The organism is Alteromonas macleodii (genome assembly GCF_903772925.1).
In the GTDB taxonomy this organism is placed as follows: domain Bacteria; phylum Pseudomonadota; class Gammaproteobacteria; order Enterobacterales; family Alteromonadaceae; genus Alteromonas; species Alteromonas macleodii_A.
In genome coordinates this window covers 173,015-220,587 of record NZ_LR812090.1, presented here as the reverse complement: position 1 = coordinate 220,587, position 47,573 = coordinate 173,015, and the positions used below count along the sequence as shown (strand labels likewise).

Here is a 47,573-nt window from a genome sequence, read left to right as displayed (position 1 = left end):
ACAAATCCCCGCCTATGGCGGGTATTTTATTTAAACAGTAAAAAGCCAATTTGATGAGTGATTAATCGCAATTCGATGTATTACCGTGCAATAGTATTCTAAAAATTTTATTTCACGAAACTGTTGACAAAAATACACGCTTGATCGTTTCACCCTAGACTTTTATCCCCAATTTGAAAAAGTGCCTGATCCTGCACATATTTACGATCAAAAAACATTAAGATCAGCATGGATTGCTCTACACCGCTTGATTTCACTGATATTTCGTGATCCGACCAGAAGGTTACACCAAGATCGTGATCTGCCGGTATATATGGCTATTAACAGACTTACCAACAAGGTTTTCCACTATTTATCCACAGAGGACAAAACTCACTTATTGAGTAAACCTCGCTAAAAATTGTTTGTACTGTTCAATGGCATAGTCACTTGTAAGCGTTGCATTATGTGTGGCTCCGGGAATTACGGAAATGTATTTTTTGCTACTTGAAGCATCTTCTAGCAATTGTTGACTGATTGGATAAGGCGTTATCTTGTCTTGTTCACCAACTACAAGCCACAAAGGGCCTTCATAATGGCGAAGAATTGGTGCTATTTGCATACTGTGAACTTCGTCGTGAAGTTTCATGTTAGTGAAAGAATTAGAGAAACCCGGCACCATATTGGCAATTAAATCAGAAATGTTGTTGAAAGCCCCGTCCAGTACCAAAGCATCTATTTTTCGATTGGCCGCAACATAACTTGCGAAATAACTGCCTATACCACGGCCGTGAACAATAGTGGGAAGTGAGGCATCAAACGCATTTTCGACATAATCAAACTGGGTTAACGCGTCTTGCTTGATAGCGTTAATACTCAAATCTTTTGCCTTATCACTGGCCCCTACCCCCTGATAATCGAGCCATAAAATATTAGCGGGCAGCTTACCCAGCCTGTGAATAATGCTGTTATTTTCACTTAGCGGCATACGATTGTCTGCGAAGAAAACAATGTTAACGATTGGGTCAGGGTATGAAACGGCAACACCTCTTAGGGTTAATCCAGCTTCGTTTTTTACTTCAACACGGGTGATGCCCGCTGAGGTTTTATCTTTTTGAATGGCGGCGTGCAGCTTTGTGGTATCAAGAGGTTGTTGCTGCGCATCTTGATAGAAGAATGCAGAAGGAGATACGTTAATTGCACACCCTAATAGTGAAACACTGGCAACTACACTGATTACTGCGTTTTTAAAGGTCATCATTTAAGAACTGTCCGTGTTGATTTGTAATAGGGAAGTTTATATTTAACCTACGAGTGCTTGAAAGTCGCGTCACTGCACACACTTTGTGCTTTGATATGCTAAACCAGCTGTAACAGTTTGCAACAGTTGTTCAGTTTCTTCGCACTACAAACTTTCTTATACTTGAGTCTATATTACTGACATAAGCTATCCATAAGAAAAAATTAAAATAATGAAAAGTACATCATTTTTCTCACCCCGCATTGCGCCATCAGCACGAATGATTTTCGCCTGCTGCACGCTACTTTTGCTCGCCGCTTGCGAGTCTACGCCGCCCGAGCTTGATTCATCGTTAATTCCTGAGTCGCAGAGAAAAGATTATCAGCTAACCATGTCTAAAGCGAAAGCTTGCCCAATTAACTTGGCAGAATTAATCGATATGCGGTCGAGTAAAGACTTGCTCGTTGGAAGCAGTAATGTAACAGAAGACACGCTCTATTCACTGTTACAGCAAAGCTTAGAAGCGATGAATGTCAGCCCAGATATTGAAGCAGCCACAAGCGTTAAAGTAGTACTAAACCGCGCGTTTGTAAAAAGCTTAGGAAGTAATATGGTTGCCACCGTGGTGCTTAATGTTTTATACAAACCTGATAATGCCGATGAGTATTCACCCGCCGCCACTTTCAGAGGGCAAAGCGTAAATGTAAACGCCAGTGTCAGTGAAAAAGAGAGCAGTCAGATTGCTATCGATGCCATGAAAACCGCCATTCATGATGCCACCAAACGTATAAAGTCTTCACTATTACCCAACTGCGGAAATACGCTCAGCGAACTAGAGGCGGTATAAGCCTAAGAAACTATGATAGTGGACACGATTGAGTGAGCGTAAGCCCTAAGCTCGAACTTTCAATCAGGAGAAGATTCAGTAGATTAGACGCGTGTTTTTAACCATAAAGCACGCCATGCCGCCGTCAACCGCCGCTTTTCTACCCATGTCGGTATCTTCAAACACCACACAATGCTGTGGTGCTACACCCATTAATTCTGCCGCACGCACAAAGGTTTCAGGGTGAGGTTTACCTTTAGTGACGTCATCGGCTGTAACCAGCGCAGATAATTGGGCTAGCAGGCCGTGTTCATTTAACACCATTTGCGCGTGCTGCCTATCTGAGCCCGTCCCCACTGCAATTGGCATGCTTCCTTTATAGTGATTAAACACGTTAAGGGTATCTTGAATAAGCCTTGGCACATGGTTTAGCCCTTCAAAGGCCTGTTTTTTATATGAAGCAACCTCTGCTGGATCGTGGCTTTTTCCATACTTTGCATTCATAAGATGTACGGTTTCAAAGGTAGGAACACCACCTAAACTGTATTGATAGTCTAGGTCAAAAGGATAACCAAACGCATCGCACGTAAGCTGCCACGCATCAATATGCGCCCCCATTGAATCGACCAAGGTGCCATCCATATCAAAAATAATGGCTTTGTAGCTGCTTAGGTCAATCATGGTTTTCGCTTCCTTTTCAAAAATGGTGTGGTGCTAACCTTTCATGGTTGCAATGAGATAAGCAACTATGCAGACAACACGTCTCGCGCTTTTACGGCGTCGAAATCACGATCAACTTTTAAGTATACCGCGCTATTTTGACTGTTTAATGTCACTTCCAGTACACCCGGCACCAGCAATAGGTCGGCCTCAATGCTAGAAGCATTTGAACTATCAAACTCTGCGTTCATCATCACGCGCTTTACCCGACTCACTTCTTTAACCCCAAGAATAATAAAAAGCCAAAGCAGAGTACTAGCAGCGCCGATGCCATACGCCAATTCTTGCGACCAAATATCGGTAACGAAACCTGAAATTACACCACCTAAAAACGCGCCAAAAAACTGAAAACTAGCGTAAAGCCCCATCGCCGTTCCTTTTTGTCCTGCAGGAGCAATGCTTGACACCAAAGCAGGGAAGTTCGCTTCTAAATAATTAAAGCCGGTAAAGAAAAGAACCACGGCTGCGGTAACCCACCACCAGCTTTGGTCTTCTAAGCTAAGTGCTAAAAACGCGCCGCCCATTAACACTACACCGGTTAAAAGAAGTGATTTTGGGGTACGGCCTCTTGCCGCTCCCATCATAATGATGAGGCCAACTATAGACGCGCCAAGTACTGGTAAGTAAATCGTCCAGTGGCTATCTAACGTCATATCAAAGTTCAGCAGCGTAACAGGCAATTGAACAAACAGCAGCGTAATAAGCATGTGCAGAATCATTACGCTGACGTTTAAACGCCATAACTGAGAAGAAAAAACTAAGCGCTTTAGCTGGTCTTTTTGCGGGAGTGTATCACCGCTACTAAGCTGCACACCGTTTGGCACTACCCATTTAACCAGTGGCATGCAAAGAATGGCCAGAATACCAGTAATACCAAACACGCCTGCAAGCCCGTAGCTGTTGGCAATAAGAGGCCCTAAAATAACCGCTAAATAGAATGAAAAGCCAATAGCAATACCTATAACAGCTAACACTTTGGCTCGCTGACTTTCCCGGCTGACATCGGTAGCAAGGGCCATAATCGCACCTGCAATAGCTCCAGCGCCTTGAAGAATACGCCCAACAATCATCATAACCATGCTGTCGGCGTTTGCTGCTACAAAGCTTCCTAAAGCAAATACAGCAAGCCCCAGCAAAATAACGGGTTTACGACCCCATTTGTCAGACATCATGCCCATAGGAATTTGCAGCGCAGCCTGGGTTAGGCCATATCCACCCACGGCAAGTCCCACCAATAAAGGCGAGTAATCCGGGTAGTCCATCGCGGCCACAGCCAATACAGGCATAACCATGAACAACCCCATCATGCGTAATACGTAAACGGAGGCGAGTGCAAGCGCGGCGCGTAATTCCAAAGCGTTCAAAGCGTCTGTTTCCCTCAATAAATAAAATCAAAAAAACATAAAAGCGCGCAGAGAACACCTGTTTCTGCTGCATTAAGAACAAGGCCGCGAAGTGTAGCACAATACCAGTCCGCATAGATAATTGCCCACGTACCTAAAATTCGATTAATACAATTGGCATTTTCTTCCACTCGCGAGGTTGATTTAGCCTTTTCGCCTTAATAAGGGTTTAAAAGTGGAGATAAAATCACCACTTTGCAAGGTAGTTTCGTTAGTACTAATCGTAAGCTTGTGCCTGTAAGGTGATCTGCTTACTCCACTCACAGTATAACTTGAATGTCATATCACTTTACTTGACACCTATGGCATACTGATTCTTTTTCTCTCATTTAGGCTTCAATGGATAAAATCGAAATTCGCGGTGCTCGCACCCACAACTTGAAAAACATCGATTTAACACTGCCACGAGACAAACTGGTGGTGATAACCGGCCTTTCTGGCTCGGGTAAATCGTCTCTTGCATTCGACACACTTTATGCGGAAGGTCAACGTCGTTACGTTGAGTCTTTATCTGCCTACGCGCGTCAGTTTCTTTCCATGATGGAAAAACCCGATGTTGATCATATTGAAGGGTTGTCACCTGCAATATCCATTGAGCAGAAATCAACATCTCACAACCCGCGCTCCACCGTGGGTACCATCACTGAGATTTACGACTACTTACGTTTGATGTTTGCCCGCGTAGGCACCCCACGTTGCCCAGAGCACGATGTGCCTTTGGACGCACAAACGGTTAGTCAAATGGTAGACAGAGTGCTAGCGATGCCAGAAGGCAGTAAGCTGATGTTGCTAGCGCCCATCGTTAAAGAGCGCAAAGGTGAGCACGTTAAGACGCTGCAGAACCTGTCAGCACAAGGTTTCATTCGCGCGCGTATTGACGGAGAAGTTTGCGACTTGTCCGATCCACCGCCACTGGATTTGCATAAGAAGCACACCATTGAAGTTGTGGTGGACCGCTTTAAAGTGCGTGACGATATGGCGCTGCGTTTATCAGAATCATTTGAGACAGCGCTAAGCCTTGCTGGTGGTAACGCTGTCGTAGCTGATATGGACGACAAAGACGCGGAAGAAATAGTGTTCTCTGCCAACTTTGCTTGTCCTCACTGTGGCTACAGCATTAGTGAACTTGAACCACGTCTGTTTTCATTTAATAACCCAGCGGGTGCCTGCCCAACTTGTGACGGGCTAGGTACCAGACAGTTTTTTGACCCAGCACGCGTTGTCGGCAATACCGAATTGAGTCTGTCTGGCGGCGCTATTCGCGGATGGGACAAGCGCAGCTATTACTATTTCCAAATGCTGCAGGCGGTAGCAGACCATTATAAATTTAGTCTTACTGTACCGTTTGAGGAACTCGATAAGAAGCACCAAGACATAGTGCTTTACGGGTCCAAAGGGAAATCGCTATCCTTTAAATATATTAACGAGCGCGGCGACGTGATGGAACGCAAACATCCATTTGAGGGCATAATCCCAAATATGGAGCGCCGCTATCGCGAAACCGAATCGAATTCAGTTCGTGAAGAGCTAGCAAAATATTTAAGCCAACAACACTGTAGCAGTTGTAACGGCACCCGCTTGCGGGTAGAAGCGCGTAACGTATTTATTCAAGATACTAACTTACCTGCTATTGCAGAAATGTCGATTGCAGATGCGTTTGGCTTCTTTGAGTCACTTAACCTAGAAGGTCAGCGAGCGCAGATAGCTGAAAAGATTCTAAAAGAAATTATGGACCGCCTAAGCTTTTTGGTGAATGTGGGCCTAAATTATCTTTCTATGTCGCGCAGTGCCGACACCTTATCCGGTGGTGAAGCCCAACGTATTCGACTAGCAAGCCAAATTGGCGCAGGCCTTGTTGGCGTAATGTACGTACTCGATGAACCATCCATTGGTCTTCATCAACGCGACAATGAACGATTGCTTGGCACACTTACACGCTTGCGCGACTTAGGTAATACGGTATTGGTTGTTGAGCACGACGAAGATGCCATACGCGAAGCCGATTACATTGTGGATATTGGCCCGGGTGCCGGTGTACACGGTGGTGAAATAATTGCCGAAGGTTCGCTGGAAGACATTAAAAACAGTGAAGACTCACTTACCGGAAAATACCTATCTGGTAAGGAAAAAATAGATATACCTGCTAGCCGTACGCCAGTTAAAGACGATAAGTGGTTAGAGCTTTTAGGCGCTACGGGTAACAATCTGCAATCCGTTGATTTACGTATTCCTACGGGTGTAATGACCTGCGTAACGGGGGTGTCTGGCTCGGGTAAATCAACGCTGATTAACGATACTTTCTACAAAATTGCACAACGGGAATTAAACAAAGCTACCACTTCTGAACCGGCGCCGCATAAGTCGATGACGGGGTTAGATCAGCTCGACAAAGTGGTAGATATTGACCAAAGCCCAATTGGTAGAACCCCGCGTTCTAACCCCGCTACCTACGCTGGCATATTCACTCCCATTCGTGAAATGTTTGCGGGCACTCAAGAGTCACGTTCACGAGGCTATAAGCCTGGCCGCTTTAGCTTTAACGTGAAAGGCGGGCGCTGTGAAGCATGTCAGGGCGATGGTGTGATTAAAGTAGAAATGCACTTTCTGCCAGACGTGTACGTGCCCTGTGATGTATGTCAGGGAAAACGCTATAACCGTGAAACCCTAGAGATAAAATACAAAGATAAGAACATTCATGAAGTGTTAGAAATGACCGTGGAAGATGCTCGTCAGTTCTTTGATGCTATTCCATCTATTTCACGTAAATTGCAGACACTGATGGATGTGGGTTTGTCTTATATCCGACTTGGTCAAGCGGCCACTACCTTATCTGGTGGTGAAGCGCAACGAGTAAAATTGGCGAAAGAGTTGTCAAAAAGAGACACTGGGCAAACACTTTATATTTTGGATGAGCCTACTACAGGTTTGCATTTCCACGATATTAAGCAGTTGTTAGCCGTCCTTCATCGACTACGCGATCACGGTAATACCGTTGTGGTTATTGAGCATAACCTAGATGTAATCAAAACCGCAGACTGGATTGTGGACCTTGGACCTGAAGGGGGATCTGGAGGTGGCCAGATTATTGCAGAAGGAACACCAGAGCATGTGGCACAACAAGAAGTTTCACATACAGGACGATTCCTGAAACCCATGCTCACACAAGCTTGAGCCGGTTTAGATGTAAATTCGTAGGCGTTGAGCGCATGACTTCTTCTTTGTAAGCTGTTGTGTAATTTACACGGCAGCTTGTAAAAAGTGCGCGTTGACGTTTATTTGCACGTTTTTTCATGCTGGTCAGAGCTTGTTTTGGCAAATCATACGTTACGATGATTTATGTGAATTTTGCAGTAAGAATTGCTGGAGCGAAACCCAATGACTCAAACGCCACCACTAGCCTTAGTTAAGACTTGGTACCACTTACTTTCATCATCTGAAGATAACGATGTGAAAGCGCGCGCACAAGAAATGCTGTTAAATGCTTTCGAGTCGCCAGAGGCTATTGCAGTTTATTTGAAAGAACACAATATTCTTAAGCACTGATCAAAAAAGCCTTAGCGTAGTTTATGTAACCGCGCTAGGGCTTAATGTTTTTCATGTCTGACAAAGATTATAGAATATTAAGCGTGCTTAGCTGCTTGAATTGCTAATCCTTCGCACACCGAATTGAACGCATCGTTTTCTAATCGAGGCAGCCCCGTAAGCAGTTTTTCATAGAGAGCATCGACTACAATAGGTGATAAACTCATACCACCCGTTATCATTACCACCTCTGGTTTTTCACTGCTGTTTTCCAAACATTCCACGACTAACGCTTTCACTTTATCTAGCCAAGGTTTTAACGCCTTTTTAAGTGAATCCTGTGAAATCTCTACATCAAAGTCGTCTTCAATGTAGTGCAGCGGTAGCGTAATGTTTTGCTTGCTCGAAAGTAGTTCTTTGGCCAAACGCGCTGAGTTGACCACTCGAGCAGACAACTTATTCTCTTGCACGATAAGCAAACGCTCTAACTGGGCCGGCTCTTTAATCACTGACATGGTTTGAGAAATATCTAACCCGTAATCATCAGAGAAAAAGCGCGTAAGCGCTGGAATGTTATCAACAGCGCACATATCAGAAAAATAGGTAGGCGGAACAGGTAACCCGTTAATCATTTTAAGGCCCATACCCATTTCAGGGGCTATGCCTTTAAGAACCAAGCTTTTATCACAGTCCATACCGCCTAAACGTCTGCCTGTTACCGCTAGCACATCGTCTTTACGGTCAAGCTGATTAGAACGCTCCGGCGAAAGCTTAATACAGCAAATATCCGTCGTTCCCCCACCAATATCGACAATTAGCGTGGTAGTGTCTTTTGGTAAGGTTTGCTCAATCTTATACGCTGCAGCAATAGGTTCATCCAAGAAGTTTACACCTGAAAACCCAGCGTTAGTCGCCGCTTCAGTCATAATCTGAATGGCTTGGGCATTGCCCTCTTCACCGCGGGTGCCGTGAAATTTAACAGGGCGGCCAATAACCGCATTATTAACAACCTTGCCCAACTGCTGCTCGGCACACTGTTTAAAGTAAGCAAGCTGCTTGGCGATAATGCCGATGAACGCCTGTTTTTGGTCGCCATCTAGCGATGCGCCTAAAAAGTTCTTGGGGGAATAGATAAGTCGGCCTTTGTCCGGCATTTTAAGAAAGCGCCTAAAGCCCTCTTCACCAAATGCAAACTTGCCGTGCTCTACCAAACGCAGCAAAGGAATTTCGTCTAGCGACATGGCGTGCATTAACTGCTGAATCGCTTTTCGTTGAAGGGCTGGCTTGTTATGGAGGTCACCACGAAGCGAGTCGATTCGGCTGCTATACATTGCCTGCTCTTTCGGGTCTTTTGCCGAGTAATAGCCGTCTTTAGCTTTGTCTATTTGTTCGCTGATCACTCGCTGCAACTGAGCAACTTTCGCCTCTACCATAGCATCAGGAGGCGGCGGCAGTTCATCTTCAAAGTAAATGAACACCGAAGAACGAATTTTATTGCCCTTTTTATCTAGCGGGTCAAGTTTGATGTGCTGATGGGCCGTTCCATCAAAATACACAACCTCAGAATTTGATGTACCGTAGTCAATCCCAATCGCAGTCATAGTATGTTCGCTCAAAAAGTTAGATGCGGATTGTAATGCAAAAGAAGCTAACGGCACACCCCCTGTAAGCTAATCGAAACACAACGATTTGCCTTAAACACAATCGCTTACACAAGGGCTTACTGAAAACCCCTGCCCATAATGCTAGAGTAGGAATTAAACTTATAACAATGCCCACAAATAATTATGAGTAATACAGCACCACTTATCACTTCTTTTGACGTACGTTTTTGCGAAACCGATGCCTTACAGCATGTTAGTAATACGGCACTAGTTGCGTGGTTTGAAGCAGCCAGAGAGCCCATTTTCAGAATGTTTACGCCTGAGCTAGATTTACAAAACTGGCCGCTAATTTTAGCCAGCTACAAGGTCGACTTTTTAGCTCAAATTTTTTATGGAAAACCAGTAACGGTTAAAACTTTCATTAGTCGGTTGGGAAACAGTGCATTCGACGTGTTTCAGGAGCTTTGGCAAGACGACAAGCTATGCTCGACTGGCGTGACCACCATGGTGCATTTTGACTACAAAACACAGCGCTCTGCGCCTATCCCAGATAATGTGAAGTCGGAACTGCAGTCACATTTTAAAGAACTACCCACTAAGTAATAAAGCGCAGCACGAGGTATCCATGAGCGATTTAATTGAAGTTATTGACGATGTATTACCACCTGAGCTGTGCTCGCAGCTTATGGCGCGCTTTGAAAGCAGCCCTAATTTGAGCCAAGGTCGCACTGGCGGTGGTGTAGATTTAGATAAAAAGCGCAGCATGGATGTGTCGATAAGCCGAAGCCCGGAATTTAAAGATTTGTTCCAGCAAGTGATGCAGCATACCGGAAAGCAACTGGTTGCCTATATTGAAAAATACTATTTTGCACTTGTTGGGCCTATTGGCTTAACCGTACGCCACCCCAAAACCGGCGAACCGGTAAAAGTCACCGGGGAAAACTTTGAAGAAGTGGGTAAGCCAAATTTAGCCAACCTGGTTAACTACCTGTTTCGTGTAGGCGATATTAATGCGCAGCGATACACCGCGGGTAACGGTGGCTACCCCTACTGGCACTCAGAAGTGTACCCGCAGCTTCAACATAACGATGCGCTGCACCGCGTGCTGCTGTTTATGTACTACTTAAATGATGTGGACGAAGGCGGCGAAACAGAATTTTACTATCAAAACCGTGCGGTTAAGCCCAAAGCAGGCAGAATGGTGATTGCGCCTGCCTATTTTACTCACACCCATCGCGGCCAAATTCCAAAAAGTAACGACAAGTACATTTTAACGTCGTGGCTTTTGTTTAACCGCGCTGAGCAGATTTATACGCAGGGCTAGCCTACAAAGGCTAGCTTTTTAGAACCCTTCAACTGCTTCGCCCGTTAAGCGATAACCTACAGACGCAATATCGCCTTTCCAACCGTCAGTCGACAGTTCACCGGTAACCCAAATCGCATCGTAAATATTATCTATTCGCACACCTTCTTCAAATTTCACGTACACAATTTGATTAGACGGTGGTGGTGGTACGTGAATACAGGCTCCAAAATACGGAACAAGTAAAAACTCGGTGGTTAGTTCAGCGGTACCTTCTAGCGGCACAACAAACCCCGGAATTTTCACACGTTTTCCGTCAAAGGTATCGACCACTGGTGCATCAGGCTGAAGCTGACTCATTTCACCATTGTGTTGAACCGACGGAGGCGCAAGCTCATTAAAGCCTTCGGGCACCAAGTCTTCCCAGTATACTTCTACAGGAGTTTGAACCGAGGCTTCATCTGCCAGAGCGTTAAAGGTTATCACCATCATCAGCATTGCAAATAATGAGGTTACGGATAATTTTAGGTAGGTCATACAGCTCTCTATCGTTGAGTATTCGTTCCACATTTTTGTTTTAGCTTTTGATTTTCGTTTTTTACTTAAACTTTTTCACTACGAACAAAAAAGGGCTGGTATTACACCAGCCCTTTGTATCATTAATTTAAAGCAGCGTGAATTATTCTGCTTCGAAACGCTCGATGCTTGAGGTAATTTCAGCTTTTGCAGCAGCTGCATCTGACCAACCGTCAATTTTAACCCACTTACCTGGCTCTAGATCTTTATAGTGCTCAAAGAAGTGCTCAATTTGCTTAAGAAGCAGCGGAGGTACGTCAGCAATTTCGTGTACGTCGCGATAGATTGTAGAAAGCTTGTCTACTGGTACTGCTAGTACTTTTGCGTCTTTACCTGACTCGTCAGTCATGTTTAGTACACCTACAGGGCGACATTTGATAACTGAGCCAGAAAGTAGTGGGAACGGCGTCATAACAAGAACGTCAACTGGGTCACCGTCTTCAGACAAAGTGTTGTTCACATAACCGTAGTTAGTTGGGTAATGCATGCAAGTCGCCATGAAGCGGTCTACAAACATTGCGCCTGTGTCTTTATCTACTTCGTATTTCACCGGGTCAGCGTGTGCTGGAATCTCAATGATTACGTTCACTTCATCTGGTACATTTTTACCAGCAGAAATAGCACTCAAGCTCATTCTTAGGTCCTTTCAGTAATGTATTAAAAATTTTGGCCGTAAGTATACGGTGACAGAAGCAAAATAAAAACGCTTTACGACCCATGTCGTACTAATCTCTTTATTTTTCGCAAAATTTTGCTGCTTTTTAACAAAAAAATGGCCCCGACGGGCCATTTTTCGCTACTACGCTTTGTCGTTGTAGCTTAAGCACATTTCAACTTCATCTTTCGAGCCGATAATGCAAGGTACGCGCTGGTGAATTTCTTCAGGCATAACTTCTAGAATACGGCCATTACCCGTTTCCGCTTTACCACCGGCTTGCTCCATCAAAAACGCCATTGGGTTTGCTTCGTAAAGCAAACGCAACTTACCTGGTTTTGATGGGTCCCTGTTATCAAATGGATACATAAAGATTCCACCACGACATAGTAAACGGTGAATATCACCCACCATAGCCGCTACCCAGCGCATGTTAAAGTCTTTGCCACGAGGACCTTCTTTACCCGCTAGTAGATCAGCAATATATGCTTGCATTGCCGGTTCCCAATGACGCTGGTTAGACGCGTTAATCGAGAACTCAGACGTTTCTTCTGGTACTTGAATATTCGGGTGAGTAAGTAGGAAGCCGCCGTGAGTTTTATCAAGGGTATAGATATGCGTACCGCGACCTGTAGTTAGCGCTAACATTGTAGACGGGCCATACAGAACATAACCTGCTGCAACCATTTGTGTACCTGGCTGCAAGAACGCAGACGGGTCATCTGGCTTCATCCACTGCGGTGCATGGGTAATAGAGAAAATAGTACCAATAAGGCTATTAATTTCAGTGTTTGAAGACCCATCTAATGGGTCGAAGCTTACTAAGTAGTTACCTTCCGGATTACACGGTACTACATCGTCTTCTTCTTCAGACGAGATGGCTTTTACGTAGCCAGATTCCCTTAGCGTGTCCTTTAAAATGTGGTTAGAGATAACATCGAGCTTTTTCTGTGTTTCGCCCTGTACGTTTTCTGAAAGGGTTGAACCGAGCACGCCAGCAAGTGCGCCTTGACTCACGCGGAAAGAAATTTCTTTACAGCCCGCTAGCAGTGTACGAATGAGTAAAATTAACTCAAGCGGTGCACCGTCTTGTTGCAATTGGGAATTTAAACGTTTCATTGAATGTAAGCCTTTTTTTCGTGTGTAGGGTGTTGTGCTACCAGTCGCTCAGCTTTCCTTACCGGCGTTTGTCTGAAGCACACACAGGTTTTGAACCTGTGGCTAGATTGTAACCGTGTTCTTGGGTAAGTGGAACACACTTACCAAAAGTCATACACACACCATACCAGTTTGCATACTTTGATTTCCTGAATGTTTACAGTGCACAAAGGCTAACGGCAGCACTGCTTTGATAAAAATTGAATTATCTATCGGCCTTATGGTTCTGATACAGTACCCCAATAACATGATAATTCATTGAGAATGCGCTATGCATGTACATATTTTAGGCATTTGTGGAAGTTTTATGGGTGGTATCGCCGCCATTGCTAAATCACTAGGCCACAAAGTAACAGGGTCTGATAAAAACGTTTATCCCCCAATGAGCACTCAGCTCGAAGCACTTGGCATCGAACTGACCGAAGGCTATTGCAAGAGCCAGTTTGATCCCGCTCCAGATATGGTAGTTATTGGTAACGCCATGTCTCGTGGCAATCCCGCCGTAGAATACGTGCTAAACCGCAACTTGCCCTACACCAGCGGCCCGCAATGGCTTCTTGATAACTTACTCAAAGATCGTTGGGTAATTGGGTTATCAGGTACCCACGGTAAAACCACCACCAGCAGTATGGTAGCGTGGATTTTAGAACACGCAGGGCTTAACCCTGGTTATTTGATTGGCGGTGTTCCAGAGAACTTTGGCGTGTCGGCCCGCGTGGGTGAAAGCCCCTTTTTTGTCATAGAAGCCGACGAATACGACAGCGCATTCTTCGATAAACGTTCTAAGTTTGTACACTATCGCCCGAAAACATTGGTTATCAACAACCTTGAGTTTGATCACGCCGATATTTTTGCAGACCTTGCAGCTATACAAACCCAGTTTCACCATTTGGTTCGCATGGTGCCAGAAAATGGGCTTATTCTTACGCCAAACAGCACGCCTGCCATTGAAGATATGTTGAAGAAAGGCTGCTGGTCTTCTCGCCAATCACTAGGCAAAGATTGGCAGGCTGAACTGTTGAAGAAAGACGGCAGTGAATTCAATGTGTTACATAACGGCGTTATAGCCGGAACCGTAACCTGGTCACTTGTAGGTCAGCACAACGTAGACAATGCCCTTATGGCAATAGCTGCCGCCCACCATGCAGGTGTTACCTTACCTGATGCCATAGAAGCCTTATCATTTTTTAAGAATGTTAAGCGTCGCATGGAAGTAAAGGGTGAAGTAAACAACATCACCCTTTATGACGACTTTGCACACCACCCTACCGCAATAGCAACTACACTGGATGGGCTGCGTAAAAAAGTAGGTAATGCCCGTATATTAGCTGTGCTAGAGCCGCGTTCCAACACAATGAAAATGGGTGTACACAAAGATACGCTGGCAAATTCGTGGCAAAAAGCCGATGAAGTTTATTTGTATGAACCTGAAGGCATGGACTGGTCGTTAGTCGATTCGGTAGCACACAGCAACGCGCCTACGCACTGCTTCAGAGATGTAGAGAAGATCGTTCAAGGCGTTTGCAACGTAGCACAACCGGGCGATCATATTCTTGTAATGAGTAACGGCGGTTTTGAAGGCATTCATGGCCGAATACTCGACGCTTTAAAAATGAAGTCCAAACTGTAAAAAATTAGAATAACGTTATATTCGATAGACAAGCCGCAAGGCTGGTTATCAACAGAGGCTAAACCATGAAACACGATAAGCAAGTTACGCTTGCTATTACAGGTGCATCTGGCGCACCTTACGCCCTAACACTGCTGAAATCGCTGGTTAATGCAGACTATCAAGTTTATGTACTTATCTCTTCAGCTGCCAAAGTGGTATTTGCCACTGAAGAGAACGTTAAGATACCAGGGCGCCCTGAAGACGCAGCGGCGTTTTTTACCGAGCACTGCAATGCTAAACCTGACCAAATCAAAGTATTTGGGAAAGAAGAATGGTTTTCACCAGTGGCTTCAGGTTCGGCTGCCCCGGCTAAAATGGTGGTATGTCCGTGCTCTACAGGCACCTTATCTGCCATTAGTATCGGCGCTAGCGATAACCTAATTGAGCGCGCAGCAGATGTAGTACTAAAAGAACGAGGCCAACTTATTTTAGTGCCAAGGGAAATGCCACTTTCTTCTATTCATTTAGAAAATATGCTTAAACTTTCACAAATGGGCGCTACAATAATGCCCGCTGCGCCAGGCTTTTATCACAACCCTAAAACTATCGATGATTTGGTGGATTTTGTTGTGGCGCGCATACTAGACCACCTGGGTATTGAGCAGTCTCTTGTCGCAAGATGGGGCTATCAATCTTCAAAACATTCTGAGGGTTAACCATGTTCGCGTTTGCAAACAGGATTTGCGCAGTAGCGCTGAGCACACTATTTACGTTGTGCGTTGCATCACCCGCTTTCGGCTGGGGACAAACAGGCCATAGAGTAACTGGCGCTATTGCCCAGCAATACTTAAGCCCCCTATCGCAGGCTGCACTTATGGACCTGTTGCCACATGGTTCATTGGCTGAAGCGGCGACTCATGCAGATGAAATGCGTTCTGACCCCAGCGAATTTTGGCAAAAAACCGCTAGCCCTTGGCACTATGTATCCGTGCCTGAAGGAAAGACCTACGAAGAAGTGGGTGCACCAAAGCAAGGTGATGCAGTTACCGCGTTAAAGCAATTTACCGAAACCTTGAAAAGTGACACATCCAGAATTGAAGAGAAGCGCTTAGCACTTCAATTTATCGTGCATATTATTGGCGACTTGCATCAGCCACTGCACGCTGGAAACGGCACCGATCGTGGTGGTAACGATGTAAAAGTACGCTTTTTCTGGCAAGACTCTAACTTGCACCGCGTATGGGATTCGCAAATGCTAGATCAGCGGGACTTGTCCTATTCTGAATGGACTGAATGGCTTACAAATACTATTACCTCAAAAGACATTCGCAGCTGGGCTACTACCGACCCTATGGTGTGGATTGAGGAAAGTACCGCTATTCGCGATACCATTTATCCAGATGACGCAAATAACATGAGCTATGACTACTTATACAATCATCTGCCTACTGCTAAAAAGCGTTTGCAGATGGCTGGTATTCGCATCGCTATGTATTTAAACCAGGTGTTTGAAGAAGCGAACAAGTAGCGTCACACTCGGTGTTTAAGCGCTGGACGCACTTAAATAGTTATAAACGCAAATAGAAATACAAACGGAGGCTCAAAGCCTCCGTTTTTTATTTCTTTGTTTTCAAAGCAGTTAGCGTCTGCTTGCTAATGCTTCAATCTAAATCTAGCGGTTCAGGAGAAAGAATAACGCCCGTGCTATCTGCATATAGGTGGTCTTCAGGTAAAAAAGTAACGCCGCCAAAGTTAACCGGTACGTCAACTTCTCCAATGCTTTCACACTCGGCATTTACAGGAATTGCAGCGACAGCCAAAACGCCAATATCTAATTCAGCAAGACTATCAACTTCACGTACGCTACCGTAAATCACAACCCCTTCCCAGTCGTTATCAATAGCGACTTGAGCAGATGATGCATCAAACAACGCGCGACGGCTTGAGCCCCCGCCATCTATCAGTAGTACTTTACCCGCACCAGGCTGAGCAAGCACACGGTCGATAAGACCTCGGTCTTCAAAGCATTTTACGGTGGTAATCTCACCACCAAAAGAATAACGGCCACCAAAGCTTGCGAAAATCGGATCTACTACGTCTACGCTGTCAGCAAACAAGTCGCATAATTCAGATGTGTTGTATTCCATTATTTTGCCTTACTAAAATTGAGAAGCGTTGAAGCTCTATGCTCGTTAGACCTAGCATAGCATTTATTCTGATGATGCAAATGGTTGATTTAGCGCGTTTCATCAAATTTTTATGTTTTGTTAAAAAAGCAGTGATTCAGCGCAGATGAGTCTTAATTGAGCACGTATTTTGCTTCATGAATCTAGTTAGAATTGTTCTGCTAAAAATTTTGTTTAATAACCACTTTCCCCGTATGTGCAAAGGGTGCATGGCAAAAAATAGAAATTGCGTTAGATGTCAAAAAAGTTTCTTTTTTCCGTCACCCACTGGTCACAGACACACTTTAGCCTGTGCAGTAATTAACCGATAGGGGACAAGGCGATGTTGATGAAATCCTTGACCAAGTACGACACTGACTTATTTTATCGCCTCTACAAACTGACGCAAAAAAGAGACTGCAGAAGTATTGTCTGGCTGTCAAAAACAGGTGACGGCTACTTATACTTTGTTATCGGTATGCTGCTTTGGGCATTTGAGCCAGAGCACGGTGAGCTTTTCCTTTACACAGCGCTGATGGCTTATGCGCTGGAATTACCCATCTATGTGCTGCTTAAGAAAATGTTCAAGCGCCCTCGCCCTTGCGATTTTCTAATGAATTTAACAGCACATGTCACGCCTTCTGATAAGTTTTCCCTACCCTCAGGCCACACCGCTGCTGCAACACTAATGGCGTGTATAGTTGCGCACTATTACCCGCCCTTCGCTTTACTGGCCTACTGCTGGGCCGCGCTTATTGGGCTATCACGCGTGCTACTAGGTGTACATTATCCCTCTGACGTGGTCGCAGGCTCTCTACTAGGCGTAACTATTGCAACACTAAGTATTTCAATTCTGGGGTAGCATGAAATTATTGTATGGTGTGCAAGGCACCGGTAACGGACATATTGCCCGAGCTAGAATTATGGCGACGGCATTGGCTGAGCGTGACGACGTTAGCGTTGACTTTGTTTTTACTGGTCGCGCCCCTGAAAAATATTTTGATATGGAAGTGTTTGGCGAATACCGAACATACAAGGGGCTGAGCTTTATTACGAAAAGCGGGCGCGTAGACAAATGGTCTACCGTTAAAGATGCCAACATTCGACAGCTTAATAAAGATATAAAAGCATTCGATACCAGCGGTTACGATTTGTTAGTTAATGACTTTGAACCCGTAACGGCCTGGGCTGCAAAGAAACAGGGGCTACCTTCTATTTCTATCAGCCACCAAGCGGCGTTCGCGTACGACGTGCCTAAAAGTGGTAATACTATTTTCGATAGTTTGATCATGAAGCTATTCGCACCTACCGAACTTCAACTAGGTGTACACTGGTATCATTTTAATCAGCCTATTATCCCGCCGTTCGTTTCAGAAAAACCCGTTGTGTCTTCTGGTAATGGCCACGTATTGGTTTACCTTCCTTTCGAAGATATCGAAGATATTCAACAAATGCTTGAGCCGCTAAGCGACCAAGTATTCGAATGCTTTCACCCAAACATCGACGAAGCGAAAGAAGTGGGTCACATCCACTGGCACCCAACCTCTAAAAAACACTTTCAAAAAGCGCTGCAGCATGCCAGTGGCGTGATTGCCAATGGCGGCTTTGAGCTATCGAGCGAAGCACTCCAGCTGGGCAAAAAGCTGTTGATTAAACCGTTACACGGGCAGTTTGAGCAGCTATCCAATGTGTTAACCCTTAACAAGTTGGATTTATGCCAGACTCTGTTTCAGCTTGATACCGATATTGTGGAAGAATGGCTCGAGGCGCCTGAAAACGAAGCCATTGCCTTTCCAGACAACCCGAACATCCTTATTGACTGGCTTAAAAATAAAGACTTTTCTGATACCAAAAGCCTCTGCGATACGCTTTGGAAAAACGTTCAATACGGCGATAAAACACAAGAACGTTTATTGGCTCTTGCAATTTAACACCGCAATGCGATGATAGCGGCATTTGTCGTATTCTTTGCGGGATTTTTCGTGCTTAAAAAGTCAGTTGTTTTCTTGCTAACACTCACAGCATTATGTGGCTGTGGTTATAAAGGGGCGCTTTATATTCCTGACGCGCCTGCACAAAACACCTCTACTGAACCAACGTCTTCTGAAAATGCAGAAGTCGATGCTTCGTCTAGCGCCAATACCCCATCCCCCGCAACTACTTCTGGAGAGCTGAACTAGTGGATTTTTTCGCCTACAGCCAAGGTCAGCTGCACGCTGAACAAGTGGCTGTTTCTGATATTGCAGCCCAGCACGGAACGCCGGTTTATATTTATTCACGCGCTACGTTAGAGCGCCATTGGCACGCTTTTAATGACGCTATCGGTGAACACCCTCACCTTGTGTGTTATGCAGTAAAAGCTAACTCAAACATTGGTGTGTTGAGTGTTTTAGCGAAGTTAGGATCAGGCTTTGATATCGTTTCTGCGGGTGAATTGGCCCGTGTAATTGAAGCCGGTGGTGACGCAAGCAAAGTGGTATTTTCAGGCGTAGGCAAAAAACACGACGAGATCCGCTATGCACTAGAACAAGGCATTATGTGCTTTAACGTCGAGTCAGAGCCAGAGCTTCATCGCATCAACCAAGTGGCTGGTGAAATGGGTGTACAAGCCCCTATTTCTCTTCGCATAAACCCTGATGTGGATGCTAAAACTCACCCTTACATCTCTACGGGGTTGAAGGCCAACAAATTTGGTATTGCTCGCGAACGCGCACTTGCTACTTATGAATTAGCTGCATCGCTACCTCATTTAAATGTGGTTGGCATGGACTGTCACATAGGCTCACAGCTTACCGAAATTGGACCTTTTGTTGATGCATTAGAGCGCTTACTTCTGCTCATCGATGAATTGGCCGAGCGCAACATTATTATCGAGCACTTAGATGTAGGTGGTGGTCTTGGCGTAACTTATAACGACGAGCAACCGCCTCATCCAAAAGCCTACGCACAAGCCATGGCTGAAAAAATGGTAGGTCGTGAAAACCTTAAGCTTATCCTTGAACCTGGTCGAGCTATTGCGGCTAACGCCGGTATTCTGGTCACCGAAGTTGAATTTATCAAAGAAGGTGAAGAGAAGAGCTTCGCCATTGTCGATGCCGCTATGAACGATTTATTGCGCCCAGCGCTCTACTCTGCATGGCAAAATATTATTCCTGTGAAAGAAGGAAGCACGGCAACGCCTCGCACTTATGATGTTGTAGGACCTGTCTGCGAAACTGGTGACTTTATAGGTAAAGATCGAGAGTTAGCTATCGAACCAACCGACTTACTTGCGGTTCGAAGTGCTGGCGCCTATGGTTTTGTAATGGCCTCAAACTACAATAGCCGCTGTCGCCCAGCGGAAATTATGGTAGACGGCGACAAAGCAATTGTGGTTCGCGAACGAGAAAAACAAAAAGATCTCTGGCAAGGTGAGTATAAACTTCCGTAAACTAGAGACAAACTAACAAGATAGATGCGCGTTTAATGCAGGTTCAATTTTCTAAAATGCACGGCTTGGGTAACGATTTCATGGTTATTGATAACGTTACTCAGAACGTCTTTTTCTCTAAAGAAAAAATTCAGCAATTAGCTAACCGAAACTTCGGTATTGGCTTCGACCAGCTGTTGATGGTAGAACCGCCATATGACCCTGAACAAGATTTCCACTATCGCATCTTCAATGCAGACGGCTCCGAAGTAGAACAATGCGGCAATGGCGCTCGTTGTTTTGCTCGCTTTGTTAAGCAAAAAGGCCTTATCAACCGCAACAAGATAGTGGTAAGCACCAAAGCAGGAAAAATGGTGCTTTACCTAGAAAAAGATGGTCAGGTTACCGTGAATATGGGCAAACCTGAGTTTGAACCTGCGAACATTCCGCTTACGGCCAACAAGCAAGAGAACACGTATATTTTGCGTGTGGGCGAACGCACCTTGTTTATTGGCTCGGCGTCAATGGGCAACCCTCATTGCGTTATGGAAGTTGACGATGTAAATACGGCCAATGTTGCCGAAATTGGCCCGCTTGTTGAAAAACACGAACGCTTTCCAGAAGGCGTAAACGTGGGCTTTATGCAGATAATTAACGAGTCGCATATCAAACTTCGCGTATTTGAACGTGGTTCGGGCGAAACTTTGGCCTGCGGCAGCGGTGCATGTGCAGCAGTTGCAATTGGTCAAATACAGGGTAAATTAAGTAAAGACGTACGGGTAGATTTACCCGGAGGCAGCTTACGTATACGCTGGCCTGGCCCAGATAACGTGTTAAAAATGACAGGGCCTGCCGAACACGTATATGACGGACACATAAATTTATGAGCGAAGTATCAGGGCAATCTAACGCCACGCAATTAATTGAGCCATTTAACGACACAACGGAATTGTCGAGTGCTGATGTGCGCGCGTTCTTATTACAAAACCCTGAGTTCTTTGCCGAACATGCCGACCTTCTCGAAAAAATTAAGCTTCCTCACGAGCACAAAGGCAGTGTTTCACTTGTTGAAATTCAAAGTGACCAGCTAAGACAAAAAGTCAGACAACTTAATTACAAGTTAAATCAGCTTGTCACTATCGCGAAGCAAAACGAGAAAATTTATCGCGTTTATACCGATTTAAACGTACAGCTACTACGCTGTGAAAGCGTAGCAGAAGTACAGTTTACCTTAGAAGATGTACTACAAGAGCGTTTGCAGTTGTCCTCTGCGGTGATAAAAAGCTTTAAAGGCCCTCACGCTATTCCTGAACTACAGCAACGTTTGTTCACAGAAAAGCGTTTTAAAAACACCAACTTTTTCTTTGGTCGCTTATCGCAGCACGAACGCCAACTTCTTTTCGGCGAAAACCCTGCGGAATCGGTCGCGTTGATGCTACTTGGTGACAACCGTGAATTAGGTATTTTGGGCATTAGCAGCAGCGACGCCAGCCACTTTACGCCAGATATGGATACCCTCTTGCTTCAACAGCTTCAGCAAGTGCTCAATATAATCCTGCCTGAAATGATGGGATATTAGGTGCTGTGTCTACGGACGCCTTAATCAGCAACTCCTGCCAACAATGGCTAGACAAGTTTCTCCTTCACTTACAGGTTGAGCGCGGGTTATCTCTTCACACCATTAAAAACTACCAGCGTCAGCTTACTGAAGTGGCAAAGCTACTTGGGCTTTACGAGTGGTCCGGACTTACACCAAGTGATATAAAGCGAGTTATGGCTGATGCGAAAATGTCTGGCCACAGTCCACGCAGCATTGCGCTGAGACTTTCAGCATTAAGAACCTTCTGCCAATACCTTATCGATCATCATCAGCTATTCAGCAACCCCGTAGAAGGCATTCAAGCCCCTAAACAAGGAAAACCGTTACCTAAGCAGCTTAGCGTGGATGAAATGCAGCAGCTGCTTAATGCCTCACCTCGAAGCAGTGATGACGATGAAGGCATGCAGTTAAGAGATGTAGCCATGTTTGAGCTGCTTTATGGGTGTGGTCTGCGCTTAAGCGAACTTACCGGGCTTAATTTAGCCGACTGTTTAAAAGACGGTACGGTAAAGGTAATGGGTAAAGGAAGTAAACAACGTATACTGCCATTAGGGCGGCACGCGCAAAAAGCGCTAAACGCATGGTTAAAAGTGCGCCCTGCCTACGCATCGCCTTACGAAAGTGCAGTATTTGTCAGTAAGCGTAAAACCCGTATATCGAATAGGCAAGTCGCAAATCGTTTAGATAAGATGGCGCAAGAACAGTCCCTATCGCAAAAAGTGAGCCCTCACAAACTGCGCCATTCTTTTGCTACCCACGTATTAGAATCAAGTGGCGATTTGCGTGCGGTTCAAGAGCTGTTAGGTCACGCTAACTTATCGACAACACAAGTTTATACTCATCTCGACTTCCAGCATCTCGCCAATGTATATGATGCCGCTCATCCGCGGGCGCACAAGAAATAAAGCTAACCTAAGGTTTCACGATGCAGTTTTTCAGGTCTATTAACAAAATCGAGGCAATGACCTTCGACCTTGACGACACCCTTTACAATAACGAACCTATTATTCGACGGGCCGAAGAAGCGCTTCAAGCGCATATTGCTAAGCATCATAAGTCAGCCGCCGCGTTGTCGGCTAACGACTGGCTAGCACTTAAGCAAGCCGCAATAAAAAAAGATCTGCGCTTAGCCTCTGACATGGGTCAGCTTAGGCGTGTAGTGCTTACCGCCGCACTGTCTAATACGACTCCTGAAAAGCTAAAAACAGACCTGACCAACAGTGGTGAACTTAGTGATGCAGTAGAGGCCTGCTTTAACTGTTTTTACGATGCAAGAAGTAACTTTGAGCTTGCTGACGATGTGCACGAAGCGTTAGAAGCCGTAAGCAGTAAGCTGCCGCTTGTTGGTATTACTAACGGTAACGTAAACGCTCAAAAGGTAGGTATTGATGGTTATTTTGAAACCATTTTTCACGCCAGCAAATCACGCCCCATGAAACCAGCCCGCGATATGTTTGATGAAGCGGCAGCACTATTACACATTGCACCGAAACACATTCTTCATGTAGGCGACAATATTATCAAGGATGTACAAGGAGCGGTTAACGCTGGTTATCAAGCCGCATGGTTTGCCTGTAACAGACCCATGAAATTAGCCAACGAGCCTGTGAGCGTACTGCCTCACGTAGCACTAGATAACCTCAACGAGTTAACCCACTTCTTATAAATAAAGGGGTCAGAGTCAGGACTCTGACCCCGCAATTTTAGTTATCTTCTAGTACGTTTTGGCGCATGGATTCGCAGGGGCTTTGACAAACCGGTCTCCCAACCACTTTGGCTGGAACGCCCACCACGGTAACGTGAGCTGGTACGCTATTAAGTACAACGCTGCCAGCGCCGACTTTCGAGCCTTCGCCGATTTCGATATTCCCTAAAATCTTAGCGCCTGCGCCAATTAACACGCCTTGGCGAATTTTGGGGTGACGGTCGCCCGACTCATTACCCGTACCGCCTAACGTAACGCTCTGCAAAATAGACACGTTATCTTCTACTACCGCAGTCTCACCCACCACAATACCGGTAGCGTGATCGAACATAACGCCCTTACCAATTCGCGCTGCTGGGTGAATGTCTACACCAAAGCTTGATGAGTTACGGCTTTGCAAGAATAAAGCTAACTGGTGGCGCCCGTGAAGCCAAAGATAATGCGCCATTCGGTGTACCTGCACGGCATGGAAACCTTTAAAGTGCAGTAAAGGAGTAAGGTAATCATTCACCGCAGCATCCCGCGCATTAATCGCCATAATATCGGCAATGGCTGCCTCGCTAATACCTGGCTCTAACAAGTAAGCTTCGTCAAATACCTCACGTATAGCAAGCGCAGGCATCACGTCATCTGCCATTTTGTTTGACAAAATGAAGCTTAGCGACGATTCGAAATTATGGTGCGCAAGAACACTGGCATGCACATAGCTAGATAGCAAAGGTTCGTTTTCAGCAACAATTTGCGCTTCTTGTTTGAGCGTCGACCAGAAATCGATGGGCGTGGAGAGTGCGGTCATGAGCATATCCCGTTAATGTGCTGTTAGTGAGCTGGTTGTGTGCCAATGTACGTCATTAAAAAATTGGGGCCGTGTACTTTTTCAGCTTGCCTAAAATGGCTTAACTTTTTGACTAACTCTCGCCTTGTATGAAAGTGCAGAGGTTGCCAAAGTAAAAGAGCAGAAAGTTTACCCGAGTTTGGCGTGATGCAATACCGATGTGATACCTGCCAAGCGCATAATTCGATCAATTTATCGTATTAATTCGTTATAGCTAATAACTGTATCTTTCATTTGTGAACCTTTGGGCCTGCCTTTGACGGCATTAGGCACTGTAACAATTTAATTAGAACGGTCGAAGCACCTATTTACTAAAAAGCCCGTATAACCGCATACCCTAAAATCGGTAAATAACCGCGCTTTTAATTAACGAGAAGGGCGAAAAACTGGACTGTATAAATTAACAGGCTGATGGCATAATAGCGTGCTGCTGAATGTGTAACAATATCAACTTACAGGTGCCAACTATGGATGTATCTCGACTGCTAGACGAGCTTAACGACAAACAGCGTGAAGCAGTAGCAGCCCCATTGTCTAATGCTCTAGTATTAGCTGGTGCAGGTAGTGGTAAAACCCGTGTATTAGTGCATCGCATTGCGTGGTTGATGGAAGTCGAAAACATCGCACCTTTTTCTATTCTCGCGGTTACCTTTACCAATAAGGCAGCGAAAGAGATGCGTGGCCGTATTGAATCATTAATGGGTCGCAGCCTACACAATATGTGGATTGGTACCTTCCACGGGCTTGCACATCGCCTATTGCGCGCACACCACGCTGAAGCTAACCTGCCTGAAAACTTTCAGATTATCGATTCTGACGATCAGTACCGTTTGATTCGCCGCATTCTAAAAGCCATGAATTTAGATGAAAAGCATTGGGCCCCTCGTCAAATCCAGTGGTACATAAACGGTAATAAAGACGAAGGCCTGCGTCCTCAGCATATCGAGACCCATGGCGATCATATCCAAAAGACCATGCGGGAAGTCTACGCTGCATATCAAGACGCCTGCGACCGTTCAGGCTTAGTTGATTTTGCCGAGCTATTGCTGCGCGCTCATGAGCTATGGGCAAAGAACCCTGAAGTGTTGGCTCACTATCAGCGCCGTTTCCGTGCTGTGTTAGTTGACGAGTTCCAAGATACCAACAATATTCAATATGCATGGCTTCGTATGCTGTGTAGCGGCGACAATAACAACATTATGATTGTTGGCGACGACGATCAGTCTATTTACGGCTGGCGCGGCGCAAACGTAGATAATATTCAGCATTTTTTAAAAGACTTTAATGAGCCTACCACTATTCGCCTTGAGCAGAATTATCGTTCTACCGGGAACATTCTGAAAGCAGCGAATACGGTTATCGACAATAATACAGGCCGTTTAGGGAAAGAACTGTGGACAGAAGATGCGCAGGGCGAGCTTATCTCTGTCTATGCTGGTTTTAACGAACTCGACGAAGCCCGCTTCATTGTTTCAAAAATTAAAGACTGGCTAAATCAAGGCAACGCCCTTAGCGACACCGCTATTCTTTACAGAAATAACGCCCAGTCCCGTGTACTGGAAGAAGCTTTATTACACGAAGGGTTGGCCTATCGCATTTACGGCGGTTTGCGCTTCTTCGAACGCCAAGAAATTAAAGATGCCCTTGGCTATATGCGCATGGTGAGCCACCCCCACGATGACGCGGCTTTTGAACGTGTGGTAAACACCCCAAGCCGCGGTATTGGCGAGAAAACCCTTTCGCAAGTACGCGACACTGCGCGTATGCATAACTGTTCTATGTGGCAAGCCAGCCAGCTGCTTATAAACGAAGGTGGCTTTAAAGGCCGTGCGTTAAACGCTATGCAAAGCTTTGTATTACTAATTACAGAGCTTGAACAAGCCACATTAGACGAGCCCCTTGACCAGCAGGCTGATAAAGCTATTCGCCAATCTGGTCTGTACGCCATGTATCAGGCTGAGCGCGGTGAAAAGGCCCAAGCACGACTGGAAAACTTAGAAGAACTGGTCAGTGCTTGTAAAACCTTTATCGTCCCTGAAGAAGCGGAAGAAATGTCGCCTTTAGCAGCCTTTCTAGCCCACGCATCCCTGGAAGCAGGCGAAACTCAGGCAGATAAAGACCAAGATGCTGTACAGATGATGACTATCCACACTGCAAAAGGCCTAGAATTTCCGTTGGTGTTCTTAGCTGGCGTGGAAGAAGGAATGTTTCCTAGCCAGATGACCAACGATGAACCCGGTCGAATGGAAGAAGAACGAAGACTTTGCTATGTTGGTATGACTCGCGCTATGCAAAAGTTGTATATCACTTACGCAGAAAGTCGTCGATTATATGGTCAAGATAAGTATCATACGGCTTCGCGCTTTATTCGCGAGATGCCAGCAGATTGTGTGGAAGAAGTCAGGCTTAAATCCACCATCTCGCGACCTGTACATAACCGCTTTAGCCAAGCAACCTCGCACGCCAGTTTTGAAGAAACAGGCTTTAGTTTAGGTGAGCGCGTAGTGCATCGTAAATTCGGGGAAGGCATTGTGCTTAACTACGAAGGTAGTGGTGAGCATGGCCGAGTTCAAGTAAACTTCGATGAGTTTGGCAGCAAATGGCTGGTACTTGCTTACGCAAAGCTGGAGAAAGCGTAACGTTATTAATTGGCAAGGTAGCCTAACTCTAAGTTGGAATGTATGCAGCAACACGTGCTGATCATCGAAAATGGTGAAGGCAACCTTGAACTTATCGCGAAATTAGTACGCCGTTCGAGCCTTACGCCCGTGGGCGCAACCTCGCTCACCGAAGGAAAGGCACGCTTTGCACAAGAAATTCCTGAAAGTTTTTTGTGCGCCATTGTTGCTTACTCATTACCCGATGCGCCAAAAGGTGAGGCCATCGACTTTGCCGTTGAATCTTTCATTCCTACCATAGCGACAACGGAAAACCTAGACAATGCTATTCGCGACAAGGTACTTGAGCGGGATGTTGTCGATTACATTCCCAAAGAAAATTCACAAAACTACGACTACCTGAACCGGCTGATAAGCCGCCTTGAAAAAAACAAATCTACCGGCGTTGTGGTAGTAAGCACCAATCGTGTTTTGCGCTCAAAAACGGTTTCATTACTTCAGCGACATAACTTTATTGCCTTCGAATGTTTAACAGCTACCGACGCAATGCAATGCCTCTCTGAGCATAAAAATGTGCGTCTTGTTATTACCGATAACACGCTACCCGACATGACGGGCACCCATTTTGTGGCAAGCTTGAGAAAAGCGTTCTCTAAAGAACAGCTAGCCATAATGGGCATTGCTGGAGGTAAAGGCATGTTAATGTCTGCGCACTTTATCAAAAGCGGCGCTAATGACTTCTTACGCGTACCTTACTGCCATGAAGAGTTTTTGTGTCGCGTAATGCAAAACGTGGAATATATTGAAAGTGTTGAAGAAATTCGTCGTGTAGCGAATACCGATTATTTAACCGGCCTACCCAACAGACGCCACTTCTTTTACATGGTCACGGTACAGCATCAAAATTTATCTCATGATCATGCCTTGGCACTTATCGACCTAGACTTCTTTAAGTCAATTAATGATACCCATGGCCATGACGCCGGTGACATTGTGCTAAAAGCCATGGCAGCACTTATTGAGTTTTACTTCCCAGATGAAATTATTTCGCGCTTTGGTGGTGAAGAATTTTGTATCTACATGCCTTCAACGCCTCTTGATGAAGCCTGCGAACGCTTGGAAAATTTCAGAAAAGTGGTAGAAGCTGAAGTTATCCAGCTTCCCAAAACCGATATAAAAGTTACTTGCAGTATTGGAGCAAGTGGCGCCCACACTCAGCGTGTAGATAAGCTACTAAGCCTTGCCGACAAGCAGCTGTACGCTGCCAAAAATAGTGGCCGCAACCAGGTGAAGTGCGAGCCGCCTGATGCACCTCACCAAGAGCAAGGGTCATTGCTTTAACTTTTGAGTTTTTCGTTGGCTGCGGTAATTAACCAACGAGTCGGCACTAAATAAAATAAGCGCAAGCCACACAAACCCGAACGTAACCAAACGCGACTCTTCAAGGGGCTCACCATAAAGGTAGACGGCTAGTATGAACATTAGCGTTGGCCCTATGTACTGAAAAAAGCCTAAGGTTGAATACATAATGCGTCGCGCTGCAGCGGTAAAACAAAGCAATGGCGCTGTAGTAACAATGCCTGCCGCTAAAATAAGGGAGTTTAGGGTGGCATCATTGTTAAATAGGTTACTGTATTCAGAACCAAAGAATACCCAGTAGACAATAGCTAATGGCGACAACATTAAGGTTTCAATGAAAAGTCCTGGTAGCGAGTCTACCGCCACCTGCTTACGTAATAAGCCATACACGCTGAAGCTTCCAGCAAGCACTAAGGCAATCCAGGGCACGTGGCCGTAAGAGAAAATAAGAATTGCCACACCAATAACAGCAAGCCCAACCGCTACGCGCTGCAGATTGCGCAACCTTTCGCCCAAGAATAGCCGCCCCAAGAAAACGTTAATGAGAGGGTTAATGTAATAGCCCAAGCTTGCATCAAGAATATGGTCGTTATTAATCGCCCAGATGAATAAAAGCCAGTTTGCTCCTAGCAGCAGACCAGCTACGAACAAAATCTGCATAACCCGCTTGTTACGAAGCGCTGCCCCCACTTTTGGCCATTGTTTTAATGCAGCGATAAGCCCAACTAAAAGCACAACAGACCAAATTACTCTATGCATGAGTATTTCAGCGGCGGGTAATACCATTAACTGTTTGAAATAAACAGGTGCAACACCCCACATACTGTATGCGGCAATCGCGCAAATAACGCCGACTTGGGCGGCACTGGCTTGCTTGGACACGGCGGGCTCCAACGAGATTCAGGGTAAGAAGGCGCGTATTGTTTATCAGGTTAGATGAATACACAAGCCTTAGTGCTTTCCAAAGGGGCAAAGGGTGTAAACTGCGCGAAATGTTCAACATAAAGACCACACTGAATATGATAAGCCACATCTTACATGTAAGCTGTGGCCTATGAGCACGCGGCCTTTACGCAATATTTAAGTATACTTCTGTAAACGAGTTAAAGAAGAAAGAGCGTTCCCAAACCCAAAAACGCCACAAAACCTACAATATCGGTGACAGTAGTCAGGATGACCGAACCCGATAGTGCAGGGTCTATTTTTAGCTTATCTAAAATGACAGGTACAAACACTCCGGCCAAAGCTGCAGCCACGATGTTGAACAGTATGGCTAAACAAATCACCAAGCCGAGCATAGCGTCAGTGAACCAGAAATAAGCAACAACGCCTATTACCAGCGCCCAAATAACACCGTTCACCCCGCCTACCTTCAGCTCTTTAACCATTAGCGCCCGTAAATTGGCTGGGGTCACCTGTCCCAGTGCAAGACCGCGTACAATCAAGGTAAGAGTTTGGCTACCTGCAATGCCCCCCATACTTGCCACCACGGGCATTAACACCGCAAGTGCTACCACTTGCTGCAGCGTACCTTCAAACAGCCCAATAAACCAAGATGCCATAAACGCGGTAAGCAGGTTTATGCCAAGCCACAAGGCGCGGTTTTTCGCACTTTTTGCTACAGGCGAGAATAAATCTTCGTCCTCATCCATACCGGCCGACGCCATCACCTGGCGTTCGTAAAATTCATTGACCAGTTCGCTCGCCGAGGACACATCTAAACGACCTAAAAGTTTGTTGTTCTCATCAACCACCGGCAGCGACGCCAAACCTGAACGCTGTACGAGGAGCGACGCATTCATGGTGTCATCCGCTCCCTGAATAGTGATCACATTTTCTTCAGATAAATCAAATAGCGACACGTGATCTTGGGCATTAAACAGGTGACTTATTTTAACCAATGCTGAAAACTGCCCCGACCGATTCACAAGAAAGATACTGTCGCAGTGCTGAGGTATATCCCGTCTTAATAGGCGTAAACCCTCGCGCACTTTAGCGTTCGACGGCAGTACTAACTGTTCGTGGTTTACCCAGTGCCCTATTTGATTATCGGGAAATTGGGTGGCTTCTCTGAAGTACTTTCGCTCTTTGGAGTCGAGCGACTCGTACGCCATATCCACAAGGCGCTTTGGCAGTGAATCAAGTAGTTCCAATAAATCTTCGGCGTCAATATCAGCAAATATCGACGCCCATTCATTGTGGGGCGTATTGTCGATAAGGATTTCACGAGGGTCGCTACGCATCTCAACAAGCACATCAAGCTTACGGTCGCGAGAGATGCCGTCCCAAACGGCTAGACGCTCTTCAACGGGCAGTGACTCTAGCAGCGATGCAATATAGACCTCATCTTGCCCACTTAAAGCAGCCAGTAAGGTAGCCGGATCGTCAGCCATACTTTCGGTAACAATCTCTTCTATTAAATCCGGTAATGGCTCTGCCATGCTACACCTCCTATTTTACCGCTAACTTCCTTTACACGCATAAGCACTGACGTTAATGGGTGGTGCAGACCTATCAATAAGAATGCTATCCCAGCATATAAGTACCCGTGCCGAAGGCGATATGATCGCTTTTTTCGTTGTGTAATTCCATTCTGCAAACCACTAGTTTACTACCCTTGCGTATAATCGACGCCGTTGCGATAAAGCGCTCGCCACGTCCTGGACGCAAATAGTCAACACGCATATCAACTGTGCCCATGGTCGGCAATCTAATCTGCAAATCTGCAAGGTGCTCTTCTGGGGTCTGCTTTATGGTCTCTAAAATTGAAACTAAACCACCGATGGTGTCTAGCATAGTCGCTGTTACGCCGCCGTGTAGAATTTTTTGCAAAGGATTGCCGGTAAGCGTAGGTTGCCAATCGAGGTGCAACGAAATCTGTGTATCTAGACCGGCACCTTGCGTAACAAATTCCAAGCCTAATAGCTGATTAAAGGGCATGTTATCACGAAAAAGCGCAATGACATGATCGATCATAATTTGGTGGTCTAATTTCTTATTATCCCTAGTCTCTTCATTGATTGGCATTGTGTAATCCACTTACTGTGACAGTACCCACAACATTACTACTGAACATTACTGGCAAGGAAATTCATCCAAACAATATTATCTAATCAGATTCGTTTATGTGACTTTACGCCTTTCGTTGGTTCCGCACCTTCGCGCCACACAATTTGTTCAAAAAGCACACGGCCCTGTTTATTTGAATGGTGATTACCCGTGTCATCGCTACATTTTAGTCTAGTTTTTTAAATTGCCCCGTGAAGCCGAGCCTAAAAACGCGTAAAATCCTGCGCCATGACAACTGCAATCGCGCCATCAGAATTAACGCCTGAAACCCAGCACGCAAAAACGCCAGAAACCGTCTTAAAAGAGGTATTTGGTTACGATGCTTTTCGCGATGGTCAGGGCGAAGTTATTCACCAAGTATGTGAAGGAAAAGATGCACTTGTTTTGCTACCTACAGGTGGCGGGAAATCGCTGTGCTATCAAATCCCTGCACTGGTGCGAAGCGGCACCGCTATTGTTGTTTCACCGCTTATTTCGTTAATGCAAGATCAGGTAGAGCAGCTAAAAGCTCTTGGCGTAAACGCCGCCTATCTTAATTCCACGCTGGAAGCCGACGAACAAGCGCGCATAAACGATGCACTCCAAGCTGGTAAGCTGGATTTGCTTTACGTTTCGCCTGAACGTTTAATGCAGTACTACTTTCAGCAGTCGCTAGCCCACGCCGACATCGCCTTATTTGCCATTGATGAAGCGCACTGCGTTTCCCATTGGGGTCATGACTTTAGGCAGGATTATCGCGCCTTGGGTCAAATAAAGTCTCGTTTTCCCACTATTCCTGTTATTGGCCTAACGGCTACAGCAGATTCAGCGACACAAGCAGACATACTAACGCAGCTAAACCTAAACGACCCGCTCGTTTACAAAGGCAGCTTCGACAGACCCAACATTCGCTACCGCGTAATGAGTAAGTACAAGGCTTTCGATCAGGTTGTCGCTTATGTTAAGCAACAAGAAGGTAGCGGCATTATTTATTGTAACAGTCGCGCTAAAGTCGATGACCTACACGCAAAGTTGTTCAGACAAGGATTTCGCTGCGCGGCGTATCACGCCGGCATGGATAACGACGAACGAGAATTGGTACAACGCCAGTTTCTTAACGACAAAATCGATATTGTGGTGGCCACTGTTGCCTTTGGTATGGGTATCAACAAGTCGAACGTGCGTTACGTTGTGCATCATGATGTACCGCGCAGTGTTGAAAGCTATTACCAAGAAACTGGGCGCGCCGGGCGAGATGGCCTAGAGTCTGAAGCTTTATTGTTGTTTGATGAAAAAGACGCAGCTCGTGTAAAGCAGTGGATAGAGCAAGGCGAAATAGCCGAACGCAATCAAATAGAGCTACAAAAATTTGCGGCTATGGAAGCCTTTTCCGAGGCGCAGACCTGCCGCAGGCAAGTACTGTTGAACTATTTTTCGCAATTTAGCGACAGCGCTTGTGGCAACTGTGATATCTGTCTAGATCCCCCTAAAATGATAGACGGTTTAGTGATAGCGCAAAAAGTACTGTCGTGCGTACTTAGGCTCTCACAACAGGCCTCTAGCCAGTACGTAATTGACGTATTGCGAGGCAAGCAGCTAAGGCGCCTCCAAGAGGCGGGCCACCATCAGCTTTCTACCTATGGTATAGGTAAGGATAAATCGGACAGCTACTGGCATAACATTATCAACCAGCTTGTGCATAAAGGGCTTATTCGTGTTGATATCACTGCTCACGCCGCATTGAGGTTAACGGAAGCCGCACGGCCCGTGCTAAAAGGCGAAGTCGCCGTTCAATTAGCCGTACCGCGACTTGAATTTAAACCCGATAAGAAAAAGGCGAAGCAAGCGCCCGCTAACTACGACAGAACCTTATTCACACGTCTTAAGCACCTGCGCAAAGTGTTGGCTGAAGAAAATGAAGTGCCGCCGTATGTGGTATTTAGCGACGCCACTTTGGTTGATATGGCGTGTAAACTGCCTACTACACGCAACACGTTATTAGAGGTAAGCGGTGTGGGCCAAACCAAATTGGAACGCTACGGTGAGGCCTTTATTCAGCTTATTGACGACTATATAAATCGCGACCACTAAAGGCTGTACAGCCAGCTGTAGGCTTACCCTCTCGCCGGCCGCAGGGCATGGCAGCTTATTGTGCCATTCACATTAAGCGTAAGCGTATTCACCACCTTTTTCTAACGCTGCTTTGTAAGCTTCTCTGGCATGAACACGCTTTACGTAACCTTGGATAGCGGTAAAGTCTTTAGCTCGGCCGCTGGCCACCAGCGATTCAAGTGGAAATATCATTTGTACATCAGCGCCGCTAGGCTTATCACCTGCAAACCATGTATTTTTCGCTAAATAAGACTCTACGTATCGCAAACTTTGAGCCAAATTAGGACCATAGTAGGCATTGAGAATACCGTCTATTAGCTTATTAGTGATAGGTTTTATGAAAAAGGGTTTAGAACCTTTCTGCCGTGCTTTTTCTAGCACCAAATTGGCCACCAATGGCGGCATCAATGAACCTTCAGCGAAGTGAAGCCAGAACCAATATTGTTGAAGTGCTTCGGGATCTTGGGGAACAGCAAATGCGTCGGTAGCGTGATGGCGAACTAGATATTCCACAATAGCGCCAGATTCTGCAATTGCTCCGTGTGGCGTAGCAAGAACAGGCGAGCGACCCAAAGGATGAACAGCCCGCAGCGAGTCAGGCGCTAGATTCGTAGTGCTGTCTCGTTGATAAAATTCTATTTTATACTCTACGCCTAGCTCTTCTAAAAGCCACAAAATTCGCTGCGAGCGAGAGTTATTTAAATGGTGAAGTGTTAGCATACCTCGTCCTTAATACGCTTAGTTTAACGCTATTGTTTTTGTGTTGTACTATATACACTTTTTAGAGCAAGCGGGTTTACTAAAGCCAATAAATTGATAACTTCTATGCAAAACCTCACCAAAGAAGACATTCTACAACACGCCCTTGTTAACGAAGGCAGCGTAGAAATTCGCACTGCACTACCCGCTACCCCACTTAAAACTCAACAGTGGGCGGAACATTTTTGTACTCTTTTTAATTTCAAACTTTCAGAGACAGATTGGGGTGCGGACCGGTTTCAGGCAATTATCGCCGCAAGTGCAAGCAACACAGATTTGCAGTGTATGCTTTGTATTGAATGGCTTTGCGAAGCGATATGGCTGGAACCTATAGGTACGCAGCAGTCGCCATCGGTAATTTTTAACTACCTTTTGCAAGCATAACGCGTAAATTATCACTGTACGTTGAGTTTGGCTTTTCGTTAAAACTAGTATTATTCTAAGGGTAGCATTCAAAGGATTAGAGGGCTTAACAACACATATTTCGCCTTTATAAACATCCTCTTACTATGTGGTTCAAGGAATTAACGAGTGGTAATAGCCCGGCTATTTAAGTACGTATCAGCTTTGCTCATCAGTTGGATGCTGCTAAGCCTAAACGTTTCGGCTAGCAGTCAACTTACTGTCAACGAGTCCTTTGAGCGGGAGATTATTAATCTCCATGCGCGCTTGTCTGTTGCCCCCACTAGCGCCACATATTTTGACGTTTTAAATGGCAACATAAAGGATACGTCAGCCAACGCCTCTTTTACTGATGAGCGCATATGGTATTCCACCGAACTCATTCATACAGGCTATAGCCCTATCCCATTAGTGCTTAATGTTGACCGCTTAAACGTTGACGATTTGCAGATATTTCTTCTTGATAGTAGCGAGCGAATCATCAAGTCCTATCGGTACCAAGCAGGAAAAGGTGATTATTCTTTAAAGCAGCCACTTCCCAACATCCGGCTTTCTTTTATTCTCCAGCCTTATCAAGACGCTCGCTTACTGATTGCGGTAAAAGACGAAGGGCTTAAGTACTTTCCTATCACCTTGTGGGAAAGAGACTTACTCGCACAGCATGACACCAATATGCTTACGTTACTGGGTGCGGTAACGGGGGTTATGGCATTAATTGCTCTCTATTTCCTGTTTTCTTATTTGTATCAGCGTATTGCAACACGGTTTTGGCTTACCATGTCATCGCTTGTACTTATAGCGTTGTTATTTATAACAGCAGGAGGGTTGGCAATTTGGCCAAGCCTAACTAACGGCAGCGAGCACTTCTATGCCGTCTGTTTTTGCATGTTGTTATTGTGCATCGCCAAAGTAACGCACCATCTTTTCACCCGTATTCCCGTTGCTTTGCGGTCCCTAAGTTATCTTGTACCTGTTGTGGCTACCGCCTACTGTTTTACTGTGAATACCTATATCGCGTCTATCACACTTCTGCTGTTAACCGCAGGCATGGGGCTTTATCACGTTTTACTAGCACTTGTATTTAAAGATAAAGGGAGTCGTGCAGTTAGTATCACCTATACCCTTGCCTGGCTTTCTTTTTTTGCTTTTTATGTGCTAGTAACGCAAAACCTGTTCAGTAACTTGGTTTATACCGTAGACGTTGCTATTGGAATGCTGTTCTTTCTCACTCTCGGCTTTCTGTGTTTTGGCTTTGCTGTCATTGCTAAAGAAGACGTGTTAAATCAGCGCCAGCTTTCAACGCAAGCAGAAACAATATCAAGCTTAAATCACTTCTATGACTTATTTAGGCACTCAGCGGAAGGGCACTACACCTCAACATTGGATGGAAAGCTTATTTCCGTTAATCCGGCCATGTGTAACGTATTCGGCTATGAAAACGAAGAGCAGATGCTTGCCGAAGCAGAGAACACAAAAGTGTTTTACGCCAGTGCGGAAGACAGACAGGTTTTACTCGGTGAAATATCACAAAACGGTCTTGTTACCGGTAAGGAAATTAGAGGTAGGCGACGTGATGGTAGCGAATTTTGGTTCTCCCTATCCTGTCAAATCCGAGAAAATAACGAAGGCGACTTTCTCTACGGCTCTATTGTAGATATCACCGAAAAAAAGCAGTCAGACTTGAGCCTCCAGTATTTAGCTACCCATGACTCGCTAACTGGCGTTTATAACCGACGCCAGTTTGAATCCATGTTTAAAGGTAAAGTTGTTAACGCAAACGACACACCTGTGTGTTTACTGTTTTTAGATCTCGACAGGTTTAAAGTTGTTAACGATACCTGTGGCCATAAAGCTGGCGATGTACTTATTAAGGATATTGCCCGCTTAATTGAGAACACCTTGCTTTCAAACGCACAATTGGGCCGCCTTGGTGGTGATGAGTTTGGCATTATCTATTCAGATATTGATACCGATGCCGTTTATGTAAATGCGGTAAAGATCCTTAACGCCGTGCAGGCTTATCGCTTTATGTGGGACAACCGCATTTTCAATTTAGGCGTGAGCATAGGTATGGTGGTATGCGACGATACCGACGTTGACCCGGGCCAGTATTTGAGTATGGCCGACGCAGCATGTTACTTCGCTAAAGAGCAAGGCAGAAATCAAGTTCATCGATATAATAAAGATGATGAAAGTATGCAGCGCTACCAGCGCGAGCTTGATTGGGTATCTTCTATTAACAACGCGTTAGAACAAGATCGTTTCGAGCTTTTTTATCAATCACTAAGACCGCTAAGTAAAACCAGTGATGGGCACTACTACGAAGTTCTGCTGCGCCTTAGGGAAAAAGACGGGAAACTTGTTGAGCCCGCCAACTTTTTACCCACGGCGGAGCGATTTGAGATGAATGTCAGCGTTGATAAATGGGTAGTAACGAATACCTTCAAATGGCTGTCGGAAAACCCTGAGCACCTTGCACAATTGAAACGATGCAGCATCAACCTTAACTGCCACTCACTGGCAGATAGAGATTTTACCTTGTTTATTCTCAATGCATTCGAAACTTTTAATATTCCGTACAACAAAATATGTTTTGAAGTTATTGAGTCGGTAGCCATCATTAAAATGGAAGTCACTCTTGCCTTTATGCGTACCTTTAACCGTCTTGGGTGTTCTTTTGCCCTCGACGACTTTGGCAGCGGCTTCTCTTCATACAATTATCTTAAGAGCTTACCCGTGAGTCAGGTGAAAATTGACGGTATGTTTATTAAAGATATGCTAAATGACAGTGTAGATACGGCTATGGTTGCCTCTATTAACGATGTGGCCAAAGCCATGGGTATGCAAACTGTTGGCGAATTTGTTGAAGATGAAGGCACCATGGCACAGCTAGGCAAAATGGGCGTTGATTTCGCCCAAGGCTACGGTGTTGCTAAGCCCGCGCCTTTACGAGAGTTTAAGCCCCTCTGATAACTATCCCTGATACACCCTTTGCGAAAAAAGTGATAGCACAAGCGTCAACTCGCGTATAATAAAATGGTAGACTTGCAAAAATAGAAGTCGTCCCCACTTATTGCCCACTGTCCAAAGTGTAGAAGTAACATGAGTAGCAAACAGCCTAAATACGAATATGTCAGTACCGCAAAATTACCCACAAGAATGGGTGATTTTAAAATACACGGCTTTGTTGAAGCCAGTGGTCAGGAGCACGTCGCCCTTTCTTACGGAGAGTGGAAAGAAGATGACGTAGTGCCTATTCGTATTCATTCAGAATGTTTAACCGGTGATTCTTTATTTAGTACCCGCTGCGACTGTGGTTTTCAGTTAGAAAAAGCCATGCAAAATATTGTAGATAACGGACACGGTGTATTGCTTTACTTGCGCCAAGAAGGCCGTGGCATTGGTCTTTTAAACAAAATTCGCGCTTATAACCTTCAAGATAGCGGCATGGACACCGTGGAAGCTAACGAACACCTTGGTTTCGATGCAGACCTTAGAAGTTACGACATTTGCAAGCTCATGTTAGACACACTCAATGTTAAACACGTTGAACTAATGACAAACAACCCTAAGAAGCTTGCTGCATTAAAAGCTCTGGGAATAGATGTTGTAGCAAGAAAGCCGATAGATCACGGTATTACGAAAGACAACAAACACTACCTTAAAACGAAGACAGAGAAGCTCGGTCACGCCTTCGACCCGCATGTTTTTAAATAGCTAGAGAAATTGGCGAAGCCCATAAAAACTAGCATTCATTATCTTCTAAAAGCGCCCACTACAACAATGTGGGCGTTTTCTATTCAGCTTCGGTTAATTATCGTTCAAGCATAATGCATTCAGACTTACCACATTGCGCGCAAAAAGCAGCGGCTTTCAGCATAGCAATGTAAGGAGAATGTATGAAAAACATAACCTTATCGATAGTTATAGCGCTGTCCAGTGCGCAGGCGCTGCCTGCACTTGCTCAGTCGAATACGAACCTTGCCCAGGTTTCGTCTTCAGCTCAGCAATATTCTGATGCCGAATTAGATAGTGCACTTGCGCCCATTGCCCTTTACCCCGATACACTGCTTACCCATATTTTAATTGCTTCTACCTACCCTTTAGACGTAGTTGCAGCCGATCGATGGCGTCAAAGCAATAGGCATCTAACGCCTGAACAAGTAGAGAGTGTATTAGATGGCGTAAGTTGGGACCCGAGCGTAAAAGCACTCGCGCCATTCACCGAGCTACTTAATACCTTGGCCAGTGATCTCGAGTGGTTACAGCAGCTTGGCGACAATGTACTTATTGACCAAAGTCGAGTGTTAGATCGTGTTCAAGTACTTAGGCAGCATGCCCATAACACAGGCAACTTGGTAACTAACGACTACATTGAAGTTGAAAGAGAACGAGAAAGCAGTCGAGAAATTATATACATAGAGCCGCGCCAGAGAGAAGTGGTTTATGTGCCATATTACGACCCACATGTTGTCTACGGTAACTGGTGGCACCCAATCTCGCCAATTCGCTGGAGACACGATGTAAGCTACCATCACCATAGCAATGTATACTGGTCTCCAAGCGTTCGCCTTTCTACCTTCTTTTTCTTTGGCAGCGTGCATTGGCACAACCGCCATGTGGTCATCCATCGCGAGCCAGTGCGCAGGTATTATCACGGCAGCCCCAGAAAACGTGTAGTAAGCCATGACTATCGCCGCTGGGAGCATAACACTGTGCATCGCCGGGCACGTTACTCTAACCGCGTAGTTCACAGTGCGCCTGCGCGCTATGAGCATGCTGGTGTAACGCGCGCAAAACATGTTTCCAATAAACATATTAGAACGACGAATCGTGCAACGCATAACGACAATAAGCGTTCGGTTAGATCTGTGGCACGTACCGATAATGCTAAACAAGCAAAGCGGACGATCGAGCCCAAGCGAGTAACGCCTCTTAGAGAAACTCGTTTGCCGAACAAGCAAAACTCTGTGAAGCGCAAACAATCGATAGAGCATGCGCTGAAACGAAATCAAACGGTGGCTAAAAGGGAAAAGCCAACGCGAGACAATACGCTGAAAGCGTTGAAACGTGACAAGCCAGCTAGAATAACGCCATCGCCACAATCTAGGAAGTATGCAAACAGAAATGGTGAAGTGCGAGGCATAGCGAAGCAAAACGTTAATCGTCAACGGATTGAAAGGACGAGTCCACAACACCGTTCAATTGCCCGTGAAAGTAGTAAACCTAAGCGTGTAGAACGAACATCTAGCCACAGATCGGTAAAACAGTCTCAGCGAGAAAGACCACAAAGGCAAATATCTCGTGTGGAGCGCAGCGTTTCGAAAGGAAATAGCTTAAACCGCTGATCTTAATAGCTAGTTTTAAACGCTCGCCTTTCAATAAACTCGTTCAAGAACGGTTAGTTAAATAGCGGCTTGCAAATTAAGAGTTTGCACGCCGCTTTTTTATTTTGTTCACTGCGCTGACGCGTGGAATCTCACTAAAGCCTCTACAAAGCGAAGAGGAGATTGGGGATCAAGGTTGAAATACAGCGAGGGTTCAATGAGCTCAAGCTCCATTATCGCCCAGTTATTGCCCTGTCTAACCAAATCAACCCGCGCATACAATGCGTCACACGGCATAGCTGCCAGTGCTTTTTCAGCGATAGCCAATTGTTCACTGTCTACTGCGATAGAGTGTAAACTTCCGCCATGCTCTTCTTGTACGCGAAAGTCGCCTTTTTGTGGCACCTTCTTAATAGCATGGCTGAACTCCCCACCGAAATAAAATAACGAGTATTCCCCCTCATCAACAACACTACTTAAGAACGGTTGGATCATAAAATCCCGCTGGCGAAATGTATCGTAAAGTACTCTCTGATTTACATGCCCCTCACGCCAGGCGGCAGCAGAAAGCTTGAAAGTATCATCAGCGTTAGCACTAAGCGTGGGTTTAATCACCACAGTGTCACAGCCAAATTGCGCAAACGCTTCCTCTATAACATTGTTATTGAACTCGCTTCCCCACATTGTTTCGACAATAGGAACCCCATTGCCCTGCAAGTCTTTAAGGTAGTGCTTTTCAATATTCCACTTCATCAAAGATATCGGGTTTAATAACACCGCGTTCGACACATCAATGTCTTCTAGACAAGCTAGAAATTCTTCAGCGTGCTGTTGATAATCCCACGTACTGCGAACAATAACATAGTCAAACTTATCCCAATTCGGTGAGGTGCTATGCCAAGATACCGTTTTTACAGTCCACCCGCGTTGTTCGAAAAACGGTATTAATAATTCATCATAGACGAAAAAATCTTCAAGATTATCGGTCGATAAAAAAGCGATAGCAGGCATAACTGAATCCTTAATTTACACGGGCTTCGGCGCATTAAAATTTTGTAATAAGTTAAGTATCTATACCAAAGTTAAATAGCGTAGACACCGCGATTCGCGTAGACTTGACGAAATTAGCACACCTATCATTTTTAACCTACACTTACTCCAAAACAACCATCGGAGATTGGCATGCAGTACCCTTGGCTCCTTGAAGGTCATAAAATTTTTCGCGTCGTAATTGCTGTTCAATTACTCATTGCTATCGCTATTGGTGTGTTTACAGGTGAACTTTTACCTGCGTTTATTTTTGGTGTCCCAATTGCAGCTTTACCGCTCGTGCTCAGTCTTCAAAACCCCTACTCGGCTATAAGTCGTCACGCAATGGCAATGGGTGTTCAGCTCCTTACTGCACTGCATATTCACCAATCTTTTGGATTAATTGAAGTCCACTTTGAAATTTTTGTACTTCTTGCCTTTCTTTCTTATTTCAGAGATTGGAAAGTAGTGGCCACGGGTACCGCCGTTGTTGCTGTCCATCACATTTCATTCTTCTTTTTACAGTCTGGCGGAGCGCCGTTGATGATTTTTGAGGAAGGTCACGTAACTTTCCCTATCCTGCTTATGCATGCTGCGTTTGCATTGTCCGAGGGTGGTGTATTGATGTACATGGCCAAGCAAGCTCACCAAGAAGGAGCAGGCGCCGCCGAACTACGCCTAGCCATTGAAAACATGCAGCAGACTGATGGCAAGCTCGATTTGTCCGTCGAGCTAAATCGCGAAAATAAAATAGTAAGGCCTTTCGCTGAACTTATTGATCAAGTGAAGTCCCTCATTGAACTTGCTTCTAATTTAACTGATGAAGTAGTTAAAGGGGCTTCAAATATGGAGTTAGCAGCTAATAACATGTTTGAAATTAGTAGGAATACTGATCAAGAACTTGCCATGGTGTCGGCGTCGTCAGAAGAAATCGCACAAACCATGCAGCTATCAACAGAGCAAACTACCCTTGCTAGTGATAAAGCGTCGGCAGCGCAAAACGCGTCTCAATCTACGCGGGATTCTATTTCTAAATCCAGTCATACCATCGACTCGTTGCGCAATACACTTAATGCGGCAGCGCAAACTAATACAGCGCTAAATGAACAATGTTCCCATATCTCTGATGCCATGCGCTCAATCACTGCTGTGGCTGAACAAACTAATTTGCTGGCACTAAACGCTGCCATCGAATCAGCCCGTGCTGGTGAACACGGCCGCGGCTTCGCCGTGGTAGCCGACGAAGTTCGCACACTTGCAATTCGCTCAAAAGAAAGTGCAGACCAAATTACCAGTATTACCGAACAGCTTGTTGCGCAAACGGCAAGCTCGGTTGATCAAATGCAAACCTGTATAGAGCTGGTCGATGATGCCGTTGTTTCAAGTGATAGCGCCACTTCGGCTATGTCTGAAATAATGCAGCAAATTCGCGAAGCCAGCGAAAGTATGACCGAAATTGCCACCTCTGCTGTGGAACAAGAAACCGCGTCAGCTTCCATTGCGCAAAGCACCGCGCGTTTAAGTGAGCTTACTTCTGAAGAGCTTGCTACGGCTGAATCCCTTGCAGGTGAAGTTGAAGTCTTGTCACAAATATCTCAGCGCATGCGCGGCGCTATTGAACGCTTTAAGCTTTAAGCCCAACACTTAAAGTACAGGCGAAGGCGTTTAGTCGCATGCATAAAAAGGCAAGTTGGCTGCTACTAATATTATGGGCGGTGGGTTTACTCACCGCCTTATTAGTATATGGGCAGCGTCAACTATCAGAGTTCGATCCCAACGGCGAATTGCTGCACCGCACTACTGCGCCAGACTTTGACGCATCCCTCGTTGCAATACTAGAAAAACAGAATATTCAACCAGGCTCTATCGTTCATGTGGGAACGCAGTCCCGCTGCTATTGCGATACCCTTACAACACCCCACCAATCTCAGCTTCTCTCAAAACTCGGCGACGACTTTCATCAAATCAGGCTGAATGTGGAAGATGTGCCTGAACTGTCGGCTATGCTTGAGGCCGTGCCGGCCCTTATTGTGTTAGACAAACACAAGCAACTTCGCTATTTAGGCCCATACGCCACAGGTTATGGATGCTTTACCGGAAAAAACCTCGTCGAACAGGTAGTAAGCTACACCACGCAACTCCCCTATGCAGGTGCCGTTGTTAATACTGATGCTACGGGTTGTTTCTGCTAAAACGCTGGCATAAATTATGTAACCCTCTTTGTATCTCGTAACATCAGTTGAGATAGCGCAAAAAACGGGCAAATCTTGCACGCTCATTGCTATCTCGTGAAAGCTTTACAAGGAGTCCACTATGTCTAAGCACGCCATCCTCTATCGCATGGTTACCCCAGAGCACATTTGTCCTTTTGGACTCAAATCAAAAGACCTGCTTGAGAGAAAAGGCTATAAGGTTGATGATCATCATTTAACTAACCGAAGTGAAACCGACGCATTTAAAGAAAAGCATAGTGTGAAAACAACCCCTCAGACGTTCATAGACGATAAACGTATTGGGGGTTATGACGACTTGAGAGATTACTTCAATTTAAAGCAAGAAAGTGAATTTGGATCGCGCTACACACCTATTATCGTAATTTTTTCCTTAGCGGCACTCATGGTGTTTGCCCTTATGCTAAAAGGCGGTCTACCAGCAGGATTAGAGCCTTTTATATTGAATTTTATTGGAGTGGCTATGGTGATACTTGCCCTTCAAAAGCTGCAAGACTTAGTGGCTTTCTCAAACCAGTTTATCACCTATGACTTATTAGCAATGAAGCAGGTACGATACGCGTATATTTATCCTTTCGCGGAGGCGTTTGCCGGGCTTGGCATGCTTGCAGGGTTCCCTGCACTATTGGTATCACCTGTCTCCATTTTTATCGGCGCTATTGGTGCAGTTTCAGTTATCAAGGCGGTTTATATCGATAAGCGCGAGCTTAAATGTGCCTGTGTTGGCGGAAATTCAGACCTACCCCTTGGCTTTATTTCACTGACAGAAAACCTTGCTATGCTAGGTGCGGGTCTTTATATGTTTGCAAGATGGCTAGCCTAGTCTGAAAGATTGTTGAGGCTAGATAGCCCTTCGTCCTATTGAGTGTCTTCGATAGGACGACTCATGCCTTTAAGGTGTGACACTACGCTGCGGCCCAAAGCACTTAAATCATAGCCGCCTTCTAGCATACTTACGATACGGCCTTCGCAACATGTATCAGCAACGGCGCGAAGCTGTTGGCTTACCCAGAAATAGTCATCTTCTACTAGGCGTAGATGAGCCATTGGGTCTTCAGCGTGAGCATCAAAGCCTGCAGAAATAAAAATCAGTTCAGGTTGAAAGTTGCGCAATGCATCGAACCAATGCTGTACTTTTTTCCTAAAAACGTCTCCAGTAGCACCAGCCTCAAGCGGTACCGAGAGAATATTACTTGCTGAAACCGGCGAGCCACTGTGTGGATAAAAGGGATGCTGAAAACTACTGCACAACATTATGCGCTGGTCGCCGGCTACAATTTGCTCGGTACCATTTCCGTGGTGCACGTCAAAGTCGACAATGGCAACCCGTTTTAGCTCATAGTTTTGAAGCGCGTAGCGAGCAGCTATAACAATGTTATTAAAAATACAAAACCCCATAGCACTGTCGTATGTTGCATGGTGTCCGGGAGGCCTAGTGGCACAAAAGGCTTGCCGATCATTGCCTTCCATTACCCAATCGACAGCATTACACCCTGCTCCCGCCGACTCTAGCGCAGCGCTTAAGCTGTGGCGCATTAAGCCTGTGTCTTCATCTAACCAAGCCACGTTGTCTTTGTTTTCTGAATAGAGCGTTTTTTCGTGATCGTTAAAAATAGATTGAGCTGCATGCTCAAACACACTTTTCACATAATATGGGTCGTGGGCTAGTTTCAAGTAGGCTTCAGCAATGGGAGTGGCGTCAGCATGCTCACACACCATATCTAATCCTGAAGAAAGCAATTGGTCGTCAATAGCAAATAAACGGTCTGGCGATTCGGGATGATCCTTGCCTAAATCGTGTTTGGTGCCGTGCTTGCCGCGAAATATTTTAATTGTCATGCAGTGATGCCACGTCTAGTACTAACTCTATATCACTGGGGTCGCCAGTAAATTTCCGTTTAAATTTGGCTTGTTCGAAAATAGTGATCATGGGGCTATTATCGCCACGCACATAGGCCATCATTTTCGCAATGCCTCTTATTTTTGCTACCGTGATAAGCTCGTTTAAGAGACGGCTTGCCATGCCTTTACCTTGCTGGGTTTCCCGAGTAACAAAAGCAGCTTCGCAGGTATTGTCGTTTGGGTTGTAGTAGAAACGGCCCACTGCGTGAATAGTAATGCGCGAGCCCTCTTGCCTCACAATACACAGCGCCGCATCAGAGCTTTGGTCTACCGACACCAAGTTACACGACTTCTCGCGAGACATTTGTTTGGGGTCGTAGTTGTAGCGCAACCTTAATGTCTCTTTTGTGTGGGAATAGAAGAATTCTTGTAGGCGCCTTTCGTCCGCCGGATTCAGCGGGCGCATATAAAACGTCTCGCCCTGAATATTGAGTTTTTTAAGCTGAATAGCTCCCAGCTCTGGGATATCTGTGGGGTACTTTTCTTGATAATGGGGCACCCAATAATGCTGTCGCACTTCTTCTAACAGTGCTGCACGGAACTTGGGGTGGGCCACCCGAATAAGCTCTAGTGCACGCTCTCGAATACTCTTACCTTTAAGTGACGCTATACCGTATTCGGTTACCACATACTGTACATTACCGCGGGAGGTTACCACGCCTGCGCCTTCGCTTATACGCGGCGTAATACGTGAAATAGTTTCATTTTTTGCGGTAGAAGGAAGCGCGATAATGGCTTTACCGCCTTTGCTAATAGACGCGCCAGTGACGAAATCAACCTGCCCTCCTATGCCGCTATAAAAGTCGTAGCCCAGTGAGTCCGCTACCACCTGCCCGGTTAGGTCCACTTCAAGGGCACTATTTATGGCAACCATATTGTCATTTTTGGCAATATTAGTCGGCTTGTTGACGTAGCTACTCGGGTAAAATTCAATATGCGGGTTGCTGTCGATTAAATCGTATAGCTGGCGGGTACCAATGGCAAAGCTGGTAACAATTTTACCGGGGTGAAACGTCTTTTTCTTATTGGTAATAGCGCCAGATTCCAACAGTTCGATAATACTATCGGTAAGCATTTCGCTATGAATACCTAAATCTTTGTGATTACACAGGTATTTCAGCGTGGCGCTGGGTATTTTACCGATACCAAATTGGAGCGTTGCGCCATCATCTACCAGCATAGATACATACTGGCCTATACGTTCTGCGACTGAGTCTATTGGCGGCGGCGTCACTTCTACTAGTGGCTCCTCCGCTTCTATACACGCCGTTATCTCACTTATATGAATATAAGAGTGCCCAGAGGTTCTCGGCACCTGAGGGTTAATTTGAGCAATGACTTTTTTACTTTGCCTAATGGCCGACATTGCAATATCTACAGCCGGGCCTAGTGAGCAGTAGCCGAATTCATCAGGAGGGCTTACATTGACAAGGGCTGCATCGAGCGCCAGCGTGCCATCGCTAAACAAACTTGAAATTTCAGAAAGGAATACGGGGGTATAGTCGGCGCGACCTTCATCGACAGCTTTTCTCATGGCTTCACCGCCAATAAAAAACGTATTCGCTTTAAAAAGGTTTCTATACTCTTCTTTTACCCAACGAGTATCGCCTAAGGCCAGCATATGCACCAGTTCGATGTCGCTGAACCCTTCGCTATTATCAATAAGGTGCTGAACCAACGCGTGCGGTACCGCCGCGTTCCCGCCAACAAAGACACGACAACCCGACTTTATCAGCGACGACCACTGCGGCGCTTGAGGTAAGTTAAATGCCATTTCCACCTGCCCTGTTTTAAGCAATACCCCATCATGCCATAAATACAGGCAATTTCATGTATTAACCCGACGCAGCGCTATAAGCGATTAGTCTTACCCTTACAAACTAATACGCAGATACAAAAAAGCCTACATCATCGATAGTTCCCCCTGCGGCTATCGATAAGTAGGCTTCTCATAGAATTTTTAGCTTTTAATTGCTAGGCGTTACTTTTCGTATAGATTGCTCAGTTTAGATTGCTAACGAAGTTCGGTAGCATAGCTTAAGAAAACTAAAGATCAGCAGCCGTTGCCATGGTACTTAGCGCCCTAGTAGCGGAATTTCTCCAACCAATTTCTGAAGAAAGGTGAAATAACGGACTTACTGTTCGCAAGGCGGTGACCATCATTTAGAAGCAGCAGCTGCGCCTTTTGATGGCGGGCATACTTAAGGCTGTTCTCAATTGGCACGATATCATCGTTCCAGCCGTGCACTAGGCTAACATAGCCGTCGTACGGAAAGCGCTGAACTTTATAGTTGGGCAAATAAAGCGCAGGCGCCATTAAAAATACGCCTCTGGCAGAGATCTGACTGGCAGCGGCAAGTGATACATATCCGCCCATGCTCGAGCCCACCAATACAACGTCATTGCACTTTTCAGCGATAGTTTCTTTTAAGCGCTCTAGGCGGGCTTCGGGGCAGTCGAGATCTTGATAATCG

Annotated in this window: 43 protein-coding genes (1 of these 43 cut by a window edge); 26 read left to right on the top strand and 17 right to left on the bottom strand. The window is 45.5% G+C overall.

What is annotated here, in order from left to right:
• Window positions 1-376: 376 nt before the first annotated feature.
• On the bottom strand, window positions 377-1,240 hold the full coding sequence (locus PCAR9_RS00980; RefSeq protein ID WP_179982025.1) for an alpha/beta hydrolase family protein: 864 nt from the start codon (window positions 1,238-1,240) through the stop codon (window positions 377-379).
• A gap of 211 nt (window positions 1,241-1,451) precedes the next feature.
• Here PCAR9_RS00980 and PCAR9_RS00975 point away from each other — a divergent pair, with 211 nt between their 5' ends.
• Window positions 1,452-2,066, top strand: coding sequence for a hypothetical protein (locus PCAR9_RS00975; RefSeq protein WP_179982024.1), 615 nt, complete (start codon window positions 1,452-1,454; stop codon window positions 2,064-2,066).
• Between the two features lie 75 nt (window positions 2,067-2,141).
• Here PCAR9_RS00975 and PCAR9_RS00970 read toward each other — a convergent pair whose 3' ends face one another.
• Together PCAR9_RS00970 and PCAR9_RS00965 are read right to left on the bottom strand one after the other, a co-directional pair.
• A complete protein-coding gene (locus PCAR9_RS00970; protein WP_179982023.1) occupies window positions 2,142-2,726 on the bottom strand; it encodes an HAD family hydrolase in 585 nt (194 codons plus the stop codon).
• Window positions 2,727-2,791: 65 nt separating this feature from the next.
• Complete coding sequence (locus PCAR9_RS00965; protein ID WP_179982022.1) at window positions 2,792-4,129, bottom strand: MFS transporter; 1,338 nt, start codon at window positions 4,127-4,129, stop codon at window positions 2,792-2,794.
• Between the two features lie 378 nt (window positions 4,130-4,507).
• Between PCAR9_RS00965 and uvrA the strand changes: the two genes are divergently transcribed.
• Together uvrA and PCAR9_RS00955 are read left to right on the top strand one after the other, a co-directional pair.
• On the top strand, window positions 4,508-7,339 hold the full coding sequence (gene uvrA, locus PCAR9_RS00960) for an excinuclease ABC subunit UvrA (RefSeq protein WP_179982021.1): 2,832 nt from the start codon (window positions 4,508-4,510) through the stop codon (window positions 7,337-7,339).
• Window positions 7,340-7,543: 204 nt separating this feature from the next.
• A complete protein-coding gene (locus PCAR9_RS00955) occupies window positions 7,544-7,711 on the top strand; it encodes a hypothetical protein (protein ID WP_025256952.1) in 168 nt (55 codons plus the stop codon).
• 77 nt (window positions 7,712-7,788) lie between these two features.
• Here the strand turns inward: PCAR9_RS00955 and PCAR9_RS00950 are convergent, their stop codons facing one another.
• The gene (locus PCAR9_RS00950; RefSeq protein ID WP_179982020.1) at window positions 7,789-9,291 is read right to left on the bottom strand and encodes an Hsp70 family protein; all 1,503 of its coding nucleotides are present in this window, start codon (window positions 9,289-9,291) and stop codon (window positions 7,789-7,791) included.
• Between the two features lie 186 nt (window positions 9,292-9,477).
• Here PCAR9_RS00950 and PCAR9_RS00945 point away from each other — a divergent pair, with 186 nt between their 5' ends.
• Together PCAR9_RS00945 and PCAR9_RS00940 are read left to right on the top strand one after the other, a co-directional pair.
• Window positions 9,478-9,897 (top strand): acyl-CoA thioesterase, encoded by a 420-nt coding sequence (locus PCAR9_RS00945; protein ID WP_179982019.1) that lies wholly within the window; start codon window positions 9,478-9,480, stop codon window positions 9,895-9,897.
• A 22-nt stretch (window positions 9,898-9,919) separates the two neighbouring features.
• Entirely contained in the window at window positions 9,920-10,618 is a 699-nt protein-coding gene (locus PCAR9_RS00940) for a 2OG-Fe(II) oxygenase (RefSeq protein ID WP_179982018.1), read from the top strand.
• Window positions 10,619-10,636: 18 nt separating this feature from the next.
• Here the strand turns inward: PCAR9_RS00940 and PCAR9_RS00935 are convergent, their stop codons facing one another.
• From PCAR9_RS00935 to PCAR9_RS00925, 3 genes are all read right to left on the bottom strand, one after another.
• Entirely contained in the window at window positions 10,637-11,134 is a 498-nt protein-coding gene (locus PCAR9_RS00935) for a DUF3299 domain-containing protein (RefSeq protein ID WP_141151398.1), read from the bottom strand.
• A 142-nt stretch (window positions 11,135-11,276) separates the two neighbouring features.
• Entirely contained in the window at window positions 11,277-11,807 is a 531-nt protein-coding gene (ppa, locus tag PCAR9_RS00930) for an inorganic diphosphatase (RefSeq protein ID WP_071968025.1), read from the bottom strand.
• 165 nt (window positions 11,808-11,972) lie between these two features.
• Window positions 11,973-12,947 carry a class 1 fructose-bisphosphatase gene (locus PCAR9_RS00925; protein ID WP_179982017.1) on the bottom strand — a complete coding sequence of 325 codons (975 nt, stop codon included), beginning with the start codon at window positions 12,945-12,947 and terminating at the stop codon, window positions 11,973-11,975.
• 310 nt (window positions 12,948-13,257) lie between these two features.
• Here PCAR9_RS00925 and mpl point away from each other — a divergent pair, with 310 nt between their 5' ends.
• The 3 genes from mpl (at window position 13,258) to PCAR9_RS00910 (ending at window position 16,126) form a co-directional block, all read left to right on the top strand.
• A complete protein-coding gene (mpl, locus tag PCAR9_RS00920; RefSeq protein WP_179982016.1) occupies window positions 13,258-14,616 on the top strand; it encodes a UDP-N-acetylmuramate:L-alanyl-gamma-D-glutamyl-meso-diaminopimelate ligase in 1,359 nt (452 codons plus the stop codon).
• A gap of 65 nt (window positions 14,617-14,681) precedes the next feature.
• Complete coding sequence (locus PCAR9_RS00915; RefSeq protein ID WP_179982015.1) at window positions 14,682-15,314, top strand: flavin prenyltransferase UbiX; 633 nt, start codon at window positions 14,682-14,684, stop codon at window positions 15,312-15,314.
• A gap of 2 nt (window positions 15,315-15,316) precedes the next feature.
• Complete coding sequence (locus PCAR9_RS00910; protein WP_179982014.1) at window positions 15,317-16,126, top strand: S1/P1 nuclease; 810 nt, start codon at window positions 15,317-15,319, stop codon at window positions 16,124-16,126.
• Window positions 16,127-16,259: 133 nt separating this feature from the next.
• Here the strand turns inward: PCAR9_RS00910 and rraA are convergent, their stop codons facing one another.
• Window positions 16,260-16,745 carry a ribonuclease E activity regulator RraA gene (gene rraA, locus PCAR9_RS00905; RefSeq protein ID WP_179982013.1) on the bottom strand — a complete coding sequence of 162 codons (486 nt, stop codon included), beginning with the start codon at window positions 16,743-16,745 and terminating at the stop codon, window positions 16,260-16,262.
• 367 nt (window positions 16,746-17,112) lie between these two features.
• Here rraA and PCAR9_RS00900 point away from each other — a divergent pair, with 367 nt between their 5' ends.
• The 8 genes from PCAR9_RS00900 to PCAR9_RS00865 are packed head-to-tail and all read left to right on the top strand — an operon-like array spanning window position 17,113 to window position 23,438.
• A complete protein-coding gene (locus PCAR9_RS00900) occupies window positions 17,113-17,625 on the top strand; it encodes a phosphatase PAP2 family protein (protein ID WP_179982012.1) in 513 nt (170 codons plus the stop codon).
• Window position 17,626: 1 nt separating this feature from the next.
• Window positions 17,627-18,694 carry an MJ1255/VC2487 family glycosyltransferase gene (locus PCAR9_RS00895; protein ID WP_179982011.1) on the top strand — a complete coding sequence of 356 codons (1,068 nt, stop codon included), beginning with the start codon at window positions 17,627-17,629 and terminating at the stop codon, window positions 18,692-18,694.
• A gap of 51 nt (window positions 18,695-18,745) precedes the next feature.
• Entirely contained in the window at window positions 18,746-18,943 is a 198-nt protein-coding gene (gene lptM / locus PCAR9_RS00890) for an LPS translocon maturation chaperone LptM (protein ID WP_232091082.1), read from the top strand.
• Window positions 18,943-20,193: a diaminopimelate decarboxylase gene (gene lysA / locus PCAR9_RS00885; RefSeq protein ID WP_179982009.1), complete on the top strand. Its 1,251-nt coding sequence runs from the start codon at window positions 18,943-18,945 to the stop codon at window positions 20,191-20,193. Before lptM ends, lysA begins: the two co-directional genes overlap by 1 nt.
• Before the next feature lie 35 nt (window positions 20,194-20,228).
• A complete protein-coding gene (dapF, locus tag PCAR9_RS00880; RefSeq protein WP_179982008.1) occupies window positions 20,229-21,059 on the top strand; it encodes a diaminopimelate epimerase in 831 nt (276 codons plus the stop codon).
• Entirely contained in the window at window positions 21,056-21,751 is a 696-nt protein-coding gene (locus PCAR9_RS00875) for a DUF484 family protein (protein WP_179982007.1), read from the top strand. Before dapF ends, PCAR9_RS00875 begins: the two co-directional genes overlap by 4 nt.
• A gap of 5 nt (window positions 21,752-21,756) precedes the next feature.
• The gene (gene xerC, locus PCAR9_RS00870; protein WP_179982006.1) at window positions 21,757-22,677 is read left to right on the top strand and encodes a tyrosine recombinase XerC; all 921 of its coding nucleotides are present in this window, start codon (window positions 21,757-21,759) and stop codon (window positions 22,675-22,677) included.
• Window positions 22,678-22,697: 20 nt separating this feature from the next.
• A complete protein-coding gene (locus PCAR9_RS00865) occupies window positions 22,698-23,438 on the top strand; it encodes an HAD-IA family hydrolase (protein ID WP_179982005.1) in 741 nt (246 codons plus the stop codon).
• A 37-nt stretch (window positions 23,439-23,475) separates the two neighbouring features.
• Here PCAR9_RS00865 and cysE read toward each other — a convergent pair whose 3' ends face one another.
• Window positions 23,476-24,273, bottom strand: a complete 798-nt coding sequence (gene cysE, locus PCAR9_RS00860; protein WP_179982004.1) for a serine O-acetyltransferase — start codon at window positions 24,271-24,273, stop codon at window positions 23,476-23,478.
• 506 nt (window positions 24,274-24,779) lie between these two features.
• Here cysE and uvrD point away from each other — a divergent pair.
• Window positions 24,780-26,951, top strand: coding sequence for a DNA helicase II (uvrD, locus tag PCAR9_RS00855; protein ID WP_118490711.1), 2,172 nt, complete (start codon window positions 24,780-24,782; stop codon window positions 26,949-26,951).
• A 42-nt stretch (window positions 26,952-26,993) separates the two neighbouring features.
• On the top strand, window positions 26,994-28,271 hold the full coding sequence (locus PCAR9_RS00850; RefSeq protein WP_179982003.1) for a GGDEF domain-containing response regulator: 1,278 nt from the start codon (window positions 26,994-26,996) through the stop codon (window positions 28,269-28,271).
• Here PCAR9_RS00850 and rarD read toward each other — a convergent pair.
• The 3 genes from rarD to PCAR9_RS00835 all read right to left on the bottom strand — a co-directional run bounded on the left by rarD (window position 28,260) and on the right by PCAR9_RS00835 (window position 31,316).
• Window positions 28,260-29,171 (bottom strand): EamA family transporter RarD, encoded by a 912-nt coding sequence (gene rarD, locus PCAR9_RS00845; protein WP_179982002.1) that lies wholly within the window; start codon window positions 29,169-29,171, stop codon window positions 28,260-28,262. The genes PCAR9_RS00850 and rarD overlap by 12 nt on opposite strands.
• Window positions 29,172-29,392: 221 nt before the next feature.
• The gene (locus tag PCAR9_RS00840; RefSeq protein ID WP_179982001.1) at window positions 29,393-30,730 is read right to left on the bottom strand and encodes a magnesium transporter; all 1,338 of its coding nucleotides are present in this window, start codon (window positions 30,728-30,730) and stop codon (window positions 29,393-29,395) included.
• 85 nt (window positions 30,731-30,815) lie between these two features.
• The gene (locus tag PCAR9_RS00835) at window positions 30,816-31,316 is read right to left on the bottom strand and encodes a thioesterase family protein (RefSeq protein WP_179982000.1); all 501 of its coding nucleotides are present in this window, start codon (window positions 31,314-31,316) and stop codon (window positions 30,816-30,818) included.
• Window positions 31,317-31,586: 270 nt separating this feature from the next.
• Here PCAR9_RS00835 and recQ point away from each other — a divergent pair, with 270 nt between their 5' ends.
• Window positions 31,587-33,428, top strand: a complete 1,842-nt coding sequence (gene recQ, locus PCAR9_RS00830) for a DNA helicase RecQ (protein ID WP_179981999.1) — start codon at window positions 31,587-31,589, stop codon at window positions 33,426-33,428.
• 72 nt (window positions 33,429-33,500) lie between these two features.
• On the opposite strand, the gene PCAR9_RS00825 is transcribed toward recQ, so the two are convergent.
• A complete protein-coding gene (locus PCAR9_RS00825; protein ID WP_179981998.1) occupies window positions 33,501-34,169 on the bottom strand; it encodes a glutathione S-transferase in 669 nt (222 codons plus the stop codon).
• Window positions 34,170-34,274: 105 nt separating this feature from the next.
• Here PCAR9_RS00825 and PCAR9_RS00820 point away from each other — a divergent pair, with 105 nt between their 5' ends.
• The 4 genes from PCAR9_RS00820 (at window position 34,275) to PCAR9_RS00805 (ending at window position 39,958) form a co-directional block, all read left to right on the top strand.
• The gene (locus tag PCAR9_RS00820) at window positions 34,275-34,592 is read left to right on the top strand and encodes a hypothetical protein (RefSeq protein WP_179981997.1); all 318 of its coding nucleotides are present in this window, start codon (window positions 34,275-34,277) and stop codon (window positions 34,590-34,592) included.
• 198 nt (window positions 34,593-34,790) lie between these two features.
• Window positions 34,791-37,580 carry an EAL domain-containing protein gene (locus PCAR9_RS00815; protein ID WP_507236305.1) on the top strand — a complete coding sequence of 930 codons (2,790 nt, stop codon included), beginning with the start codon at window positions 34,791-34,793 and terminating at the stop codon, window positions 37,578-37,580.
• Window positions 37,581-37,712: 132 nt separating this feature from the next.
• On the top strand, window positions 37,713-38,327 hold the full coding sequence (ribA, locus tag PCAR9_RS00810) for a GTP cyclohydrolase II (RefSeq protein WP_014947836.1): 615 nt from the start codon (window positions 37,713-37,715) through the stop codon (window positions 38,325-38,327).
• Between the two features lie 182 nt (window positions 38,328-38,509).
• Window positions 38,510-39,958 carry a DUF3300 domain-containing protein gene (locus PCAR9_RS00805; RefSeq protein WP_179981995.1) on the top strand — a complete coding sequence of 483 codons (1,449 nt, stop codon included), beginning with the start codon at window positions 38,510-38,512 and terminating at the stop codon, window positions 39,956-39,958.
• A gap of 108 nt (window positions 39,959-40,066) precedes the next feature.
• Here the strand turns inward: PCAR9_RS00805 and PCAR9_RS00800 are convergent, their stop codons facing one another.
• Window positions 40,067-40,948: an ATP-grasp domain-containing protein gene (locus PCAR9_RS00800; RefSeq protein ID WP_179981994.1), complete on the bottom strand. Its 882-nt coding sequence runs from the start codon at window positions 40,946-40,948 to the stop codon at window positions 40,067-40,069.
• Window positions 40,949-41,119: 171 nt separating this feature from the next.
• Here PCAR9_RS00800 and PCAR9_RS00795 point away from each other — a divergent pair, with 171 nt between their 5' ends.
• From PCAR9_RS00795 to PCAR9_RS00785, 3 genes are all read left to right on the top strand, one after another.
• Complete coding sequence (locus PCAR9_RS00795; RefSeq protein ID WP_179981993.1) at window positions 41,120-42,601, top strand: methyl-accepting chemotaxis protein; 1,482 nt, start codon at window positions 41,120-41,122, stop codon at window positions 42,599-42,601.
• A gap of 38 nt (window positions 42,602-42,639) precedes the next feature.
• The gene (locus tag PCAR9_RS00790; RefSeq protein WP_179981992.1) at window positions 42,640-43,158 is read left to right on the top strand and encodes a DUF6436 domain-containing protein; all 519 of its coding nucleotides are present in this window, start codon (window positions 42,640-42,642) and stop codon (window positions 43,156-43,158) included.
• Window positions 43,159-43,279: 121 nt separating this feature from the next.
• Entirely contained in the window at window positions 43,280-44,020 is a 741-nt protein-coding gene (locus PCAR9_RS00785; protein ID WP_179981991.1) for a MauE/DoxX family redox-associated membrane protein, read from the top strand.
• Between the two features lie 35 nt (window positions 44,021-44,055).
• On the opposite strand, the gene PCAR9_RS00780 is transcribed toward PCAR9_RS00785, so the two are convergent.
• The 3 genes from PCAR9_RS00780 to PCAR9_RS00770 form a co-directional block, all read right to left on the bottom strand.
• Window positions 44,056-45,036 (bottom strand): histone deacetylase family protein, encoded by a 981-nt coding sequence (locus tag PCAR9_RS00780; protein ID WP_179981990.1) that lies wholly within the window; start codon window positions 45,034-45,036, stop codon window positions 44,056-44,058.
• Window positions 45,026-46,873, bottom strand: coding sequence for a bifunctional acetyl-CoA hydrolase/transferase family protein/GNAT family N-acetyltransferase (locus PCAR9_RS00775; RefSeq protein WP_179981989.1), 1,848 nt, complete (start codon window positions 46,871-46,873; stop codon window positions 45,026-45,028). Before PCAR9_RS00775 ends, PCAR9_RS00780 begins: the two co-directional genes overlap by 11 nt.
• Window positions 46,874-47,182: 309 nt before the next feature.
• A protein-coding gene (locus tag PCAR9_RS00770) for an alpha/beta hydrolase (protein ID WP_118490741.1) crosses the window boundary here: on the bottom strand, window positions 47,183-47,573 show its 3' portion. 107 nt of this gene lie beyond the right edge of the window; the window shows 391 of its 498 coding nt (coding positions 108-498); its start codon lies beyond the right edge, outside the window; the stop codon is at window positions 47,183-47,185.

Bases quoted from the DNA above. Each gene is read 5' to 3' on its own strand.
- PCAR9_RS00980 (WP_179982025.1), bottom strand. From the start codon at position 1,240: ATGATGACCTTTAAAAACGCAGTAATCAGTGTAGTTGCCAGTGTTTCA.
- PCAR9_RS00895 (WP_179982011.1), top strand. From the start codon at position 17,627: ATGAAATTATTGTATGGTGTGCAAGGCACCGGTAACGGACATATTGCC.
- PCAR9_RS00910 (WP_179982014.1), top strand. From the start codon at position 15,317: ATGTTCGCGTTTGCAAACAGGATTTGCGCAGTAGCGCTGAGCACACTA.
- uvrA (WP_179982021.1), top strand. From the start codon at position 4,508: ATGGATAAAATCGAAATTCGCGGTGCTCGCACCCACAACTTGAAAAAC.
- PCAR9_RS00785 (WP_179981991.1), top strand. From the start codon at position 43,280: ATGTCTAAGCACGCCATCCTCTATCGCATGGTTACCCCAGAGCACATT.
- PCAR9_RS00825 (WP_179981998.1), bottom strand. From the start codon at position 34,169: ATGCTAACACTTCACCATTTAAATAACTCTCGCTCGCAGCGAATTTTG.
- PCAR9_RS00805 (WP_179981995.1), top strand. From the start codon at position 38,510: ATGAAAAACATAACCTTATCGATAGTTATAGCGCTGTCCAGTGCGCAG.
- recQ (WP_179981999.1), top strand. From the start codon at position 31,587: ATGACAACTGCAATCGCGCCATCAGAATTAACGCCTGAAACCCAGCAC.
- mpl (WP_179982016.1), top strand. From the start codon at position 13,258: ATGCATGTACATATTTTAGGCATTTGTGGAAGTTTTATGGGTGGTATC.
- ribA (WP_014947836.1), top strand. From the start codon at position 37,713: ATGAGTAGCAAACAGCCTAAATACGAATATGTCAGTACCGCAAAATTA.
- PCAR9_RS00780 (WP_179981990.1), bottom strand. From the start codon at position 45,036: ATGACAATTAAAATATTTCGCGGCAAGCACGGCACCAAACACGATTTA.
- PCAR9_RS00815 (WP_507236305.1), top strand. From the start codon at position 34,791: ATGCTGCTAAGCCTAAACGTTTCGGCTAGCAGTCAACTTACTGTCAAC.
- PCAR9_RS00925 (WP_179982017.1), bottom strand. From the start codon at position 12,947: ATGAAACGTTTAAATTCCCAATTGCAACAAGACGGTGCACCGCTTGAG.
- PCAR9_RS00865 (WP_179982005.1), top strand. From the start codon at position 22,698: ATGCAGTTTTTCAGGTCTATTAACAAAATCGAGGCAATGACCTTCGAC.
- PCAR9_RS00775 (WP_179981989.1), bottom strand. From the start codon at position 46,873: ATGGCATTTAACTTACCTCAAGCGCCGCAGTGGTCGTCGCTGATAAAG.
- PCAR9_RS00945 (WP_179982019.1), top strand. From the start codon at position 9,478: ATGAGTAATACAGCACCACTTATCACTTCTTTTGACGTACGTTTTTGC.
- cysE (WP_179982004.1), bottom strand. From the start codon at position 24,273: ATGACCGCACTCTCCACGCCCATCGATTTCTGGTCGACGCTCAAACAA.
- PCAR9_RS00955 (WP_025256952.1), top strand. From the start codon at position 7,544: ATGACTCAAACGCCACCACTAGCCTTAGTTAAGACTTGGTACCACTTA.
- rraA (WP_179982013.1), bottom strand. From the start codon at position 16,745: ATGGAATACAACACATCTGAATTATGCGACTTGTTTGCTGACAGCGTA.
- PCAR9_RS00850 (WP_179982003.1), top strand. From the start codon at position 26,994: ATGCAGCAACACGTGCTGATCATCGAAAATGGTGAAGGCAACCTTGAA.
- PCAR9_RS00940 (WP_179982018.1), top strand. From the start codon at position 9,920: ATGAGCGATTTAATTGAAGTTATTGACGATGTATTACCACCTGAGCTG.
- PCAR9_RS00875 (WP_179982007.1), top strand. From the start codon at position 21,056: ATGAGCGAAGTATCAGGGCAATCTAACGCCACGCAATTAATTGAGCCA.
- dapF (WP_179982008.1), top strand. From the start codon at position 20,229: ATGCAGGTTCAATTTTCTAAAATGCACGGCTTGGGTAACGATTTCATG.
- PCAR9_RS00975 (WP_179982024.1), top strand. From the start codon at position 1,452: ATGAAAAGTACATCATTTTTCTCACCCCGCATTGCGCCATCAGCACGA.
- PCAR9_RS00820 (WP_179981997.1), top strand. From the start codon at position 34,275: ATGCAAAACCTCACCAAAGAAGACATTCTACAACACGCCCTTGTTAAC.
- PCAR9_RS00800 (WP_179981994.1), bottom strand. From the start codon at position 40,948: ATGCCTGCTATCGCTTTTTTATCGACCGATAATCTTGAAGATTTTTTC.
- PCAR9_RS00970 (WP_179982023.1), bottom strand. From the start codon at position 2,726: ATGATTGACCTAAGCAGCTACAAAGCCATTATTTTTGATATGGATGGC.
- ppa (WP_071968025.1), bottom strand. From the start codon at position 11,807: ATGAGCTTGAGTGCTATTTCTGCTGGTAAAAATGTACCAGATGAAGTG.
- uvrD (WP_118490711.1), top strand. From the start codon at position 24,780: ATGGATGTATCTCGACTGCTAGACGAGCTTAACGACAAACAGCGTGAA.
- PCAR9_RS00840 (WP_179982001.1), bottom strand. From the start codon at position 30,730: ATGGCAGAGCCATTACCGGATTTAATAGAAGAGATTGTTACCGAAAGT.
- PCAR9_RS00835 (WP_179982000.1), bottom strand. From the start codon at position 31,316: ATGCCAATCAATGAAGAGACTAGGGATAATAAGAAATTAGACCACCAA.
- PCAR9_RS00790 (WP_179981992.1), top strand. From the start codon at position 42,640: ATGCATAAAAAGGCAAGTTGGCTGCTACTAATATTATGGGCGGTGGGT.
- PCAR9_RS00900 (WP_179982012.1), top strand. From the start codon at position 17,113: ATGAAATCCTTGACCAAGTACGACACTGACTTATTTTATCGCCTCTAC.
- PCAR9_RS00950 (WP_179982020.1), bottom strand. From the start codon at position 9,291: ATGACTGCGATTGGGATTGACTACGGTACATCAAATTCTGAGGTTGTG.
- PCAR9_RS00795 (WP_179981993.1), top strand. From the start codon at position 41,120: ATGCAGTACCCTTGGCTCCTTGAAGGTCATAAAATTTTTCGCGTCGTA.
- PCAR9_RS00935 (WP_141151398.1), bottom strand. From the start codon at position 11,134: ATGACCTACCTAAAATTATCCGTAACCTCATTATTTGCAATGCTGATG.
- PCAR9_RS00915 (WP_179982015.1), top strand. From the start codon at position 14,682: ATGAAACACGATAAGCAAGTTACGCTTGCTATTACAGGTGCATCTGGC.